This window comes from Hydrogenophaga sp. Root209 (assembly GCF_001428625.1).
Lineage (GTDB): Bacteria > Pseudomonadota > Gammaproteobacteria > Burkholderiales > Burkholderiaceae_C > Hydrogenophaga.
In genome coordinates, this window is the sequence record NZ_LMIE01000012.1 from 326,900 (window position 1) to 384,570 (window position 57,671).

Sequence of the window (57,671 nt, forward strand, 5' to 3'; positions counted from 1 at the left end):
CTTCGGACATGTGCGCCCCTTGTCCGGGCGCTCCTGCGCTACTCGCCAGCGAATGACGGCGGGGGAGCCCTCACCCCAACCCTCTCCCGGAGGGAGAGGGAGTAAGACACGCACGCCGGAGGGGAAGCCCGATCCCGCTTGTGGCCGTGTGGCCGGGCTGAGCAGCGCAGGGGCGCGGGGATCAGAGGTCCGCATGTCCGAAGGCCGCGAAGCGGACAAGTTTGCGGACATCCCCCGCGAACCGAGCAGCGCAAGGAAGCCCGCAGGGCCCCGGACTTCGGCTCGCCTTTTCTTTGCTTACTTTCTTTTGGCGAAGCAAAAGAAAGTAAGTCGGCCGCCGGGCCGAGACCCGGCCTGCCACGAAAGAAAAAACACACCGACAAAGAACTCAGTCAGCCCCACTCTGCTGCAAAGCCCACATCCCCGAATAAACCCCACCCCTCGATACAAGCTCGGAGTGCGTCCCCCGCTCAACAATCTCCCCATTCACCAGAACAAGGATCTCGTGAGCATCCACCACCGTGGACAACCGGTGCGCAATCACCAGCGTGGTCTTGTTGCGCGCCGCCGTCCTCAGCTCCGCTTGAATCGCCCGCTCATTGGCCGAATCCAACGCTGAGGTGGCCTCGTCGAAGATCACGATGGGGGGGTTCTTCAGCAAGGTACGGGCAATCGCCACGCGTTGCTTCTCACCACCCGAGAGCTTGAGACCACGCTCGCCCACCATGGTGCGGTAACCCAGCGGCAGCCGCTCGATGAAGCTGTGGATGTGCGCGGCCTGGGCGGCCTGCACCGCTGCGTCGTGCCCGGCCTCGGGGCGACCGTAGAGGATGTTGTATTCGATGGTGTCGTTGAACAGCACCGTGTCTTGCGGCACGATGCCGATGGCCTGGCGCACGCTGGATTGGGTCACGCTCTTGATGTCCTGATCGTTGATGGTGATGCGACCGACGCCGTGGGGTCCGGGCTCAGAACCTGAAGCTGCATTCGTCACATCGTAGAAGCGGTACAGCAAGCGCGCCAACGTGCTCTTGCCCGAACCCGAAGGACCCACCACCGCCACCGTCTTGCCGGGCGGAATTTCAAAGCTCACGCCGTGCAGGATCTCGCGTGCAGGCTCGTACGAGAACCGCACGTTCTCGAACTTCACCGCAGGCGGGCCGTCCAGCACCAACGGCTCGGCACCGGGCTCGTCGGCGATCTCGCGTTCTTTCTCCAGCAGCACGAACATCTTGTCCAGATCGGTCAGGCTCTGCTTGATCTCGCGGTACAGCACGCCCAGGAAACCCAGCGGGATGTAGAGCTGGATCATGAAGGCGTTGACCATGACCAGATCGCCCAGCGTCATCTCGCCGCTCACCACGCCCTGCGTGGCGCGGTAGAGCATGAGCACCAGCGCCACCGCAATCACCACTTGTTGTCCGGCGTTGAGCAGGGACAGCGTGGTCTGGCTCTTGATGCGGGCACGGCGCAGTTTCTCCAGCGCCTCGTCGTATCGGCGGCCTTCGAACGCTTCGTTGTTGAAGTACTTCACCGTCTCGTAGTTCAGCAGCGAGTCGATGGCGCGCGTCTGGCTGGTGGACTCCAGCTCGTTCATCTCGCGGCGGAACTTGGTGCGCCACTCGGTCACCACCACGGTGAAGGTGATGTAGAGCACCAGCGCCACCAGCGTGATCCACACATAGCCCATGTCGAACTTGGTGCCCAGCAGCGTGAGCACCATGGCCACCTCGATCAGCGTGGGGAAGATGCTGTAGAGCGAGTAGGAGATGAGCGACTGCACGCCACGCGTGCCGCGTTCGATGTCGCGCGTCATGCCACCGGTCTGGCGCTCCAGGTGAAAGCGCAGGCTGAGCGCGTGCAGGTGGCCGAACACCTGCAGCGCGATGCTGCGGGTGGCGCCCTCGGTGGCCTTGGCAAACACCAGCTCCCGCAGCTCGGTGAAGATGCTGGTGGACAAGCGCAGGCCGCCGTAGGCCAGCAGCAAACTCAGCGGCACCACCAGCATGGATTCGACACTGCCGGGCTTGATGCTCATGGCGTCGACCAGTTCCTTGAGCAGCAGCGGCACGCTCACGTTGGCCATCTTGGCGCCCACCATGAAGGCCAGCGCCAGCACCACGCGCACCTTGTATTGCCAGAGGTAGGGCAACAGGCGTTTGAGCGTGGCCCAGTCGGAGCGCTGGGCGGGTTTGCCGACCGGCGCGCCGGGGGTGGCGGGCAGGGTGATGGAGGCTTGGGATGGGTTGTCGGGGCGCATGCGGGAGAATGGACAGCTACTGTCCTGAGATTGTGACCATGTCAAACAAAACAAGCCCGAACTCCCAAACCACCCTGCCCCAGGACAGGGAACTGGTCATGAAGGTCATTCCCATGCCGGCCGACTGCAACGCCAACGGCGACATCTTCGGTGGCTGGGTCATGGCGCAGGTGGACCTGGCCGGTGCCGTGCTCCCGGCGCGCCACGTGCGCGGGCGCATGGTCACCGTGGCGGTGAACCAGTTCGTCTTCAAGCAGCCGGTGCGCGTGGGCGACATCCTGAGCTTCTTCTCGCACATCACGCGCGTGGGCAACACGTCGGTCACGGTGCAGGTCGAGGTGTTTGCCGAGCGCATCCTGGCCCAGGGCGAGTATCTGAAGGTGACCGAAGCCAGCCTGACCTACGTGGCCATCGACCTGGAAGGCCGACCCCAGCCGATCCCTCGCGAAGAAGCGAAGACACCCAACTGACCCCGACCGGGCGGCGCGCTACCATTGTCCCTGGACAAAAACGTCCGAGGAGCCTTGCGTCCCATGCCCGCCGAATCCAGAACACCCAGACAGCCCGCCCCACCGGCAAAGAAAGGCGTGCGCGTGCGCGACGTGCCCGCCGTGACCCGGTCGATCGCCATCCTGCGTTTGCTCGGGCGGACCAAGCAGTCATTGGGGGTCAAGGCCATCGCCGACGAACTCGGGTTGGTGCCAAGCACCTGCCTGCACATCCTGCGCGTGCTGGTGAGCGAAGAACTCGTGAAGGTGGAGCCCGGCACCAAGCACTACGCGCTGGGCAGCGGCATGATCAGCCTGGCGCGCAGCGTGCTCAAGGGCGGCAGCTTTGCCCAACTCGCCCAGCCGGGCTTGGACCGCCTGGCGTCTTCGTTTGGCGTGACGGCGATGGGCGTGGAGGTCACACCCAAGCAGACCGTGGTGGTGCTGGCCCTGTCGCGTTCGGACCAGCCGTTTCGCATGCACACCGACGTGGGCAGCCAGTTTTCTTCATTGGTGAGTGCCACCGGGCGCTTGATCGCGGCCTACAGCGGTGACAACTGGACGGTGCTGCGCCAGAAGTTTGCCGCCATCGAATGGGACAAGGCGCCGAGCTTTGCCCAGTGGAAGAAGGAAGTCGAAGAGACCCGGGCCCGCGGCTGGAGTTCGGATCGCGACAATTTCATGAGCGGCATCACGGTCGTTGCCGTGCCGATCTTCGAGCCGTCAGGGCGACTCATGCACACGCTGGTGGCCGTCGGTCTGTCCAGTCAGCTTCATGCCACCGCCATGGCGCAACTGGCGGCGGCCATGCGGCGGGAAGCCGAATCGATTTCGGACCTGCTGCTCGATCGCCATTGAACCGGGCAGCCGCCGCAACCCCGTTCAATCGACCTGGATGCCGGCGCGTTTGATCACCGGCTCCCACTTCCTGCGCTCGTTGAACGCAAAGGCGGCCAGTCGGGCCGGCGTGCCGCCGGCCGGGTCAAAGCCCAGGTCGAGCAGGCGCTGACGGGTTTCAGGCTTCGCCAGCACCTTGTTGAGTGCGGCGTTCAGTGTGTTGATGATCGCCGGTGACGTGCCCTTGGGGGCGTACAGGGCGTTCCAGGCCACCACCTCGAAGTCTTTGAAACCCTGCTCCGCCACGGTCTTGACGCCGGGCATCAGGCCGCTGGGCTGGGCGGACGTGACCGCCAGCGCGCGCAACTTGCCCGAGGCCAGCATCGGCCGCAGCGCGGTCGGGGTGTCGACAATCGCCGGCACCTGACCACCCAACAAGTCCGACATGGCGTTGGCCGAACCTTTGTATGGAATGCCGAAGAGCGGCACCGACGTGCGGTCCTTCAGCAATTCGACCACCAGGCGTGCGGTGGTGCTCGGCATGGCGATGTCGGCGCTGCGAGGATTGCGCTGCGCCAGGCTCACGAGTTCGGCCGCCGATGTCAGCGGCGAGGCGGTGTTCACCGCCATCACCATGGGAAAGGTGCCGACGAGCGCAATGGGCTCGAAATCCTGCGACGGATCGAACGGCAGCTTGGTGTACAGAAACTGGTTGAGCACATGGGTGGCGTTGGTGCCCATGGTCAGGGTGTAGCCGTCCGGCGCGGCCTGTCTGGCCAGATCGGTGCCCAGATTGCCACCGGCGCCCGCCTTGTTTTCGATGACGATGGGCTGGCCCAGATCGACCGCCATCTGGGCGGCCAGGTAGCGGGTGGCAATGTCGGTGCCCTGCCCCGCGGCATAGGCCACGATGATCTTGATGGGCCGTTGCGGATAGGTCTGCGCGTTGACGGCCATCGAGGTCGTCAGCGTGAAGGCGGCGGTGATGATGAGGTTCAGAAATCGCATGTTTGTCTCCTTTTATTGTGATGGCCAGTTGGCCACTAGGTTCTGGGTCCGGGGGCGGCACCCGTTTCTCGCAATCGTTGACGGTCATTCTCCGAATAGCCCAGGTCCACCAGAATGGCTTCCGTGTCTTGAGCAAAGCCGGGGGGTCTGACGCCCGGTGAACCCGGCGTGCCCAGCAGCCGCATGGGCGAGCGCAGGCCGGTGTAGTTCGAACGACGCACGACGATGTCGCGGTGTTCGCAGTGGGCGTGCGCCAACGCCTGCGGCACGGAATTCACCACACCGGCCGGCACACCCGATCGCATCAAGGCTTCGCACAAGGGCTCGCAGTCCCGGTCCGCGATGGCCCCTTCGATCACCGCCTTGAGCGCGGCGCGGTTGACCACCCGCAGGCTGTTGCTTGCAAAACGCTCGTCATCGAGCAGGTTCTCCAGCCCCAGGCAAGCGCCCAGTCGACGGAACTGCGCATCGTTCAGGATGCCGATGAACAGCTCACCGTCGTGAGCCTTGAACTTGTCGTACGGCGCAATGTTCGGGTGCGCGCTGCCGAGCAAGCGTGGCGAGTCCTTCGACGCGAACCAGTTCGACGCATGCGGCAACAGCAGGCTCAGCGCCGTGTCGTAAAGGGTGGCTTCCACGCGCTGCCCCCGCCCGCTGGCCTGGCGCGCCAGCAACGCCATGAGGATGCTGCTCATGGCCACATAGCCGGTGAGGTGGTCCACGATCGGCATGCCCACCCGCGTAGTTCCACTGCACTCGTCGCCGTTGATGCTCATCAGTCCGCACAGCGCCTGCAGCACGGCGTCGTAGCCCGGCAAGCCGCCCAGCGGTCCATCGTTGCCGAATCCGGTGATGCTGCAGTGGACCAGGCGCGGGTAGCGCTCGGCCAGGGTCTGCTCGTAGCCCAGACCCCAGCGTTCCAGCGTACCGGGGAGAAAGTTCTCCACCAGCACATCCGCGTCGGCCAGCAAGCGGTGAAGCACCTCCTGCGCCTCTGGCCTGGACAAGTCGAGGCTGATGGCCTGCTTGCCCCGGTTGAGCGCCAGAAAATACGCCGCGTCGCCATCGCCATCGAAGGGAGGTCCCAGGCTGCGCGTCTCGTCGCCCGAAGGCGGCTCGACCTTGATCACCTGGGCACCGTGATCCGCCAGCATCTGAGTGCACAGCGGCCCCGCCAGCACCCGGGTGAGGTCAACGACCTTCACGCCTTTCAGTGCGCCACCGGCGGTCGTGGACATCGGATTCACCCCCGGGACGGCAAGACGACGATGCCGCTGCCCACCACCGACAACTCGTCGTTCTGGTTGCGGGCTTCCTGGTCGATTTCGACCATGTGCTTGCCGTTCTCGACGAACTTGCGCTTGACCTTGGCCTTGATGAACAACATGTCGCCCTCGGGGTTGTGGCGGCGGATCTTGCAGCTGGCCTTGTGCAGGAAGCCGGCATCGCCCATCCAGTTGGTGAGCTGGTGGGTGAGCCACGAGGTGCGCTCCGGGCCGTAGTCGTAGGCACCGGGGGCGCCCACTTCGAGCGCGAAGTCTTCTTCCCAGTGAACACGCTCGGGGCAATCGGGGATACCGAAACGGTTCTTGATGCCCACGCCGGGGTGTTGGTCGATCAGCTTCCAGGCCAGCTTGTTGGCCCGGATGTACAGACCGCCCCAACCTTGCGCGTACGCGATGAAGCCGGTCACGGTCATCGGGCCCTTGAACATCACGGGCAGTTCTTCGCCCTCCTTCACGTCCTCCCAGTAGCGGGGGGTGGCGCCACGGATCTCTTCGTCGCGGTAGAGCTTGTAGGCCTCGGCCAGCTCTTCGTCGGTGTAGCGGCGCGGCGCGCTCGCGCGCACTTCGCTGTATTTGGTGCCCTGCTCCCGGGCGTGGTCGCGCTCGGTGCGGAAGCACCAGCTGTCGGCCTCGGCCACCTTGTCACCGCTCTGGTTGAAGAAGTCCACGTGGTAGGTCTGTTGCACGGCGCGCCCGGCAAATCGGGTCTGGTGCTCGACCAGTTCCTTCAGGTGAGCCTCGGTGTGGATCTCGTCGTTGCGACGCACAGGCTTGTGCCAGGTCCAGTCCGCGCCTGACCACATGGCGTGCACGCCCGGCAGACCGCCGACGTAGCCGGAAACGATGCGGCTGGTCGAGAACAGGAAGCTGGGCAAGGCAATGATGCCGGCGTGCTGGGTCTTGGCCGCGTAGTCGGGGTCGCACCACAGCGGGTTGTCGTCACCGATGCCGTGGGCGTAGTGGCGGATGTTGTCGCGCGTGGCTTCGTGGCACCACGGCTCGACGGTGTGGCCGATCTTCACGCCGATGCGCTGGCGAAGCTCGTCAAGACCCGTTTCAGTGATCTTGGGAAAGTTGCGGGTTTCGGTGGTGGACAAACGTGTCTCCTCAGTGGGTTGGTTGAATCGGGTTGGTGGGACGTTCGATCAGGTCGAAGCGACGGCCGCGGCTGCGACCTCCTGCTCGCGCAGTTTTTTGCGGTGCACTTTTCCGGCGGGGGTCTTGGGCAGTTCAGCGACCACCGCCACGTGACGCGGGTACTCGTGCTGACTCAGCTTGTTGCGCACGAGGTTCTGGATTTCTTCGGTGAAGGTCTCGGAGCCCGCCCGCTTGCTGACCACAAAGGCCTTGACGACCTGGCCACGCAGTTCGTCGGGCACGCCAATGGCGGCGGCTTCCAGCACGTCGGGGTGCATGAGGATCACGTTCTCGATCTCGACCGCGCTCATGGTCCAGCCGGCCGAGATGATCACGTCGTCGGCCCGACCACCGTGGTGGAAGTAGCCCTCGCTGTCGATGCGGCCCAGGTCCTTGGTCGGGATCCACTGACCGCGGCGCAGCACCATGAGTTGCCCCGAGGTGCCCACCGGGCACAGTCGGCCTTCGGCGTCCTGCACCACCACCTGGGTGCCTGGAACGGCCTTGCCCAGCGAGCCGCGGCGCACCGGGAAATCGGGCGCACCCGGGTAGCTGACCAGCACCACGCCGATCTCGGTCGTGCCGTACATGCTGCACACCTCGAGCCCGAAGGTCTGGTGCACGAAGTTCGCGGTCTCGTCGTCGATCGGCTCGCCGGTGAACGACAGCTTCTTCAGCGTGTAGGTGTAGCGATCCGCAGCACCGCTGTTCCTCATCATGCGGTAGTGCGTGGCCGCGGCCGACATGTTGGTGAAGCAGTGTTCGGACAGCGCATGCAACAAGCGCTCCGGGTTGAAACGGCCGGCGTAGGCACCGATCGTCAAACCCAGGGCGAGCGGTGCGAGCGTGCCATGCCAGAGCCCGTGTCCCCACGCGGGTGAAGACGGGCAGAAGAAGCGGTCTCCCGGGCGCAGACCCGTGCCGTACAACGCGGCCACCATCAAGGTCACCAGCGCGCGGTGCGAGTGTTTGACGGCGTCGGGCAGTTCGCGCGTGGTGCCCGACGTGTACTGAAACACCGCGAGGTCATCGGCCCGCGTCTTCACCTCGAACGTTGACGGCAACGGCTGGATGGAGGCCAGAAAGTCGCGATCGAAGACCAGCACACTGTCCCCGACGATGGACCGCGCCACCTCCTGCTTCTCGTCGTTCGTGACCAGCAAGGCGGGCTGGCAGTCCTTGACGCGAAGCCGGATGCCGTCGGGGCCGAACAGCGTGAACAACGGCACCGCAATCGCGCCGCTCTTGATGACGCCGAACATGGCGACATAGAACGCCCGTGAGGGCTCCAGCATGATCGCCACCCGCTGGCCCGGCTCGATGCCGCGCGACACCAGGTGGTTGGCGAAGCGCGATGAATCGGCGGCCAGCTCCGCGTAGGTGATCGTCTCGTCGGCACCCTCGGCACGCACCACGATCACCGCGTCGCGCCCGGAAGCGGCGTGGCGGTCCACGCACTCGTGACCGATGTTCAGGACCTCGCGGTTGCCATCGAACAGCTCCCACAGCTTGTCGTTGGAGAAATGCGCCTGGGCATCTGCGTAGCTCGTGTATTCGGTCAGTTTTTTCATGGTCTTCGCTGTTCGTCTCGTTGGGATGAATTCTTTCTGCGTTTTGCGTTTTTGTCAAATGGCACTATGTTTTGTACATAGACAAACTCGAAAACGGCAAAGAAACACGTCAGGCCTTGTCGTCTCAGGACGGCGTCAGGGGAACCATGAAATGGGGTGACTGGCGGATTTCACCGCGCGGTCGGGGCGATGAATGCGACGCTCAGGGCGTGCGGATGGGCCGCAGCATCTTCATGACACCGCGCGCGGTGAGCACGGCCCGGCCCTCCACCTGCACCAGGCCATCCACGAAGACCAGGCTGCCGGTGCGCGCCGTGATGCTCGCCCGGGCCAGCGCAAAATCGCCCGCGCGAACTTCGGCCAAAAAGTGCGTGTCCAGCTGCACCGTCACGCACGGCGTCCGGTCGCAGGCCTCCCAGGCCACCGTGCTGACCACGTGATCGATCAGCGTGGCAAGGGCACCGCCATGCACCACGCCGGCGGGGTTCAGATGTTTGTCCTCGGCGAGCAATCCATAGACCCATCCATCGTCCTCACGGCGCGTCCACAAGGGTCCGGAATGCCCCATGAAGCCGCTCAGCTGGCGCGACTTCCAGCCCTGGGCCTGCAACCGATCGATAGCCTCGGAATTCACCATGTGCCCCTCTTCATGACGCCGGTGGATCCGGCGATGGGCACACATTCTGCCTGTTTTGTACAAACTTTTTGTCTATCTACAAATCGATATCAGGCCTTCCAGCGCGCTCTCCAGGCCCGGTAGATACCATCGGCCATGGCCTCGCTGCCCGACTGGTGCCGCAGCGTGGCGGCGTTCATCGATGCCGGGTCCTGCACGCTGTTGCGGTGCAGCAGCACGTGGGCCGGGTAAGCATGGCCCGGCGTCTCCAGCCAGTCCTTGATCTTGGCCGGCGTGATCTCGATGTGGAACTGCATCGCCAGGTGCTGCCGCAAGGCAAACGCCTGGTGCGCGCAGGTGCTGGACGAAGCCAGCAGTTCGGCGCCGGGCGGCAGTTCTGTAAATCCGTCCTGGTGCCACTGGTAGACCGTGGGCTGCACCGCGTCGCCCAGCCACTCGCGTGCCGCAGGGCTGTCCAGTCGGGTGATGGGCAGCCATCCCACTTCAGGCTGAGGCAGGCGGTCCACCTTGCCGCCAAAAGCGCGCGCCATGAGCTGGCCCCCCAGGCAATGGCCGATGACGGGAATGCCGAGCGCGTCGGCCTCGCGGATCAGGGCCTCGGCATGGCGCAGCGTGGGGCGCTCGTCGTTGGCGCTCCAGGCGCCACCCAGCACGGCCAGACCCCGGTAACCGCGCACCGAGGCAGGGTAGTCCTCGCCGGCCTCGGCACAACGCACATGCCAGTTGATGCACTGCGCATCGAGCCACTCGCCCAGGAAACCCGGGCCGTCCTCGAACAGGTGTTGCAACACCAGCACGTCGGCTGGGGCGGTGAAATCGGAAACGGTCATGCCACCATCATAGGAACAGGCCCTAGTGCGTGCTGCCGCGCACGAAGCGCGCGATGCCTGCCGCCACCTCGGCCTCCTGTTCAACGAAACCGTGCGGCGTGCCGCCACCAAACGCGACGCCGCATTGGCCCGGAGATTGCGCCACGGCTCGTGCCCACCACCCACACGGCACCCCGTGTGCGTGCGCGCAGATCGGCGATCACCTGGCCGAGCTCCTTCGCATGCCGGGGATCGGTGCGAAAGCCGCCCAGGCCGTCTTCGCCCTGGAAGTCGGTGGGCGCACCCACCACCGCGGTGGCAAAACCCGCCGCGTTGAAAAGCGGCACCGAGCGCACGAGCGAGTTGCCCTTGCGTTTTTTTGAGCGCAGCCCTGCGCGTCATGGCCGCCGGGTCCCGCGGTAGGCCAGTTGGCTGCGGGGGTCGAACACCAGGGTTGGCGGCGCGCGGTCCAGGTCCACGATGAAAGGTGTGCTGCCATCGGCGGCAAAGATCTGGTTGCCATTGCGGGTCAGGCTGACCTCGACCGCTTCGATCCGGAGGTAGTCCGAACTCACGCGCCCGGTGGCGCGGTCGATGCGGGTGATGGTCACCTCCACGTCGCTGCGCGACGGGCCTTGGGAGTCCGCGATCACGTCACCGCTGTATGTGCCCACCACCAGATCGGCCAGGCCGGGCGCATCGGCCGCAGCGGGTGCGGACGCGTTGGCGGGCAGGTTCGCGGTCGGCGGTGGGACGGCGGCCACCTCCCGGGCGGGCGGTGGTGTGACGGTCACCGGGGTTGGCGTGACCGTGGGCGTGGCGCGCCATGAGCCCACGGCGTACAGCCCCAGGCCCACGACCAGGGCCAGCACGGTCAGGGCCGGCACCACCCAGCGTGGACGGCTGGGTGCGGGCTGCGCCGCACGGCGCGGGCGCGGGCGCGGGCGCGGCGACGGTGCCGCACCACGCATGGCGTGGGCCACACCCTGGCACAGCGCCTGAAAGCCCGGGTGGAGTTCGTTGCCTTGCCAGCCGAGCAGATCGGCGGCCTGCTTGCGGCGGAATTCCAGCGGCAGCTTCACGTTGTCGATCAGCGCGGGCACCAGCACGTCGCGTTCGGACGCCGCGGCCGCCTCGTTCTTCACCCACTCGGATGCGATGGAATTCACCGACCACAGCACCACCACACAGCCGGCGGTCTCCAGCTCGTGCTCGATGGCCTGGTCAAAGGCCTGGCCCGCGATGATCTTGCGGTCCCACCACACCGACCACCCCATGTGACCGAGAGCCGCAGCGAGCCGCCCGGCCCGTTCGCGGTCCTCGCTCGCGTAGCTCAAAAAGACATCGCTCATGGTGCGCCTCCCCGGGGTCAAAGACCGGCTGGGATGCTAAACCGATCAAGCAGCGGCGGGAAGCGCGTCAGGGCTCGGCGAACAGCTCAGAACTGCCCATGCCGGCCCTGCCCCGCCGCAAAACGCGTGGCACCTTCCAGCGCATCGGGAATCCGTGCCTTGCCGCGCTGCCACTCCTGCACCAGCGCCTCGCCCAGCGGCAGGTCCCACTGGCGCTGGGCGCTCTCGCGGTCGGCGCGCATCGTGGCCTGCGGAAACGCCGCGAGCTGGCGCGCCAGCGCGATGGCGGCCTCGCGCGCCTGGCCCGTGGGCACCACGCGGTTGGCCAGGCCCATCTGCAGCGCCTCGGCGGCCTCCACCTTGCGGCCGGTGAGGATCAGATCCATCGCATGGCCCATGCCGATCAGGCGCGGCAGGCGCACGGTGCCGCCGTCGATCAGCGGCACGCCGAAGCGGCGGCAGTACACGCCGAAGTAGGCGTCTTCGTCCATCACGCGCAGGTCGCACCAGAGCGCGAGCTCCATGCCACCGGCCACGGCCGCGCCGCTCACGGCGGCGATCACCGGCTTGATGAGCTGCAGGCGCGACGGGCCCATGGGCCCGAGGGCACGCGGGTCGTGGGCTTCGAAGTCGAGGTCGAGACCGCCGCTGTCGCCTTGGGCAGCGAGGCGCGCGCCGTACTGCAGGTCCCAGCCGGCGCAGAAGTGGCCGTGCGCGCCGTGGAACACCGCGACACGCGCCTCGGCGTCGTCTTCAAACGCGAGGAAGGCGGCGTGCAGGGCGTGCGCGGTCGGGCTGTCGACGGCATTGCGCACCTCGGGGCGGTCGAGGGTGACGATCCAGAGGTCGTCTTGCTTTTCGGTGGTGACGGCGGATGGGGTCATTTCATGCTTTCCAAAGGGTTGGCGGGCGGGCCCTCACCCCAGCCCTCTCCCAGAGGGAGAGGGAGCGGAGTCATTCCACCATCCCACGCGTGGTGCATTCAAGGCTTCCTCCAGCTCCGCCTGCGCCACCTCGATCTCCATGCGCAACAGCGCACCGGCCATGGACTTGCCCAGGTTGTCCAGCCGCAGGTTGCGCGCACCACCACCCTGCAGGGCACCGCGCAGCACGAACTTGAGCGCCAGGATGTTGGGCAGCGGCCAGGCGTCCACCTCACCCGGCAGCCAGGGCGCGAAGTGGGCCTGCACGCGTTCGGCCGTCACCTCACGCTCCAGCAGCCGATAGCCCGCCGCGTTCCACGCGAACAGGCCGAAGTCCACCCAGTCGGCCTTGTCGCCGCTGCGTGCGTGGGCGATGCGCACCAGGGGAATGCGGATGGTGCTCATGCCACACCCTCCAGATAGTCGACCCGCACACCGGACTCCACCACCGCGCGCGGGATCAGCGTGGGCCAGATGCCCAGCAGCTCGCTGGTGTTGTGCAGTCCCGTGAAACCGCAGGTGTAGGCCGGGCCGCTCAGGCCGATCCAGGGGAACAGTCGGCCAAAGCCGTCGGCCGCGGTTTTGTCCTGCGTGCGCAGCACCAGGCGCGTCCAGATCTCGTTGCTCTCGTTGAGCGCATCCGCCTTCGGCCGTGGCGCAAGCGCGCCGTGCGCGGAGTTCAGGCCGGGGTACTCCACATACAGCTCGTCGTGCGCCATGCGCTTGTCCTTGAGCAGTGTGCGGATGGTGGCCTGCGCGGCCTGCGCCTTGTCCCAGGCGTCGGGCCACGAGAAACCCCAGGTCACCTCGGCCTTGTAGCCGTCGCGAAAGCCGGCCACCACCTTGAGCGTGTCGGTGGGCGCGGTGCCGCGCGCACCCGTCAGGCGCACGCGATCAAAGCCTTCGTCGTGCAGGGTGATGCGGCCCATGTCGAGCACCGCGTCGGGCGAAAAATAGGCGTGCGGGTTGTGCACCTCGTACAGCAGTTGCTGGCGCACGGTGTCGAAGTTGATGAGCCCGCCGGTCTGGGGTGCCTTGGTGATGAGCGCGGTGCCGTCCTCATACACCTCGGCAATGGGGTAGCCGATGTGCGCGAGATCGGGAATGGCCTGCCACGCGCCCTGGCTGCCGAAGTTGCCACCGCTGCCCTGCCCCGAGCACTCCAGCAGGTGGCCCACGGTGAGGCCTTGCGCCAGGCGGTTGAGGTCCTGCTCGCTGCTGGCACCCGCCAGCGTCCAGCCCAGACTGTGCACCAGCGGCCCGAGGAAGAGCGCGGCGTCGGCCACGCGCCCGGTGATCACGATGTCGGCGCCCGCGTCCAGCGCGTCCGCGATGGGCTTCGCGCCCACGTAAGCATTGGCAAACACCAGCCGCTCGCGCACGCCGGCCAGGGGCTCGCGGGTGAACAGGTGGTCGAAGCCGGTTTCGGCTTCCTGCAGGCGCGGCAACACGTCGTCACCCGTCACCACCGCCACACGCGCCTGCCAGCCTTTGGCCTTGAACGCGGCCAGCACCGCCTGCGCCGCGCCGCGCGGGTTCAGGCCGCCCGCGTTGCACACGAAGCGCACACCGTGCTCGCGCATCAGCGGCCACAGCTTCATGAGCATGGGTACCACGTCGCGCGCGTAGCCCAGCGCCGGGTCGCACTGCCGGTCTTTCTGCAGGATGGCCAGCGTGAGTTCGGCCAGGTGGTCGCTGGCGATGAACTGCACGCCACCGCGTTCGATGCTCGCGGCCACGGGTTGCCAGTTGTCGCCGTAAAAGCCGAGGCCGGAGCCGATGCGTATGGACTTCATGGGCTCGATCTTCATGGCGCCTGAGCGACATGGGATGGGGGTCAACCCCTAGCGTCAGTCCCGGGCAAGACAGCTATAAATTGCCCACACCGTCTGGGGGGCCTGCCACAAAGTTTGCAGCAACGAGCTCTCCGACCGGCGGCGCCAGAACACAACAGGAGACATGCGTGCAACTGCTGCAACTGCTCATCAGCGGTGCGGCCCAGGGCTGTATCTATGGACTCATTGCCCTGGGTTTCGTGCTGATCTACAAGGCCACCGAGACCGTGAGCTTTGCTCAGGGTGACCTGATGATGGTGGGCGCCTTCGCAGCACTGGCCGCCATGACCGTGCTGGGCCTGCCCTTCTGGCTCGCGGTGCCGGCCGCCATCATCGCCATGGGCCTCTTCGGCGTGGTGCTCGAACGCGCGGTGGTGCGCCCCATTCTGGGGCAGCCGGCCTTCTCCATCGTCATGTTGACCATCGGCGTGGGCTATGTGCTGCGTGGGCTCATCACCATGATCCCCAACATCGGCACCGACACCCACACCCTGCCCGTGCCCTACGCCGGCGAGGTGCTTCGCATGGGCACGCTGGTGGTCTCGGCCGAGCAGATCGTGGTGATCGGCGTCACCGGCGTGCTGTGCCTGTGCCTGTTTGCCATGTTCCGTTACAGCAAGCTGGGCATCGCCATGCAGGCCTCGTCGCAGAACCAGCTCGCCGCCTACTACATGGGCATTCCGGTCAAGCGGCTCAACGGTCTGGTGTGGGGCCTGGCGGCGAGCGTGGCGGCCATCGCCGGTCTGCTGCTCGCGCCCATCACCTTCGTGCACGCCAACATGGGCTTCATCGGCCTCAAGGCTTTTCCTGCCGCGGTGGTCGGTGGCTTCACCAGCCTGCCCGGCGCGATCGTGGGCGGCCTGATCATCGGCATCGTCGAGTCGTTCTCGGGCTTTTATTTGCCCGAGGGCTTCAAGGACGTGGCCCCTTACATCGTGGTGCTGGTGATGCTGGTGCTCAAGCCCAACGGGCTGTTCGGCGAAAAGCTCCGGAAGAAGGTCTGACATGCGCTTTCTATTCAAGACCGACTACAACCAGGACATCCGCCTGGCCAAGCACGGCGGGCAGACCTTCTGGTACAGCCTGCTGGGCCTCTTTCTCGTGGCCGCGCCCTGGGTGATCCAGGAATACTGGCTCGCGCAACTCACCTTCGTGCTGATCTATTCGGTGGTGGGCCTGGGGCTCATGCTGCTGGCCGGCTTCACCGGCCTCTTCTCGCTGGGCCACGCGGCCTTCCTCGGTGTGGGCGCGTACACGCAGGCCATCATGGTGAACGCAGGCATTCCGTTTCCGCTGGCGCTGGCCTGCGCCGGCCTGCTCTCGGCCGCGGTGGGCATGGTGGTGGGCCTGCCGGCGCTGCGGGTGAAGGGCATCTACCTCGGCATGGCCACGCTGGCCTTTGGCTTCATCGTTGAAGAAGTCATGGCGCGCTGGGAGCACGTGACGGGTGGCAACTCGGGCCTGACGGTGGGCTACCCCGCCCTCTTCGGCTGGGAGCTCGACTCCACCAACGAGTTCTACTTTTTGTGCCTGGTGGTCACGGTGCTGGCCACGCTGGCCATTGCCAACCTCATGCGCTCTTCCACCGGGCGCGCGTTCGTCGCCATCCGGGATTCGGAAATTTCGGCGCAGAGCATGGGCATCCACCTGGCGCGCTACAAGACCATGAGCTTCGCGCTCTCGGCCGCGCTCGCGGGCATTGGCGGCGCGCTGTACGCACACAAGATCCAGTTCCTCTCGCCCGAGCAGTTCAGCATCATCCAGTCGATCGACCTGCTGCTCATGGTCGTCATCGGCGGGCTGGGTTCGATCCACGGGGCTTTCCTCGGTGCCATCTTCCTCATCGTGATGCCGCAGCTCATTGCCCTGGGCAAAGACTTTTTGCCCGCGGCCATCGGCCAGGCCGCCGGCCTGCAGGGCACGGTGTACGGCCTGGTGCTGATCGCCTTCGTGCTGTTTGAACCCATGGGCCTGTATGGGCGCTGGCTCAAGATCCGCGCCTACTTCCAGCTGTTCCCGTTCTATCGCAAGGGCATGTTCAAGCGGCAGAAATCGTTCCAGAAATCGGACAGACTCAAATGAACCCTTCGACAAGCTCAGGGCAATCGGTTCTGTTGTCAGCCAAGAACCTCAGCGTGCGCTTCGGCGGCGTGCTGGCGGTCAACAACGTCAGCTTCGACGTGAAGCGCGGCGAGGTGTTCACCCTGATCGGCCCCAACGGCGCGGGCAAGACCACGGTGTTCAACCTGATCAGCCGCATCTACACGCCCACCACCGGCACCATCGACTACGCCGGCCCCGACGGCATGCTGCGCCTGACCGACCAGGCGCCGCACCAGATCGCCAACCTCGGCATTGCGCGCACCTTCCAGAACATCGAACTGTTCGAACACGCCACCGTGTTGCAGAACCTGCTGATCGGGCGCCACACGCACCGCAAGACCGGGCTGTGGAGCGAGATCTTCTTCACCGGCAAGACCCGCGCGGCCGAGATCGAGGCGCGCGAGAAGGTGGAGCACGTCATCGACCTGCTCGACTTGCAGCACCACCGCGAATCGATGGTGGCCGGCCTGCCCTACGGCGTGCGCAAGGTGGTGGAGCTGGCGCGTGCGCTGTGCACCGAGCCCCAGTTGCTGCTGCTCGACGAACCTTCTTCCGGGCTGAACGTGGAGGAAACCGAAGACATGGCGTTCTGGATCACCGACATCAAGAACGAGCTCGGCATCACGGTACTGATGGTGGAGCACGACATGAGCCTGGTCTCCAAGGTCTCCGACCGCGTGCTGGCCATGAGCATGGGCACCGAACTGGCCTCGGGCACACCGGCCCAAGTGCAGGCCGACCCTGGCGTGATCGAGGCCTACCTGGGTTCGATGGACGACGTGTCCAATCTGAGGCGCGAGAACCACAAGGTGGTCGCATGACGATACCCACCACCGACGCCCCGGTGCTCAAGCTGCTGAATGTGGAGAGCGCCTACGGCCCCATCAAGGCCATCCGCGGTGTGAGCCTGCAGGTGCGCCGCAGCGAGATCGCCACCGTGCTCGGCTCCAACGGCGCGGGCAAGACCACCATCCTCAAAACCATCAGCGGCATCATCGACCCGCGCAAGGGTTCGATCGAATTCAAGGGCGAGAACATCACCGCAAAAGACCCGGCCTTCATCGTGCAGCAGGGCCTGAGCCACGTGCCCGAGGGACGCGAGGTGTTTGCCCTGCTCTCGGTGCGCGACAACCTGCTGATGGGCGCCTACACCCGCAAGGACCGCGACGGCGTGGCGCGTGACATGGAGCTGGTGTTCAACTACTTCCCCATCCTGCGCGAGCGCGCCGCGCAAGACGCCGGCCTGCTCTCGGGCGGGCAGCAGCAGATGCTGGCCATCAGCCGCGCGCTCATGGCCAACCCCGACCTGATCCTGCTCGACGAGCCCAGCCTGGGCCTCTCCCCGAAGCTCACCAAGGAGATCTTCGAGATCGTGGTGCGCATCAACCGCGAGCGCGGCACCACCATCCTGCTGGTGGAGCAAAACGCGAACATGGCCCTCAATGCCTCCGACTACGGCTACGTGCTGGAGAACGGCCGCATCGTGATGGAAGACACCTGCGCCCACCTGCGCGAGAAGGACGACATCAAGGAGTTCTACCTCGGCATGAAGGAGGAAGGCGTGCGCGCCGACCGGCGCTGGAAGAAGAAGAAAAATTGGCGATGAACTCCGCGCAATTCACTTTCCCCGTTCGCCCTGAGCCCCTTTCCGTTCGGGCTCAGTCCCGCCCCGTTCGGGCTCAGTCCCACCCCGTTCGGGCTCAGTCCCACCCCGTTCGGGCTGAGTCCCACCCCGTTCGGGCTGAGCTTGTCGAAGCCCTCGCCCACACCATCGCACGAGCCCTTCGACAGGCTCAGGGCAAACGGTGCGGTGGCTCAGCCCGAACGGTGTGTGGGCGCACAACGTCGAGACACACAAAATGAGCAACCTCTGGGACCTTTCCGGCATCCAGCCGCAAAACAAGATCGTGCTCGAGGGCGAGACGATTCCGGCGCTGTTCTGGAACGGCGTGAAGGCACGCGGGCCGAACGTGTGGATGCGGCAAAAGGAGTTCGGCATCTGGCGCAGCTGGAGCTGGACCCAGACCGGTGACGCCGTGCGCGAGATCGCCCATGGCCTCATGGCCATCGGGTTCGAGGCGCGCGAGACCGCGTCCATCCTCTCCAACACCACCATCGAATGGGTGCTGTGCGACCTGGCCGTGCTCAGCGCGGGCGGCGTCTCCAACGGCATCTACCCCACCGACGCGGCCGAGCAGGTGCAGTACCTCTGCGCCGACTCGGGCACCACCGTGCTCTTCGTGGAAAACGACGAACAGCTGGACAAGGCGCTGGAGGTGCGTGACCACCTGCCGCAGCTTCGCAAGATCATCGTGGAAGACATGGAAGGTCTGCGCGAACTCAACGATCCGCAGGTGATCAGCCTGGACCAGTTGCGCGAACTGGGCCGCGCCCACCTGCAGCAGCACCCCGGCATGCTGAAGGCGCGCGTGGCCGCCTGCCAGCCCGACGAGCTGGCGATCCTGGTCTACACCTCGGGCACCACCGGCCGGCCCAAGGGCGCCATGCATTCGCACAAGGGCCTCGTCTACACCGTGCGCGGCTACAACACGCTGATTGCCCGCAGCGAGAGTGACGAGTGCATGTGTTTCCTGCCGCTGTGCCACATCGCCGAGCGCATGGGCGGTGAGTATTTTTCGCTCTACACCGGGGCCAAGCTCAACTTCGTGGAGAACCCCGAGACCGTGCCCGAGAACGTGCGCGAGATCGCGCCCACGGTGTTCACCGCCGTGCCGCGCGTGTGGGAGAAGTTTTATTCGGGCGTGATGATCACCCTGAAAGAAGCCGGCAAGATTCAACAGGCCGCGTACGGGTGGGCCATTGGCGTGGGCCAGCGGGTGGCCGATCTGGTGATGGCCGGCAAGCCCGTGCCCGGCGGGCTGCGCCTGCAGTTTCATGTGGCGCGCACGCTGGTGCTCAACAATGTGCGCAAGCTCATCGGCATCCACAAGGCGCGCTTTCTCGTCACGGGTGCAGCGCCCATTTCGCCCGAGCTGGTGCGCTGGTACCTGGCGCTGGGCGTGCCCATGCTCGAGGTGTGGGGCATGACGGAAACCTGCGGCGCCTCCACCGGCATCCCGGCCGAGCGCATGAAGCCCGGCAGCATCGGCCCGGCCGCCAGCTACAACGAGGTGAAGCTCGACCCGGTGACCAGCGAGATATTGGTGCGCGGCCCCAACGTGTTCATGGGCTACCTCAACCTGCCCGAGAAGACCGCCGAGACCATCGACAGCGACGGCTGGCTGCACACGGGTGATGTGGGCGTGGTGGATGAGGAAGGGTTTTTCCGCATCACCGACCGCATGAAAGACATCATCATCACCGCAGGCGGCAAGAACATCACGCCGAGCGAACTGGAGAACGAACTCAAGTTCTCGCCCTACGTGACCGACGCCGTGGTGATCGGTGACAAGAAGCCCTACCTCACCGTCATCATCATGATCGACCAGGAGAACGTGGAGAAATATGCGCAGGACAACGACGTGCCGTTTTCCAACTACGCCAGCCTCACCAAAGCGCCCGAGGTGCAGGCGCTGATCCAGACCGAGATCGATCGCGTGAACAAGAAATTTGCCCGGGTGGAACAGATCAAGAAGTTCTTCCTGCTCGACACCCAGCTCAGCGCCGAAGACGAAGAACTCACCCCCACCATGAAGCTCAAACGCAAGCTGGTGCAGACCAAGTACGAACCCCAGATCAACGCCATGTACAGCTGACCCCGTTCTCGACAGACCTCACCCGACCACCACCCCAGGAGACACACAACATGAAGACCCGACTGACATTGGTTGCTGCACTGCTCGCCCTGGGCAGCGGTGCCGCGCTGGCGCAATCGCAAGGCGTGAGCAAGGACGAGATCGTCCTGGGCTCCATTCAGGATCTCTCGGGGCCCATCGCAGGTTTCGGCAAGCAGGTGCGCCTGGGCATGATGCTGCGGGTGGACGAGGTCAATGAGCAAGGCGGCATCAATGGCCGCAAGATCAAGCTGCTGGTGGAAGACTCGGCCTACGACCCGCGCCGCGCCGTGCTGGCCGCGCAGAAGCTGGTGAACCAGGACAAGATCTTTGCCATGGTCGGCCACATCGGCACCGCACAGAACATGGCCGCCATGCCCGTGCAGTTCCAGAAGAACGTCATCAACTTCTTCCCGGTGACGGCCGCGCGCGAAATGTACGAGCCCTTCCACAAGCTCAAGTACAGCTTCGCCGCCACCTACTTCGATCAGATGAAGATCGCCGTGCCCAAGCTGGTGAAGGAAAAAGGCGCCAAGAAGGTCTGCACCATGTACCAGGACGACGAGTTCGGCCTGGAAGTGAAGCGCGGCGCCGAAGAAGGTTTGAAGGGCATCGGCATGATGCTGGCCGAAGAAACCAGCTACAAGCGCGGCGCCACCGACTTCGCCTCGCAGATGCAGAAGCTGCAGGCCAGCGGCTGCGACATGGTGGTGCTCGGCACCATCATCCGCGAGACCATCGGCGGCATTGCCACGGCCAAGCGTCTGGGCTTCAACCCCACCTTCATCGGCTCCAGCGCCGCCTACACCGACCTGATCCACAAGCTCGGCGGCCCGGCCATGAACGGCCTCTACGCCACCATGACGGTGCAGAACCCCTACACCGACGAAGCCTCGCAACCGATCCGCTTCTGGGCCAACAAGTACAAGACCAAGTTCAACGAAGACCCGACCGTGTTCTCGGTCTACGGCTATTCGCTGGTCGACACCTTCCTGCGCGCAGCGGGCAAGGCCGGCAACAACCTGACCACCGAGAGCTTCATCAAGGCCATGGACACCATGGTCATTCCACCGGACATCTTCGGCAGCGCCGAGATGACCTTCAGCCCCACCAAGCGCCTGGGCAGCAATTCGACGCGCCTGTCGCAGCTGCAGGACAACCGCTGGAAAGTGGTGTCTGAGTACATGAAGATCGACGCCGCCAAATGAACTCCAGGTAACACGTTGCCTGCTTCGGCAGGCCATGCGTGAAACCGCCAGCGCTTTGTGTGCTGGCGGTTTTTTTTCGAGTGTAGAGCCGGGGGTTTCAACCCATCAAACACCTGGTTATACTGACTTTTATTTTTCTCAGTATAACGACCATGCTGTCGACCCCACTCTCCACCGCCGCCCAGACCGCGTACGCCGCAGTGCGGAGCGCAAGCATGCTGGACGGCGTTCGCTCGGTGGCCTCGTTGCCGGGCAGTTTCTCCAGAAAGTCCGTCAAGGGAAACCAGTACTGGTACTACCAGACTGCCGACCTGACAGGCAAGCAAAAACAGATCTTCCTCGGAACAGCCAGCGACGAGTTGACCGACATGATCGAGCTGCATCGCCAGGGCAATGAATCAAAAACACACCTCCGCCAACTGACCCGCCAAGCCATTGCGGCGGGTTGTCCGGCCATCGTCCCCTCTCACGCCAAAATCATCGAACGCCTGGCGGATGCCGGGTTCTTCATGGCGGGCGGCATTCTGGTGGGCACACACGTGTACATGGCCTATCAAAACTACCTGGGCGTGCGCTGGCATGCCGGCGCACAAACCGTGGACCTCGACTTTGCTCATGCCGGGCGCAACGTCTCCGTGGCCATCCCTTCAGACGTGACCATGGACATGGGCAGCGAAATCGAAGCGCTCAAGATGGGCTTCGTGCCAGTGAGCAGCCTCACCACCTACATCAAGTCCGACGAGCAGGATTTGCAGATCGACTTTGTGACGTCAACACACCGGGGTGGCGACACGCCGGTGTTGATCAAGGCCTTGAACGCGACCATGCAGCCCCTGAAGTTCATGGAATTTTCCATGGAGGCCCCCATTCAGGTGACCCTGCTCGCGCAGCGCGGCGCCATCACCGTCAACGCGCCGCCGCCCGAAAAGTACGCCCTGCACAAACTGCTGGTGTATGGCGAACGACCGCAAGACATGCGGGTGAAAGCCACCAAAGACCTCGACCAGGCTGCCTCACTCATTGAGTACCTGGCCGATAACGACGCGGAGCTACTTCACGAGACCTGGCTGGATTTGATCAACCGTGGCCCGGGCTGGCAGCGGCGAGCGCTGGAAGGCCTGCGGGCTCTGCGCAAGCGGCACCCCGACGTCGACACCACAGCGCTGGGCTAGAACATGACCCTCACCCAGGCCCTGTGGCTCGCCGACGCGATCCTCGCGCTGCACATGGGCATCGTCGTCTTCGTGGTCGGCCTGCTGCCACTCATCCTGATCGGCGGCGCCCTCGGCTGGCGCTGGGTGCGCCACTTCGGCCTGCGCCTCACCCACCTGGCCCTGATGGTCTTCATCGCCGCCCAGGCCTGGCTCGGCCAACTCTGCCCATTGACCGTGTGGGAACAAGACCTGCGCCGCCTTGCCGGACAAAGCGGCTACCGCGAAAGCTTCATTGAGCACTGGCTGTCGCGGCTGCTGTACTGGGAGGCGCCTTGGTGGGTGTTTGTGGCGGCGTATACGGGGTTTGCGGTGGGGGTGGGGGTGGCTTGGTGGGGGGTGAGGCCGAGGCGGTGAGGTCAACCTACAGAGACGCCGTCAGGCATCCCCAACCTGGTACGATCAAACCGTCTGGGCAGACAAGCCCCACTTTGATATCCAGCAGGTGATCACCTTGGTTGACGTTGTTCCTCCCGAAAAACGAAGCGCCATGATGTCGGGCATTCGGGGTAGCAACACCCAACCTGAAGTGATCGTTCGCAAGGCACTCTTTGCGGCGGGGTACCGATACCGCCTTCATCGAAAGGACCTGCCGGGCAGGCCGGACGTGGTCATGCCCGGACGGAAGGTCGCTGTGTTCGTGCATGGGTGTTTCTGGCACCACCACGAAGACTGCCGCTTTGCCAAGATGCCCACCACCCGGCCAGAGTTCTGGCAGGGCAAACTCACATCGAACGTGGCAAGGGATGTAAGAGCAGTCTCTGAACTTATGGCTTTGGGCTGGCGAGTCCTAGTGGTGTGGGAATGCTTCCTGAAGACGACCAAATCACCATCAGATGTTCAGTCAGCACTGACTGACTGGATCGAATCCGGCGAGCCGACTGGTGAGCTCCGCGAAGAGCCAACTGACCCGGCAAATACAACGAAACGAAGAAACTGATGAAATACAAGATAGTGGATCTGTTCGCAGGTCCAGGGGGATTGGGAGAGGGCTTCGCGTCCTACAAGGGCGATGCGAGCTTCGAGATTGCGGTGTCGGCCGAGATGGAGGAAAGCGCTCACAGGACGTTGACGCTCAGAAGCTTCTTCCGACACATCAAGGGTGACCAAAAGGCCTTGGCGGCGTACTACGACTTCTGCCATTCAGCAGAAGCGCCCCATCCAGGAACCAAGATACCCAGTGCGTGGAAGGACGCACAAGCCGAAGCCAACAAACTCACACTTGGTGTACCTGAGGACAACGCCCGCCTTGATGAGCTCATCGTCAAGGCCGGGCTCCAGGAAGAAGAGACCGTGCTCATCGGTGGACCACCGTGTCAGGCTTATTCGCTGGTGGGCCGTTCGCGCAATAGAGGCAAGGAAGACTATGTCGCCGAGGACGACCACCGGCACTTTCTCTACCGTGAGTACCTTCGGATCCTGGACACCACGCGCCCTGCTGTCTTCGTGATGGAGAACGTCAAAGGAATCTTGTCTTCCAAGGTGAACGGAAAGCTGGTCTTCCACGACATCCTGCGGGACCTGGCAGAGCCCGGGAAGGCCTTGGGCAGACCTGATGGCTTGAGGTACACCATCCACTCGCTGGTCAGTCCCGTGAACTTCAAGGCGGGCATGGAGCCAGATTTCATCGATGCAAACGCCTTCATCATCGAAGCGGAAAAATATGGAATCCCGCAGGCGAGACACCGAGTCATCCTGTTGGGCGTTCGCGAAGAGTTGAACTACGACGGACGTCACATGTTGAGCAAGAGCGACCCTCTTACAGTGGATCAAGCGATCTTCTCATTGCCACAGCTCAGGAGCAGGCTGAGCACGGAAGACACAGATGACCACTGGAGATTTGTGGTTCAGGAGCTTGCCAAGAAGCTTCAGGTTGATGCGGAAGCGAAAGGCCTCGACCAGCTTGCTTTGAGGCTCAGAGGGGAGGCGATCAAGCTCGGGCTAACCCTGGAAACTGGAGCACTCCGTTACCACCACGCGAAGCTGCCGGAATCCCCCTCGCGCCTTGTGGATTGGGTGAAGGATGAACGCTTGGAGGTCTGGTTGAACCACGAATCCAGATCACACATGGCGAGTGATCTTGGCCGGTACTTCTACGCAGCTGTGTTTGGACTTCTGAATCGACGAACTCCAAAAGGCCATCTGGACTTCCCATTGGCGGGTCTGGCACCCGAGCACAAGAACTGGGAGTCAGGCAAGTTCATTGACAGGTTCAGGGTGCAGCTTCACAACCTGCCAAGCACGACAGTGACCAGCCATATCGCCAAGGACGGGCACTACTTCATACACCCCGATCCGAGCCAGTGCCGCAGCTTGACGGTGCGTGAGGCAGCCAGGCTTCAAACCTTTCCCGACAACTACTTCTTTCAAGGCAATCGGACGCAGCAATACCATCAGGTAGGGAATGCGGTGCCTGCGCTTCTTGCGAACCAAATTGCAGGGGTCGTCTCTGCAGTTCTAAGTCAGAAAAAACAAGCCAATTGAACCCGTCTGAAGGGTTCTTTGCTGAGGGCCGCCGGTGCTGACCCGAAATACATCAAAATGTAAGCAGACTTACAAATTAGGACGCAAGTGACGGGACCGAGAGATTACGGGGCCATAGAACTCATGCCACGCGCCTCGGTGATGATCGAAGCCATGCGCGACATCGGCTACTCCTTTGAGTCCGCAGTGGCCGACATCATTGACAACAGCATTGCCGCTGGCGCAAGGAGTGTGGATTTGCGTTTTGGCTGGGTGGCCGATCTTCCGTGGATAGCGGTTATCGACGACGGGTGCGGCATGTCGCGGGAGGAACTTCTAGAGGCCATGAGGCCAGGATCAAAAGATCCCAGACATGAGCGCTCCGCGCACGATCTTGGGCGGTTTGGCTTGGGGCTGAAAACGGCCTCTTTCAGCCAATGCAGAGAACTGACCGTGCTGACCAGGGGTTCTGAAGAACTCAACGGAATGCGCTGGGATCTTGACCGGGTGTCCGCGACGAACAGATGGGAGATCACCGAAGTTCATCCAAACGAAGTGTCGGATATGCCATACGCGCTCCCGCCTGACGAACACGGAACATTGGTCTTATGGCGCAAGATTGACCGCCTCGAACTGGCGGGTATGGGCGAAGTCGGTCATGAAGCGTTCAATGAAACGATGTCAGGCGTCAGGCGGCACCTGTCCAGAATCTTCCACCGCTTCCTGGCCGGTGAGCCTGGACTGAAGAAAGTTCGCATTTCCGTAAACGGTACGGACATTGAGCCTTATGACCCGTTTGCCGAACTAACCATCGCAACACAGAAGTTTCCGCTAGAGGTGGTGCGATTTAGGGACAGCGAGGTCAAGATACAGGCGTTCGTGTTGCCACATCACTCTAAGGTGAGTGCGAAAGAATACGAACGCTTGGCTGGACCTGAGGGCTACCTCCGGAACCAAGGCTTCTACATATACCGGAACCGGCGGCTGATCATATGGGGAAGCTGGTTCAGGTTGGCTAGGCAGGAGGAGCTCACAAAGCTAGCACGTGTTCGCATCGACATCCCCAACAACACAGACCACCACTGGGGCATCGATGTGCGGAAGGCTCGAGCCCATCCCCCGCTCATCGTCAAGAACCGGCTTAGACAGGTGATCGAGCAGGTCCGGTCGGGTGCCAAGAGGCCTTACACACAACGAGGCAGAGCGGTGGTCGAGACGGATGCCTCGCCAGTTTGGGTCCGCAAGATCCACAACGACCGGATCGAGTACGTCATCAATGACGAACACCCGCTGTTGAACGAACTTCTCAACGACCTCCAAGTACGTGATCGACTGCGTCTGAGGCAGATGATCAAAATGTTTGGCCAAACGTTTCCTGCGGCCGCCTTCTTCAGCGATTACTCGAATACGCCCAAGCAGATTGACACCGAGCAGCCAGACATGGATGTGATGCTCGCACTTGCCAAGATGCTCGTGCAGGCCAACCCCGATCTTGATCAGGCAGGGCTGACGACAGTTCTGGCCACCATGGAGCCCTTTAGCCGCCACCCGGACCAGATCGGATTGATCGCCAGACGCGCCACTGCAGACTGATTCGCACCAGGGAGAAAAATGTCACTTCAAGATCTTCAGAACAATGCCATCGGGATCCTCTCGAACATGCCCGCCCGCACTCCGGAGCAGGTCCGGCTGGTCCTAAGGACCGTGTTGCCGCTCTATCCGGATCTTTCGGCAACCATCAGCGAAGGTCAGATCGAGGAAGCTGCCCGCCAGATAGAGGCAAGTCTTTCGATCAGCATGAGCGATGCATCGACGATACAGGTGAAATTCGAACAGTGGCTGCCTGGTAGGCGATCAAGCCTGATTCCCTATTACTACGACCGCTACCGCAGGCATCTGGCGAACCGGGGGTTTGGATCGGCTGTGCTGGGCGTTCTTGACAAGGACACTGACAAGATCGTAGGCCTGATGCATGACCCTGAGAAGCAGGGACGCTGGGCGCGCCGAGGTCTGGTGGTTGGTCACGTGCAGTCTGGCAAGACCGCCAACTACACCGGCGTCATCTGCAAGGCAGCCGACTATGGATACAAGTTCATCGTGATCCTCACAGGGATTCAGGAGGATCTGCGTGTACAGACTCAAGAGCGCATCGAAGAGGGATTCACCGGCATCAGCTCGGAAGCGACTACTGGAAGAGATTCGGCGATCGGTGTTGGTCTCTATGGATTGGAGAAGCGACCTATCTGCCTGACCACCCGTGCCGACGATTTCAGGGCCACCACGCGAGATCTGGGCGTTTCGTTGCAATCGCTCAGCGAACCCCTGGTTCTCGTCATGAAGAAGAACTCGCGCACCCTGGCCAACCTCATCGAATGGCTGGAGATCCGCAACAGGCAGGCGGGAGCACGCATCAGCAGCATTCCGATGCTGCTGATTGACGACGAGGCGGACAACGCTTCAGTCAACGTATCCAAAAATGATGACTCTCCATCTGCGATCAACGACCGGATTCGGCAACTCCTAGACTCATTCGACAGGAATGTCTATCTTGGGTACACGGCGACCCCCTTTGCAAATATCTTCATAGACCCGGTCAGCAAGGATGCGATGGAGCGCGAAGACCTCTTCCCGAGGGACTTCATCATTTCGCTCGATGCTCCCACCAACTATGTCGGGGCGTCCCGAATATTCCCCGACTCTGGGGACCTCCACGGCACCTTGACCGCGGTAGACGACCACGTAGATCTGCTGCCGGAAAAACACAAGATTTCCCATCCCCTGATGCAGATTCCGGAAAGCCTCAAAGAGGCTGTTCGCACTTTTGTTCTGGCACGTGCAATCCGGCTATTGCGGGGTCAGGACAAGAGCCATTCATCGATGCTGGTCAATGCATCACGTTTCAACGACGTCCAAACCAAGCTGACAGGTCTGGTTGCGGACCTGATGAGTACTATTCGCGCTGCCTGCATGGGCCATGCGGGACTGCCCGAGAAGGAAGCGCTCCGAGACCCCGAGATGAACAGGCTGCACGAGGCATGGAGAAGTCAGTTCGAAGGACGGCTTCCTGAAACCTGGCCCGATGTACAGGCGGCACTCGTCCGCGCGGCCGGGCCAATCGAAGTGAGAAAGGTGAATAGCAAATCACCCGACAAACTGGACTACAGGCGATACAAGAACGACGGCCTGCATGTCATTGCGATTGGTGGGTTTGCGCTTTCGCGTGGTTTCACCCTGGAAGGGCTGACTGTGAGCTACTTCCTGCGCAATTCGATGATGTATGACACGCTGCTGCAGATGGGTCGCTGGTTTGGATATCGCGACGGTTATGCAGATGTCTGCCGCATCTTCATGACAGAGGAGGCCATCGACTGGTATGCCCACATCTCGGAAGCCATTGACGAGCTGCGTGACGAGTTCAACCGGATGGAGAGAGCCGGAGCACAGCCTGTCGACTTTGGCCTGAAGGTACGTGCACACCCGGAATCCCTGATCGTGACAGCCAGGAACAAGATGCGGTCCGGGCAGAGAGTGAATCACTCGGTTTCTCTATCTGAAAAACTGATCGAGACGACCCGTCTGCGTACTGATGCCATAGCTGCCAACAGAAAGGTGCTGAGCAGCCTCCTGACCTCTCTGTCCGACTTGGACAATCCCGACCAGTCCAACGATTTCGGCTACCTCTGGACAGAAATGCAAGTTGCCCCACTCGTCCGCAACTTTGTGAATAGCTTTCAAAACCATGATGACGTTGCCCTGATCACGCAATCGGAACCGGTGAATGCCTACATTAAAGCTCGCGAGCTCGACGAACTTGAGCGATGGGACATATGTCTTTTCAGTCCACCAACAGGTAACAAGTCATCAACCTCGTTTGGCCCCTTCACTCCGAATTCCCAGTCTCGTTCGTCTCTCTGGAAACGCAGCCCAGCGGGAATCGATTACATCGCTGTGAGCGGCAAAGCACTCCGAGTGGGTGGCAGAGGGCAAGTAAAGGCAGGCATGAGCACGGATGAGCGAGGCGCTGCTGAACGGGAATGGGGTGCCGCTAGTGACATCCCTGACTGGCAGTACATCAGGCTTCGCACAAGGCCCTTGCTCATGCTCCATGTTCTCGACGTCTGGGACAAAGAAAAGGACAAGGAAAAAAGCAACTCTCCGGCCGAATCCAGTGTGGTTGCGTGGGGAATAGCCTTCCCGAAGTCAGGCCACGAGACAACAGAAGTGACGTACGTTGTGAACACCACGTGGTGGGCCGAGAACTATGGCAACCCGCAGGACGATGCAGATGAAGACTGAAAGCCCGTGGCACGGCTTGATGACACCGCATGTCGGAGCACTGAGTGCAAGGCGGGCCGACCCAGATCATCCATTCGACTTCTACTATGCAGTGAACGCCGAAAGCCAGCCAATGGTGGTGCTTCAGCTGAGCTCAGCAGTCCTTTGGGACCAAAATTTCCCACGTCTGAAAGGCCTACGGGCTCTCTGGATCGACAAAACACACGAGCTGCATCTTGTGCTTGCCAAGGCGCAGGATGTGGATCTGTTTGCCCTGCTCTGCAAAGACCTGATCAGGTTTACTTCCGGTGCCCAGTCCGACGCAGACTGCATTGAACTTCTATGCGCACGACTCTTGAAATGGCAGCGCCTCCTCTCAAGAGGTGGCCCTCATCTCATTGGGGAGCATGAGATTCGCGGCCTTTTTGCGGAGCTCAGTTTCTTTCAGCAGGAGCTGCTGCCAAGATTCGGCCCCGAAGCAGTCCAAGCATGGAAGGGACCTGCGGGGTTTCCTCAGGACTTTGCAGCGGACAACAAGATCTTCGAGATCAAGTCACACCTTGTTGGATCACCCCAGTCTGTTCGTATTTCATCACCCTCCCAGCTATGGGTGGACAGCTCAAACCTATACCTGTGTGTTTACCATTTGGCGGTAGTTTCCGCTGGAGGGAAGAGTCTGGGTGCACTGGTTGACGAACTGAATGCAGTCCTTGGCGCATCGGCATCCGCAACTGAAGAATTCGAGGAAAAGCTGGGCAGCCTCGGATATCTGGACTTGCCTGAATATCGGGTTCAAGAGTTCGCGCTGGTGAAGAAAGACGCTTTCGCCGTGACTGACGACTTTCCCAGGATCATCCCCTCGACATTGATGACTGGCATCCAAGAGGTGACCTACGGAATTCAGCTGACTGCACTGTCTCCATTTGAGTCAATCATTCCATGGAGCGATGCTTGAATCATGACTGACGGTGAATTCTTGGCCGACCTGCTGCAGCAGGTCGCAGCCAGATCTGCTGCAACGTCCGACTTTTCCGAGACAGCCTTTGCGTCTGTTGTGGCAGAAGCTCTCGTGGATTCGGGGGCGGTACCAGGATTTGAGCCAGCCTTCTTCGTCCACAGAGGAATGAGAGTTGATGGCTATGCCTACACCGAAGATGAAGCCACGCTTGACTTGTTCCAGGTCGACTTCCACGGTGAACCTGAAGTTCAGAGCCTGACAAAAACTAGTCTGGATGCATGTCTGAAGCGCGCGGAAACCTTTTTCGAACGCGCTGTAGAGGGTGACCTCTCCTTCGAAGTCGACGTGGGAAGCAGCGTATGGAGCCTCGCCAGGCAGCTTGCCCAGATGGGGCATTCGGTTGTGCGCATCCGCCTCAACATCCTTTCGGATGCGAAGCTTTCGAGCGCAGTCAAGGTCCTGCCGAAGCAGAAAAAGGATGAGAGGGAGTGGGCCGTCAGGGTCTGGGATCTGGTGGCAATCGGCCGACTCCTGTCAACTGGCGAGCCGGAACCGATCGTCATCGACTTTGTGAAGATGTTTGGCAAAGGACTTCCCTGTCTTCCGGCCAACGCCGGGGGAGCGGAACTCGACTCCTACCTGACGGTGATACCGGGCGACTGGTTGGCCGAAATCTACGACCTGTACGGCGGCCGCCTTCTTGAACAGAACGTCCGGACCTTTCTCCAAGCAACAAAGGGGGTGAACAAGGGAATACGCAAGACCATTCTCGAAGAACCCCAGATGTTCTTCGCCTACAACAATGGAATCTCTGCGACCGCTGCAAAGGCCGAATTCGACCCGGATGGAAACCAGGTTCTTTTGAACCGGCTCGAGAACCTGCAGATCGTCAATGGAGGTCAGACCACCGCCTCGATCTTCAACGTGATGAAGAGGGACAAGGCCGAAAACCTGGACAAAGTAAGAGTACAGATGAAACTGTCAGTCGTCCGGTCCGACCTAGTGAATGAGATCGTTCCCAGGATCTCCCTATACGCGAACAGTCAGAACAAGGTCAGTGATGCGGATTTCTTCTCCAACCATCCATTCCACAGACGCATAGAGAACTTCTCGCGGAACGTTTGGGCTCCCGCAGCAGAGGGGTCCCAGCAGATGACCCACTGGTTCTATGAACGGGCAAGGGGCCAGTACGCCAACGCATCGTCATACCTGACTCCTGCGAAAAAAAGGGAGTTCGAGGTCCAGAACCCGCGCAAGCAGCTGATACAGAAAACCGACATTGCAAAGGTTCTCGTCACGATCATGTGCATGCCAAATGTGGTCAGTCAGGGCGCACAGAAAAGTTTCAAATTCTTTGCAGAGAACGTTACCGGGCACTGGGGAGAGGAAGGCGTTGCATTCGGTGAAGACTGGTTCAAGGGCATCATCGGCGCCACGATCGTCTTCCGTACGCTAGAACGGCTCGTAGGGGGAGCAGAGTGGTACGCGCAGGGCTACAGGGCCAATACGGTGACCTATTCCATCGCTTTGCTGACACACACCCTGAAGAGCCGCAAGCAGGACATTGACTTCCTGAAAGTCTGGAACAGACAGGCAACGTCCATCTCGCTGAATGAAGCCCTGTTGCATATTGCCAAGCAGGTGCAGGTAAGGATCATCTCGTCTGCCGAAGCGTACAAGGTCGCCAACGTCACCGAATGGTGCAAGCGTGAAAAATGCTGGGACGACCTCCTGCAGTCCGTGAATGTCAGGCTTGGGGGCGATCTGGAGAAGGACCTGATCGATGCAGAAGAGAAAGATGGGGCAAAACGCGCGGCCCGCCGGGAGCAGAAGGTGCTCAACGACATTGAGGCTCAGACATATGTCGTCGGCAGAGGGGCAACGTACTGGTCAAAACTGCACAAATGGGCTAGCGAGGGCTTGGCCATGACCCCTAGTGAAATGGACTTCCTTAGCGTTGCGGCCAGTATGTCAAGCCGGAAGATTCCTTCTGGCCCTCAGAGCCAGAGGGTGATAGCAGCAGAGAAGAAGGCCTTAGTGGAGGGCTTCAAGGAATGAAGCCCGGCCTGCCTGCATGGAGACCTCAGCGTGCGATGTCGAAAAACCTGGAAGGTGTGACGTTCCCCCCAAAAGTACTCGACATCCTCAAGATACGATGTAAGCGCCCGCCTCGGTGGACAACAACTTCCCGTCCGCACCCAGAAACTCCATGCGCGTGCTCGCCACGCGAGATCCCAAACGCATGATTTCGGCGCGCAGTTCAAAGTGGTCGCTGATGCCGGGGCGCAGGTAGTCGATGCGCAGGTCGATGGTGTCGAGTTTTCTAAAGCGATTCAGGCGCTTCCGAAGCGCTTCGTCCATGCGCCAACAGTGGTCACTTCGATCAGCAATTCCGCCACCTACCCCACCACCACCTCACTGATCTGCATCACCGGCGCGATGTCCGTGTAGTTCGGCACGTCGGCCATGATGGCCTTGGCGTTGGGGCCGAAGCCTCCGATGAAGGCTTCTACTGAGTCGCAGTACAGGTGGCACATGGCCACGTAGGTGGCGGGTGCGCCGGGGGCGCCGCCGGCCAGGCCTTTGTCCACGGTGTAGAACTTGCAGGCCACGTCCAGTTTGTCCTTGACCATGGGCATGTGCTGGTCGCGGTAGTAGTCGTGGTCGAACTTCGCGCCCGGGGTGTTGGGGTACATCACGCTGACTTTGATCATGGCTGGACTCCTGTGGTTGGGTGAATCGGGTGGCACTCGCGGCATCGTACCCCCAGGGGGTACGCTACATCGATCGCTCACACGCCCAAACCACCGATCCATGTGCACCCGCTACATCTCCCCGGATCAAGCCTCCATCGAGCGCGCCTGGCACCTCGGCCGCGACAACAGCGAGGCCTGGTTGCGCCAGGTGTTCGGGCTGGAGCTGTTTCCTCGGCAAACCGGTCCGTTCCTGCGTCGGGCACGGGGTGATGCGGGCTACTCGCTGGAGGTGGTGGCGGGGCGCTGGGGTTTGATTCCGCCGTTTGCCACCACGCCAGACGTGAAGTTCGCAACCTACAACGCGCGATCGGAGGAGATGGCTCGCAAGGCGAGTTTCCGCGACGCGTGGGCGCGTGGCCAGCGCTGCATCATCCCGGCCACGGTGTTTTACGAGCCCAACTGGGAAACGGGCCAAAACGTGTGGTGGTCGTTCAAGCGGACCGATGGTGACCCTTGGGGCCTGGCCGGCTTGTGGCATCGCTGGGTGGACCGCAACACGGGCGAGGTGCACGAGTCCTACTCCATGCTCACCATGGGTGCAAACAGCCACCCGCTGATGAGCCGCATGCACAAACCCGAAGTGGATCCGGCCACGCGGCAGCCACTGCCCATCGATCGGCAGGACAAACGCAGCGTGGTGCCCATCGAGCGCGGCGATGTGGACGAGTGGCTGGCCGGCACGGTGGTGCAGGCGCAGGCGCTGCTGAAGCTGGCACCGGTGGAGGTGTTTGACGCGGAGCCAGAGCGCAAGGCGGGGCTGATTGACGATCTGCTCAGACCCGGGTCGTCCTGATTCCGGGTCCACAAGAAGACCCGCATCTTCCTGTCCCCGTGCATTCGCTCACGCCGTTCGGGGCCCATTGCCATCCGCACAGGCCTTTGCGGCGGTTCAAGGGTAAGCACACCTCAAGAGCGTGGCTGGGGTGTCGAAACAAGCTGCACACCCCACATCCACCGCCATGACCACCCCAGTGCTCCAAGAGCCCCCCGCTGCCGACGCGATCGAAAGCGCGGTGGTGGTTCCGACGGTGCTGACGGTTGATGACGAACCCTCGGTGCTCAGCGCGCTGCGCCGTGTGTTTCGGGCGCAAGGGATCAAGACGCTGCAGGCCACCAGCGCCGCCGAAGGGCTGATCCTGCTGGAGTCGAATCAGGTGGACATGGTGATCTCGGACATGCGGATGCCCGAAATGGACGGTGCGCGCTTCCTGGAACGGGTGAAGGCCCACGATGAAAGCATCGTGCGCATCCTGCTCACCGGTTACGCCGACATTTCCTCCACGGTGGCCGCCATCAACAAGGGCGCCATCCACCGCTACATCGCCAAGCCCTGGGACGACAACGATCTGGTGCTTGCGGTGCGAGAGGCCCTGGTTCGTCGCGGCCTTGAAAAGAAGAACGCCGACCTGACCGAGCTGACGAAGCGGCAGAACGACCAGCTGCGCGACGCGAACCAGACGCTGGAATCCCGGGTGGAGGCGCGAACGGCCGAGCTCCAGCAGATCAACGGCATGCTCGACGCCGCCTACGAAGACCTGAACAACACCTTCGTGCACGCGGTGAACGTGTTTTCCAGTTTGCTGGAGATGCGCAGCGGTCAGTCCGGCCACTCGCGCCGGGTGGCCGAGATCAGCCGGGAGACCGCCAAGCGGCTGGAGATGTCGGACCGCGACGTGCGCGATGTCTACCTGGCCGCCCTGGTGCACGACATCGGCACGATCGGATTTCCCGATGCCATGTTGGGCAAGGCACTCTCTGCCTTCAACGCAGAGGAACACCAGCGCTACCGGCGCCACACCATCGACGGCGAAACCGCCTTGATGGCGATGTCTCAACTGCAAGGCGTGGCGCGCATCGTGCGCCAGCATCACGAACGATCGGACGGAAAGGGCTTTCCTGACGGATTGACCGCGCCCGACATCGCGGTCGGCGCGCGCATCGTGGCGGCCGCCACCGATCTGGACGACATGCTCCACGGCAGCATGGGGCTGCAGCGCTACACCATGGAGAACGCGAAGAAGATGCTCGTGGGGGGCATCGACACGCGCTACGACCGCAAGGTGATCGAAACCATGCTCAAGGTCATCGACGACATGGCGAACGCAGCCAAGGCCGACCTGTACCTGGACGTGCGCGATCTGCTCCCGGGCATGGTGTTGGCGCGGGCGATGGTGTCGTCCAAGGGCACCACCCTGCTGGCGGCGGGGCACGTCTTCGACGAACGCATGGTTCGACAGGTGCAGGGCTTCTCTTCGCGAGAGGGCGTGCGCCTGAGTTTGTGGGTGCAACGGAAACCCGATCCTGGTAAAGCCAGCGAAGCCAGTGTCGCTGAAGTACAAGGAGCCCGGTCATGATGAGCACACCCGAGAGGCAAAGCCTCACCAGCTTTGCCAGCGACATCGTCAATGCGGTGGCCGTGCCAACGGCCCTGCTCCAAGACGGCCTGATATTGAGCGCCAACGACGCACTGTGCCGCCTGAGTTCCCGCAGCCAGGCAGCGCTGCTGGGCATGCCCGTGCTGAATCTGGTGGACGACGCCACGCGCGACCAGCTGCGTCTGGCGATTCACGCTTGCGCGCAACAGGGTGGATTGCCCCCCGCGGTGTCGGGCTCCATGGTCACGCCCGACAGCGGAGACCGTCCCGTGGAGATGCATTCCCGGCGGATCTGTCTGGACGGTCAGCCCCTGGTGGTGGTGACCTGCATCGACCTCAGCGACGTGATGCATGTGCAGAACAGCCTGATGGACATGACCAAGCTGCTGTCGCAGATCATCGATGGGGCCTCGGTGGCTTCCCTGGTGATCGACCAGCACCACCGTGTGACGCACTGGAACACGGCCTGCGAACACATGACAGGGATCAAACGCTACGAGGTGCTCGGCACACGCGACGGCTGGAAGGCGTTTTACAGCGAGCAGCGGCCCTTGCTCGCCGACATGATCGTCGATGGCATGGATGAGGCGACGATGCAGGCGCTCTACGGTGGAAAGATGGTGCATTCATCGAGCATCACCGGCGGCATCGAGGTCGAGGCTTTCTTTCCGCACCTGGGCGACTCGGGAAGGTGGTTGTTCTTCACGGCAGCGCCGCTGTACGACGCCGACAGAAAAGTGATCGGCGCCATCGAAACCCTGCAGGACGTCACCACCCGCCGGCGTTCAGAAGAAGCCCTGCTGCTGCACCGCGCCGAGCTGGAAGAAACCGTCAAGCAACGCTCGGCCGAGCTGGCCGCCACGGCCCGCGATCTGGAGCTGTTCATTGCCAATTCGCCGATCGGGGTGGCCTACTCCAGGGACGCCGTCATTCAGCGCTTCAACCCTGCCATGGCCGCCATGTTCGGGTATGCCGGGCCCGACATGATCGGTCTGCCGGGGCGGGCGGCCTACCTGTCGGACGAGGACTATGCCCGCTTTGGTGCCTACGCCGGCCCCCGGCTCTCCAAAGGTGAGCCCATCCACATCGAGATGTGGATGCGCCATGCCGATGGCCACCCGATCTGGGCGCAGATCGATGCCTACGTGGTCGACACGAAAGACACGAGCCACGGCACCTGGTGGATGATGCAGGACCGCTCCGACATCCGGTTCGCCCAGGAACAGCTGCAGGTTCGGATCGACGAACTCGCTGCCATGAACCACCAGCTCGACGAGGCACAGAAACAGTTGCTTCAGCAGGACAAGATGGCGTCGATCGGGCAACTGGCCGCGGGTGTGGCGCACGAGATCAACAACCCGATCGGCTTCGTCAGCTCCAACCTCAACACCCTGCGCCAGTATGTGGAGGGCCTGCTGGGCCTGAGCTCGGCCTGCGACGCGGCACTGGCCGCACCGAACGACGCGACCGTGGTCGCGGCACTGACCCAGAAGCGGGTGGAAGTCGAAATCGATTTTCTGCGCGAGGATCTGCCGCTGCTGCTGGACGAATGCGCCGAAGGCCTGGGACGCGTCAAGAAGATCGTGCAGGACCTCAAGGACTTCTCACGCGTCGATCATTCGGACTGGCAGGAGTCCGATCTGAACGTGGGCCTGGAGTCCACCCTCAACGTCGTTCGCCATGAAGTGAAATACAAGGCCGACGTCATCAAGAAGCTCGCGCCGCTCCCGGCGATCATGTGCCTGGACGGGCAGCTCAACCAGGTGTTCATGAACCTGATCGTCAACGCGGCGCATTCGATTGCCGCCAAGGGAACGATCACTTTGTCGAGCGGCGTGGATCAGGGCTGGGTCTGGGTGCAGGTGGAAGACACGGGCTGCGGCATGAGCGCCGAGGTGCAGCGCCGGATCTTCGAGCCTTTTTTCACCACCAAGGACGTGGGCAAAGGCACCGGCCTGGGTATGTCGCTGTCCTTCTCCATCGTTCAGAAACACCGCGGCTCCATCCAGGTGCGCTCTGCCGTGGGGGAGGGCACGGCCATTCGCGTGTGGCTGCCGGTCGAGGGGCCTCAGTCCCTGGCCAAGGATGCTGTGCCACCACAGTGGGAGCGCGATCATGCATACATCGCCTGAGTCCGCGTTGGACACACCCGCCCGGCATCGCACGCTGCTGCTGGTGGATGACGAGGAATCGATTCTCTCGGCGCTCAAGCGGGTGTTTCGCCGTGACGGCTACCAGGTGGTCACCGCCACAAGTGGCGCTCGGGGGCTGGAGGTGCTCGCCCAGCAACCGGTCGACGTTATTCTTTCGGACCAGCGCATGCCCGGCATGACGGGCATCGAATTCCTGCGCGAGGCCAAGCGCCTCTATCCCCGCACCTTGCGCATGACCTTGTCCGGCTACACCGATCTGCAGTCGATCATCGAGGCGGTCAATGAAGGTGCGGTCTACAAGTTCCTCACCAAGCCCTGGGACGACGACCTCTTGCGCAGCCATGTGGCCCATGCCTTTGAACAGAGCGAACTGGCCACGGAAAACACCCGGCTTTGGGGTGTGGTCCAGCAGGCGAACCACGAACTGGCCCTGGCCAACCGACGGCTCGAACGCATGGTGCATGAAGAAGGTGAACGTCGGCAGGCCATGCAGAACGCGGCCGGTGCGTCCAGGGACGCACTCGACGGCTTGCCCATGGCCGTGTTCGGCATCGGTGCAGACGGCATGCTGGCGTACGTCAACCGCCAGGCCGTGATTCAGTGGCCCCAGTGGTCGTGCGCCCTGGGCGGTGAACCGGAATCATCGATGCAGCAGGTGATGGCCACGCTGATGCAACCTGCACCACGGCCCTACACGCAGGGGCTGCGCACGACCATCGAGGGTCGAAGCGCGAGGGCATGGATCTGTCCACTCACGGGGCAGCAACAACCCTTGGGGCACCTGATGCTGGTGCAACTGCTGAACGAATCCGCCACGGTGGCGCCGGGGAGCCCGGCGTGAGCGTTGTGGAAGCCATCCCTCCCGCCAGGCTCCTGGAACCCGCCGCTTGGGCGCGATGCATCGTGTCGCTCCCATCGCTTCCCAGCGCCTTCATCGCAGCCGTCGAACTGTTGAGCAATGACGACGCATCCACGGCATCCTGCATCGCTGCCATCGAGCGCGACCAGGCCCTGACCGTGCGGGTTCTTCGTCTGGCCAATTCACCGTTCTACGGAGCCCAGGGCCAGGTCTCCCGCATCGGCGATGCGGTCCAGATGCTGGGCCTGCGCACCGTGGCCAGCGCACTGGCGGCCGTCTCCTTGCGCACGGCCCTGGGATCGTTGCGCTGCAAGGAGTTCTGCTTTACCAGCTACTGGCGCCACACCTTGTGCACCGCCATCGCGGCCCGGGAACTCGCCCAGGTGGCATCGCTGGATGCCGGTGAAGCCTTCTTGCTGGGACTGCTGCACGACGTGGGCAAGGTGATCCTGGCCATGACGAGCCCCGAGCTGGAGTCGCAGGCGCTGCAACTCGCGCGGTCTGAAGGCATGGCCATGCACGACGCGGAACAGCAGCTGTTCGGCGTGACGCACGCGGAAGTGGGTGCGGTCGTGGCCAGGCAGTGGAACTTTCCCGCCAGCTTCGCGGAAGCGATTGCCGATCACCACCGGCCGGTTGCCGCTCCACCGGGAAAGCGGCTGTCCTTTCCCCTCCTGATTCATCTGGCCAACCAGATGGCACATGGCCTGGAAGAGCCTTGCGCCGACATGGAAGCCCTGTTGAAGGATCCGATGTGGTCCGTTCTGGGGCGCGGCGAGCAGGACATGCGCGCCTTGATGGCGCACATCACCGACGAACTTCACATCATGTCCGGCGCATGAATCACCCCACTGGAGCGTCAATGGAACAAGCACTTCAAGGTCACATTCTTCTCGTTGACGACGAAGTGCCGATCACGCGCGCTTTGCACCGTGCACTGCGCGCCCCCCTGGGTCATCAGGTGAACATCGTGACCTGCAACAGTGGCGCGGATGCGGTCGGCGAGTTGCTGGCGCGCCGGTTTGACGTGATCGTCAGCGACCTGCGCATGCCCGACATGGGCGGCATGGAGCTGCTGGTGCTGGCGGCGGACATCCAGCCCCATTGCGTTCGAATGATCCTGACGGGAACCGCGGACTTCGCAACCGCCCAGGAAGCGGTGAACAAGTTCGGCCTGTACCGCTACCTCACCAAACCCTGGGACATCGACGAGTTGGTGCAGCACATTTCGTCGGCCCTCAAGTTCAGCAGAGAACAATGGGCGCAAAAAGACCAGGCCCTGCAATGGGCGGCCAGCCAGGGCAAGGTCAGTGCGCAAACGCTGGAGATGCACAGACTCGAAGCCCTGGAGCCGGGCATCACCCGTGTGGAATGGGACGCTGCCGGGTGCGTGGTCCTGCCGTCGAGCCTGTGACGAACTGCGATCCGACAGACAGCAGTTCTTCCTCGCGTTCCCGCTTCCCATCCAGGGAAGAAACCCCCTGCCCTGCTACAGAAACCGCTCCCATCAGCGACGGCACCGCAAGGTAGGCCACACCGCTTTGGCGGAAGCGAGTCCACGTGCGCTGCGCGCAGATGTCCGATGACCATCCACCACAAACAATCCCCATGTCATAGTCTGAGGTCATGCTAAGCAACATCCAAATTGATCGCATTTCGTGGGGAGGTGAAATTGCAGGTATTACTCTCAGGCATCACACTGACTTTGCTTTGTTTGTCCACCTCGGCACGGGCACTGTCCCCCCATGAAGTTTTCACCCGATTCGGCCCGTCTGTCGTTGTTCTTGAATCCATCGACGAACAGGGGCAAGCGCTTGGGTCGCATTCAGGCACATTGATTGGCGCCGAACGCCTTGTTGCGCGATGCAGCGCAATTGAGACGGCCACAAGACTTCGCGTCTCCACAAAATCAGGAGACCTCGACGCCAAAATTTTCGCCCGCGACCGCGAGCGCAACTTGTGCCTGATTCAAGCTCCGGGGCTCAACGCCCTCCCCATTCCGCAGGCGACTGAGCCGCCTGCGGTCGGAAGCCGGATCTTTGCCTTGTCCAACGCACTCGGATTGGGCGTTGGCATTTCCGAAGGTGTGGTCGCGGGCATACGCCACTTCCCTGCGGGTGCTTACATTCAGTTCTCCGCCCCCATCTCCCCGGGTTCCGAAGGAGGCGCCCTGGTGGACGAGCAGGGACGACTGGTTGGCGTCATTGACTATCGCCGCCGCGACGGTCAAAACGTCAACTTCGCATCAGTCGCCGCCTGGATCGGCGACATCGAGGCACGTGACAAAGCCGGCAAACAACGGCTGGAGCGCTTCGACAGGGCGATGACACTGCTCAAGCAGAAGCAGTGGGCCGAGCTTGAGGCCATGGCCTCGCAGTGGCACCGTGAAGATGCAGGCTCGCCTGACGCGTGGCGATTTGCAATCGAGGCGGCCAAAGGGAGGAATGACGCGGAGTCCGAACAGCGCGGGTGGGAAGCGCTCTACCGCATCGACCCGTCTTCAACCGAAGCGGGAGTTGGTTTGGGGCGGCGTTATTTGTCCAGCGGCAACACCAAGGATGCCCTCAATCTTGCGCGAAAGCTCCTGATCGAACGTGCGGGCGACGCATCGTTCTGGCTGTTTCAAGGCCAAGCTCAACAAGCGTCCGGACAGCCGAAAGAAGCCGAACAATCGTTTCAGCGCGCCCTGGAGATCGATCCGTGGCTGACCGAGGCCTATCACCACATCGCCGATCTGGCCCAGTCCCGTGGTGATGCCAAGACCGCCATTGCCATCTACAGACGCCTCTCCGGGCTGTACCCCAACCACCTACCGCTGTTCATCAACCTCACCAGGGCCTATCTGGTGAATGGGCAGTTGGCGCAAGCATGGACGACATTGGCGCAAGTGCCTGCCGACCGCGCGGACGATGCTGCGGTCTGGTATTGGAAAGGGGTCACCCTGTCTCGCATTGGAGCCACGGAAGAAGCCATCAAGGCATACCAGAAGAGTCTGGATCGCAAGCTGCCCGCCTCCGACTGGGCCTGGGCCGGAATCGGCTTCGAGTTGGCAGACGAGCGCCGATTTCCTGAAGCCATTGCAGCCTTCCGCAGTGCCGAGAAGCTGGCGCCCGATGTCGACGAGTGGCGTTACCAGTTGGTCGTCAACCTCAAGGACAGTGGGCGGGCGGGCGAAGCGCTGACCATCGTCACGGAGCTGGTAAAAAAACAACCGGATGAAGCAAAAAACTGGCGACAACATGGATTCGTGTTGGCCGTCCTGGGGCGCACAGCCGAGTCAATTCCGAGCATGGAAAAATCACTCCAGCTTGATCCGCGTCAGGCCAAGGTTTGGGGCGCGCTGATTGAGACCTACCAAAAGGAGGGGCGCAGGGAAGATGCCGTGCGGGCCTACAACCAGTTGCGTAGCCTGGATGGAAAAATGGCAGAGGAAACATACCGCTCCAGCATCCTTCCCTACGAGGAGCGGCTGTGAACAAGCTGCTTTGCAAAGCGCTTGTCGCCGGAGCACTCCTCGTTCATGCCGCAAGCTCCTACAGTGACGAGCCAGCAGAAGATGCAAAACGTGTTTTCACCAAGGTGCAAACGTCCGTCGTGACTGTGCACAGCCTGGACGAGAAGGGTGACAGCGACGGCCACGGCAGCGGCGTCGTGATCGGTGCCGGCTTGATTGCAACCAACTGTCATGTGGTGCGGGCGGCATCGTCGCTTCGCGTCACCGGCACATCGGGTGAGTTCAACGCCAAATGGATTCGGCAAGATGCACAGCGGGATCTCTGCGTGTTGTACGTGGAAGGGCTCGCCATGCCGGCAGCCAAACTGCGTCCGAGCGCTTCGTTGTTGATCGGTGAGCCTGTGTACGCGGTCGGCAACCCATTGGGCTTCGGCGTGGCGGTGAGTGCCGGACTGATTTCCGTCATCGATACCAAAAGCAAGCCACCGGTCGTGATCACCAGCGCTCCGCTGTCACCCGGATCGAGCGGAGGCGGCCTGTTCGACCGCGACGGACAACTGGTGGGCGTCACCACCGCGGTGCTTGGCACGGGCCAGAACATCAATCTGGTGCTGTCGTCAGATGGGCTCGATCGAATCGCCACCGAAGGTGACAAACCTCGGTCGCAGCCGCCACAGCCCGCGCCCGAACGGCAGTGGGAAAAGGACGCCACGGCTCTGCAAAACAGTTCCGATTGGACTCGCTTGGAAGCATTGGCAAAGGACTGGCAAAGCGCCAAACCAACGGCAGCTGATGCACTCACCTACCTGGGGCTTGCTCAGCACCGCCTCAACCAGAAAGACGAAGCCGCCACCACGCTCCAGCGGGCACTTGCGCTTGATGATCACCAAGCCTTCGCTTGGTTGATCTACGGCCGGGTCTTGAAAGACGTGGGGCGTCCTTTGGAGGCCAATCGTGCACTGGATCGGGCTGAAGCATTGCAGCCCAATTACTCCGGACCTGCCGCGGAGCGAGCCGAATGGCTGAGACAAGAGGGCCGACTTGACGAAGCGCGCACTCAAATCAAGGAATCCTTGCGTCGACAGCCGGGTCAGAGCGACGCATGGCGCATCCTCGGTCTGATTGAGGACAACCGCGGCGACAAGACCGAAGCCCTGCGCGCTTTCCAGATTTCCTTGCGCCTCGGCGAAGCCAACGCCGAGCTATCGCAGCGCGTCACCCAACTGCTCGCGGATTCAGGAAAGGCAGACGAGGCGAGCCGCGTCAATGCGCAGGCGAATCAAGGAAAACAAGAAAGTGCCCGATCCCACGTTTCCATCGGCCTTGCCGAGCTGCAGCGCGACCGCCTGGGCCCAGCCGAAGATGCCATGCGCAAGGCCATTGCCCTGGCACCGGAATGGCCGGAGGCTTGGGATGCACTGGGTATCGTTCTCTCGCGCAGCAACCGCACCACCGATGCAGTAAAAGCGTACGACCGGGCGCTTGAACTCGCCGCCGACAACCCCCAGATGTTGACCAACCGAGCGTCGGCCCATTTGGGGCTGAAGCGCTTCGATGCCGCGTTGAGTGATACCAAACGCGCGATCGCCATTGATCCAAAGTTTGCCAGCGCATGGCGTCTGTATGGAATGGTGCAGATGGAAACCAGAAACTTCCACGAGGCCACGACAGCTTTCGACAAGATAGACCAACTTGGCCAGCTGACTCCCGACGATCTGGTTTCGCTCGGCGAAAGCCAGACGGAAACCGGCAACGTTGAGCTGGCACTCAAAACGCTCGCGCGCGCCGAATCCATGAATCCGAACCTCGCGCGGATGTGCCTTTCCACGGCGAAGGCCCTGGGCCGCAAGGGCGATGTCGAGAAGGCGCTGACGTACATCGAGCGCGCGCTCAAGATTGAACCGACCAGCCACGTTGCCTGGAGCAGCAAAGGATATGGTCTGATGAAATTGGGACGACTGCCGGAGGCTGTGCAAGCACTGGAAACGGCTGTATCACTTGACCCGAATCACTCCAACAGCTGGATCAATCTCGGCGAAGCTCAGTTGCGAAGTTTGAACCTGGGGCGTGCCATTCAGGCACTCGAAAAAGCGGTCGTACTGGCCCCTCAGGCAATAGATGCCCGGCTCTTTCTGGGACAGGCTTACTTTGGAACCCGGCAAACTGCAAAGTCGCGCGAGCAAGCAGAGCGCGTTCTGGAAAAACAGCCGAGCTTTGCACCCGGTCTCCGGCTGCTGGTGATGTCCTATCTTATGGAGGGCAATCCGTCAGCCGCACGCGCGCCTTATCTCAGACTCAAGGAGGTTGCTCCGGCCATCGCGCACAACCTGCGGGACCAAGCGATTTCGAAAGGAGTAGTCGCCGCGGGTCAGCTTCCGGACTAGTCGGGTCGCCCGGCTTGGTCAACTGAGCCCGTCATTCCGGCTATGAAACGATATAAGCCCCCGCCCCCGTCGACAACAACTTACCGTCCGCCCCCAGAAATTCCATGCGTGTGCTCGCCACGCGCGAGCCCAGGCGCATGACCTCGGCGCGCAGGTCAAAGTGGTCGCCGATGCCGGGGCGCAGGTAATCGATGCGCAGGTCGATGGTGCCGAGTTTGCTGAAGCGGTTCAGGCGCTGCAGGGGGGCTTCATCCATGTGGCGTGCACCGATGGCGGCCATGCAGGCCAGGCCGCCCATGGCGTCCAGGCAGGCGCTGATGACACCGCCGTGGATGCGGTTGTGGCTGTAGTGGCCGATCAGCTGGGGTTTCATGTCGACGCGGCCGGTCACCCTCTCGGGCGTGATGGCGGTGATCTTCAGGCCCAGCACACTGTTGAAAACAATCTTCTCTTCAAACAGTTCTTTGAGCCCCTCGATGAACCCGAGCTCGAATTCGACCGCTGCGGGCGGGGTGGTCGTTGTTGTTTTGGTCATAGGGCCCATTGTCGTGCGGCAAGTTCTTTCATGATCTCCTCGGCGCCGCCACCGATCATCATGACCTTCACCTCGCGGTACACACGCTCGCTCACGGTGCCGCGCATGTAGCCCATGGCGCCGAGCATCTGCACGGCGGCGTCGGCGCAGTGCTGCATGGTCTGGGTGGCGTGGTTCTTCAAGAGGCACACCTGTGCCACCCAATCCGCTCCGTCATCACCGGCATCCGCGCGCGCGCCAAGTGCATCCACCCAGGCCTGGGTGGAGTGGATGCGCATCTGCATGTCCATGAGCTTGTGGCGGATCACCTGGCGTTCGATCAGAGGCGCGCCGAAGGTGCTGCGCTGGCGGGCCCAGGCCAGGGCTTCGTCAAAGCAGGCTTCGGCAAAGCCGAGTGCCATGGCCGACAAGGCGAGGCGCTCGCCGTTGAAGTTGCCCATGATCATGCGAAAGCCGGCGCCCTCGGCGCCCAGGCGGTAGCGTGCGGGCACGCGCACGCCGTCAAAGCGCAGGTGGGCCGTGTCGCTGCAGTGCCAGCCCATCTTGTGCAGCTTGCTGCGCGAGATGCCGGGTGCATCACACGGCACCACGATCATGCTGATGCCGCTGGCGCCTTTGTTGAGCGGACGGTCACCGCCGGGCCGCCCCAAGGTGACCGAGCCCCCTTGGGGGGCAGCGACCCGCGAAGCGGTGGAGCGTGGGGGCTCATCCGTCCGCACGGCCAGCGTGATCCAGTCGCAGCGCATGCCCGAGGTGATGAACACCTTCTCGCCGTCAATCACGTAGTCGTCGCCCTCCAGCCTCGCGGTGGTGCGCAACGCGGCCACGTCCGATCCGCCACCGGGCTCGGTGATGCCCAGCGCGGCGATCTGCTCGCCGCGCAACACGGGCGGGATCACCTCGGCTTGCAGTTCGGGCGTGCCGTGCGCCAGCACGGGCGGCAGGCCGATGTTGTGGGTGAAGAGGCTGGCCATCACGCCGCCGCTGCCGCCGAAGCGCGCCAGCGTTTGCGACATGGCGTTGCGCACGCTCCAGGGCGCGGGTGTGCCGCCCAGGTGCTCGGGGTAGCCCAGGCCGAGCAGGCCGAGCTCGGCCGCCTGGTGGTGGAGGCCACGCGGAAACTCGCCGGCTTCGTCCCACGCGCTCACGTGCGGGGCAATGGCCTGGGTGGCGAAGCGCCGCACGGTGTCGATGAGGGCCGTGCGGTCTTCGGGGTTGAAGTCGTGCGTCGTGTTCATGCGCTGAAAGTGATGAGCAACTGTCCCGGTGCAACCTGCTGGCCGGCGACCACCGAAAGGCTGCCCACCGTGATGTCGCGCGGCGCGGCCAGGGTGTGTTCGAGCTTCATGGATTCGATGACCAGCAATGGCTCACCCTTGGCGATGGTGGCGCCGGGTTGTGCGTGCACGGCGATGAGCTTGCCGTTGAACGGCGCGCGCAGTTCGCGCGCGGCAGACGCGCCACCGGCGCTCTCTCGCGGCGCGAGGCTGAGGTCGGCCAGCGCGATGGTGTGGGCACCGGCCTGCACCTGCCAGCGGCCCGCGCCGAGCGCCGCGGTGGCCACGGGCCAGGTGACGCCATCAATGACCACACGGCCCGGGCTCACGCAGGCCTGCACCCTGCGCTCGCCCCAGGTCACGCGCAGCGCGCCGTGCCCTTGCTCCTGCACCGCCACGTCCAGCACCTGCGCGCCATGCAGCCAGCGCAGTGGGCGGGGAAAAGGGCACGCCAGCCCGGTGGCGGGTGGCTGCGCGCCGAACGCGGCGGCGAGCACGCCGGCCAGCACCGCGTCGGGCGGAGGCAGCAGCATGGCGCGCACGGTTTCGCCCTCGTCGGCCAGAAAGGGAATGAGCGCGCCGCCTTCGTGGAACACCGGGTGGCGCAGGCAGGCCGCGAGAAAGGCGCGGTTGGTCGGCAGGCCGAGCAGGCGGGTCTGGTCCAGCGCGTGGGCAAGGCGGTCGATCGCTTCCGTGCGGGTGGGTGCGTGGACGATCAGCTTGCCGAGCATGGCGTCGTAGTGCGGGGTGACTTCGCTGCCGGTTTCCAGCGCGTGGTCAAACCGCAAGCCGGGCACCATGGGCGGCTCAGCGAAGTGCCGCACACGGCCGGTGTGCGGGGTGTAGTGCTCGTCTTCGGCGCACAGGCGCACTTCGATGGCGTGGCCTTTGAATGTGATCTGCTCTTGAGTGAGCGGGAGGGGTTCTCCGCGTGCGACGCGGAGTTGCCATTCGACAAGGTCGAGCCCGGTGAGTGCTTCGGTGACCGGGTGCTCGACTTGCAGGCGGGTGTTCATCTCCATCAGATAAAAAGGTGACGTGGGGGTGAGCCCTTCGACAGGCTCAGGGCGAACGGACTTGGTTGCAGTTCGTGTTGACCCATCCCCCGTTCGGGCTGAGCCTGTCGAAGCCCTCGCCCACCCTGCCTCGTCCACCAGAAACTCCACCGTCCCCGCCCCCACATAGCCCGCAGCCTGTGCCAGCGCCACGGCACAGCGGCCGAGCTCTTCGCGCAGCTCGGGCGACACGGCCGGGCTCGGCGCTTCTTCAATGATCTTCTGGTGCCGGCGCTGCACCGAACAATCGCGCTCGCCCAGGTGCACGCAGTGGCCCAGCGCATCGGCAAACACCTGCACCTCCACGTGCCGCGGGCGCAGCAGGGCGCGTTCGATCAACAGCTCGCCGTTGGCAAAACCCGCCAGCGCTTCCGAGCGTGCGCCTTTGAGCGCGGGCAGCAGCTGGTCTGCGCTGTGCACCAGGCGCATGCCACGCCCGCCACCACCGGCCACGGCCTTCACCATGAGCGGAAAGCCGATGCGCTGCGCCTCGGTCACAAATGTTGCTTCGCGCTGGTCTTCGCCAAAGTACCCGGGCAGGCAGGGCACGCCGTGCGCCACGGCCAGCGCCTTGGCGGCGGACTTGCTGCCCAGCGCGCGGATGGCCGACGGCGGTGGGCCGACCCAGGTGAGGCCGGCGTCGATCACGGCCTGCGCGAAATCGGCGTTCTCGCTCAGGAAACCATAGCCGGGGTGCACCGCGTCGGCGTTGGTGGCCAGCGCTGCGTCCAGCAGGCGGTCCACGCGCAGGTACGACTCGGCCGAGGTGGTGCCGCCGAGTGCAAACGCGCTGGTGGCTTCACGCACATGCAGGGCGTTGGCATCGGGCTCGGAAAACACGGCCACGGTTTCGATGCCCATGGCGTGCGCGGTGCGGATGACGCGGCGGGCGATTTCGCCGCGGTTGGCGATCAACAGGCGTTTCATTGTTTGCTGGCCCAGGGTGCAGGTTGCTTCTTCGCAAACGCGGACAGGCCCGCCGCGGCTTCGGCGCCGCGCAGCGCGGCGGCAAAGGCAATGGCCGCTTCGTCACGCAAATCAGGCACATCGCCGCGCAGGCGCTGCAGCAGCCGTTTGGTGCTGGCCACCGCACCGGGCGCGGCGCGCTTCAACTGCTCCAGCCGTTCCTGCAGGCCTCTCTCCAGCTCACCGTCGTGGGTCACTTCGTCCACCAGGCCGAGCGCCTGCGCGTCTTCCGCGCGGTAGACGCGGCCCTGCAGCAAGCACTGGCGCGCGGCGGCGTCGCCCAGGCGCTGCCACACGAAGGGCGCGATCTGCGCCGGCGGCAGGCCCAGCGTGACCTCCGGCGTGGCGAAGCTGGAACGCTGCGTGGCGATGACGTGGTCGGCGCAGCACACGAGGCCAAAGCCGCCGCCCATGGCCGCGCCGTCCACCGCGCACACCAGCAGCTGCGGCAGCGCGCACAGCGCGTGCAACACATCGCCAAAACCGCGGTTCATGGCGATCAGCGGGTCGTCTTCGCCCGGCTGCAGCGGCTGGCCGATGGCGCTGGAGAAATGGCCCAGGCTGCCGCCCGCGCTGAAGGCGCCCGGCGCGCCGGTGAGCACGACGATGCGCAGTGTCTCGTCTTGCTTTGCTCGCAGGGTGGCCTCGTACAGGCCGAGGACCATGGCGTCACTCAGCGCGTTGCGCGTGGCGGGGTCGCTGAGGGTCCAGCGTTCGGTGTCGCCCTGGCGCTCAAACAGAAAGGCCTGGCTCACTTCACTGGCCTTTTGGCGATGCCCATGATCTTGCTCAGGATGCCCAACATCACCTCGTCCGCCCCGCCACCAATCGATGCCAACCGACCGTCGCGGTACATGCGAGAAACCTTGTTCTCCCAGGTGAACCCCATGCCGCCCCAGAACTGCAGACAGGTGTCGGGCACGGTGCGGTTCAACCGGCCGGCTTTGAGCTTGGCCATGGTGGCCCACTCGGTCACGTCTTCACCGGCCACGTAGTGCTCCACCGCCTGGTAGGTCAGCGCGCGCAGACTCTCCACCTCGGTCTTGAGCTCGGCCAGCTTGAACTGCACCCACTGCTGGTCGGCCAGCGAGGCGCCGAACAGCTTGCGCTCCTGCGCCCACTCCACCGTCCACTCGATGCAGTTGGTGAGGCTTTGCAGCGTGCTGGCCGCACACCACAGACGCTCCTCTTGAAACTGCTGCATCTGGTAGATGAAGCCCGCGCCCTCCTGGCCGATGCGGTTGCGCTGCGGCACGCGCACTTCGTCAAAGTAGATGAGCCCGGTGTCGCTGCTGTTCATCCCGATCTTTTTGATCTTCTGCGCCACCTCGATGCCTTTGACCAGCTTGCCGTTCTCGCGCATGCGCACCATCACCAGGCTCTTGTTCTTGTGCGCCGGGCCGTCGCCGGTGTTGACCAGCATGCACATCCAGTCGGCCTGCAGGCTGTTGGTGATCCACATCTTCTGGCCGCTGATGAGGTAGTCGTCGCCGTCCTTGCGCGCCACGCTCTTGATGGCCGCCACGTCGCTGCCCGCGCCGGGTTCGCTCACGCCGATGCAGCCCACCATGTCGCCGGCAATGGCGGGTGCGAGGAACTCGCGCTTGAGCTCGTCGCTGCCGAAGCGCGCGAGCGCGGGCGTGGCCATGTCGGTCTGCACGCCGATGGCCATGGGCACGCCGCCGCAGTGGATGTGGCCCAGCGTCTCGGCCATGGCCATGCCGTAGGAGTAGTCGAGCCCCGCGCCACCGTTCGCCTCGGGTTTGGTGAGCCCCAGCAGGCCCAGGTCACCCAGGCCCTTGAACACCTCGTGCGCCGGGAAGATCTCGGCCGCCTCCCACTCGTCCACGTGTGGGTTGATGTGCTCGTCGATGTAGCGCTTGAGCGTCTTCTGGATCTCGCGGTGCTCGTGGGTGAACTGCATTTTCTTGTCTCCTTGTCGTTGAACAAAATCCCCCGTTCGCCTTGACTCCCTCTCCGTTCGGGCTGAGCTTGTCGAAGCCCTCGCCAACACCTGGGTGAACCCTTCGACAAGCTCAGGGTGAACGGGATGGGGCTCAGCCAGAACGGACATTGCTACATGCGCGCCACGCCGAACTGCATGCGCCGCGGTTCGCGCGCGGCGGCCTCGGCGCAGGTGTCCAGGCAGAAGGCGAGCGTGGCGCGGGTGTCGCGCGGGTCGATCACGCCGTCGTCAAGCACCAGGCCGCTGGTGTGGAAGGCGTCGGCCTGGCTTTCGAACACGTTCACGATCTGGTCGAACTGGGCCTGCATCTGCGCCGCATCGGGCGTGATGCCTTTGCGCGCCATGCCGGCCTCGGCCACGATCTGCATGGTGCGCGCGGCCTGCTCGCCGCCCATCACAGCGGTCTTGGCCTGCGGCCAGCTGAAGAGAAAACGCGGCTCGTAGCCACGCCCGCACATGCCGTAGTTGCCAGCGCCAAACGACGCGCCGCACTGGATGGTGATCTGCGGCACGGTGGCATTCGTCACGGCCTGGATCATCTTGCTGCCGTGCTTGATCATCCCGCCTTGCTCGCTGTCCTTGCCCACCATGTAGCCGGTGGTGTTCTGCAGGTAGACGATGGGGTGGCCGAGCTGGCACATCCACTGGATGAAGTGCGTGGCCTTGTTCGCGCCGGCCACGTCGATCGGGCCGTTGTTGCTGATGATGCCGACCGCGTGACCATGGATGCGGGCCTGCACGCAGAGGGTGGCGGCGCCAAAGAGGGCCTTGAATTCGAGCAGCTCGGAGCCGTCGACGATGCGGGCGATGACTTCGCGCATGTCGACCGGCTCGCGGTGATGCGCGGGCATGAGGGCGAGGAGTTCTTCCTGCCTGAGAACGGGTTCAACAACACCGGTTCGGGCTGAAATCCGCTCATCCTGAGCTTGTCGAAGGATCGAAGCCCTGGCCCAGGTGCTGGCGAGCCCTTCGACAAGCTCAGGGCGAATGGAGGCGATGACCCGCCGTGCAATCCCCAACGCCGCCCGATCATCCTCCGCCAGATACTCCCCCAGCCCCGACACACCGGTGTGCATCTCCGCCCCACCCAGCTCCTCTTCGGTCGCCACCTCGCCGGTCGCGGCCATCAACAACGGAGGCCCCGCGAGGAAAGCGCGCGAACGCCCGCGCACCATGATCACCACATCACTCAGCCCCGGCATGTAGGCCCCACCCGCCGTGCCCGAGCCGTGCTGCACCGTGATCACCGGCAGGCCGGCCGCCGAGTGGCGAGCCAGGTTGCGAAACAGCGCGCCGCCGTGCACAAAGCCCTCGACCTTGTATTTCATGAGGTTGGCACCCGCGCTCTCCACCAGGTGCACGAAGGGCAGCCTGTTCTGCAGCGCGATGTCCTGCACGCGCAGGATCTTCTCGAGTCCGCGCGACTGGATGGCACCGGCCTCGATGCCCGAGTCGCTCGCCACCACCATGCAGCGCACACCGGCAATGAAGCCGATGCCCGCCACCATGCCGCCGCCGGGCACCGACTTCTCGGGGTCCTTGGTGTCTTGCAAAAACCCGGCCAGCGAACACAGCGGCAGATACGGCGCTGCGGGGTCGAGCAAGAGGGCCACGCGCTCGCGCGGCAGCAGCTGGCCGCGCCTGTCGAACACGGCTTTGGATCTGGCCGAGGTTTGCGCGGCGCGGTCTTCGAGCGCGCGCAGTTGTGTGACGCGCGCCAGCATGGCCTCGCGGCGTTGCTGCGCTTGAAGGCTCTGGGGGTTGAAGCTGGACTCAAACATGTGCGCTCACTGATCTCCGTTCGAACTGAAAAAATCTCCGTTCGGGCTGAGCCTGTCGAAGCCCTGGCCCAGGTGGTGGTGAGCCCTTCGACAAGCTCAGGGCGAACGGGGGCGGGCTCCGTACGAACGGGTGTTTTTTCATTCCTGGAACACCCTCGGCGTCACATACCGGTGGAAGCCATCGAAGGGTTTCACAGCGTCGCGGTCCTGCACGGCCACCGGCGCGGCCACCTGGCCCCAGCCCATGCGCACCTGCGGGCGCGCACCGTCCACGCGCAGCACGCTGCCGCTGATGAAACTGGCCGCCGGGCTCAACAAGAAGACGATGGCGGCCGAGGTTTCAGCCTCGTTGCCGAAGCGCCCGGCCGGCACCGTGGCGCGCATCTCGCGCAGCATGGGGCCGGCCTCGGGCGGGTAGTGGTCCATGCCGCTGGAGGCGATGTAGCCCGGCGCGACTGCGTTCACGCGCACGCCGCTCTTGGCCCATTCCAGCGCCGCGGTCTCGGTGAAGTTCACCATGCCCGCGCGCGCCGCGCCGCTGTGGCCCATGCCTGGCATCGATCCCCACATGTCGGCCACGATGTTGACGATGGAGCCGCCTTTGTCCTGCATGCTCTGCACATAACACTCGCGCGCCATGAGGAAGCCGCCGGTGAGGTTGGTGTCGATCACTGCCTGCCAGCCCTTGGCGCTGATGTTCTCCAGCGGCGTGATGTACTGGCCGCCCGCGTTGTTCACCAGCCCGTCGATGCGGCCGTGTGCACCAACGATGGCGGTGACCACGGTGCGCACCGCGTCCTCTTGCCGGATGTCGCAGGCATGGAAGCTGGCACGCCCACCGTCGGCCACGATCTCGCCAGCCGTGTCCTGCAGCTTCTCCAGGTTGCGCCCGATCAGCACCACATGGGCACCCAGGCTGGCGAGTTCGTGCGCGGTGCAGCGGCCAATGCCCGAACCGCCGCCGGTGACCAGGATCACCCGGCCGTGCAGCAGGCCGGGGGCGAAGGCGGAGCGGTAGTGCTGGTGTCCGGTGGTGGATGGGGTGGTCATGCCGGTTCCTTCAGAAAGAGTTGCAAGGCCGAGGTGGTGAGGTCGTCGAGCGAGGCGCGCGCGCGGCTCTTGGCGCTGCGGCCCGAGGGTGGTGCGTACCACTGGGCCGACCAGTTGAGCGCGCCAAAAATCATGAGCCGCGCCAGCACGGGATCGCTGCCGAGCTGGCCCTGCGCGTGCAGCGCCGCGAGCACCGGCACCCAGTCGGCTTCGTACCGGTCTTTCAGCCGATTGACCTCGCTGCGCTGCGTGGCGTCGAGCGAGCGCCATTCGTAAAGCATCACGGGAATGAAATCGCTGTCGGGGCCGAGCAGCGCGTCGAAGTGGTTGCGCACCAGCACGCGCAGCCGCTCGCGCGCCGGCGCCTCTGGCGGCAGCAGCGCCAGCGCCGCATGCTGGCGCAGCAACGCGCCCTGCATGCCCTCGAGCATCACGGCGCCGAGCAGCGCTTCCTTGCTTTCAAAGTGGTAGAAGGGCGAGCCCGAGCGCATGCCCACCGCCGCGGCGATGTCGCGCGTGCTGGTGGCGGCAAAGCCCTGCTGGCGAAACAGGCGGGCGGCGCCGTTGATCAGCTCCTGGCGGCGGTTGCCGTCGTCGCGCTCACCAGCGGTCTTGCGCGGGCGGCCGCGCGCGCGCCGCGGGGCCTCGGCAGCGGTGGCCGCGCGCGGGGTGTCGGGGCTGTCCAGGTTCATGGGCACCGACCTTAGCAGCGCCACCGAATTTCAGCAAGCACTTGCTTTGTGAAAATGTGAGCAGCTGTCTCGCCGTCGACAGGCTTTTCATCAGTCCCCCGAATCCCCAACGCCGTTTCTGCGACCATGCCGCATGGACAAAGCCTTCGACATCATCGTTTTTGGCGCCACCGGCTTCACCGGCCGGCTGGTGGCCGAGTACCTGCACAACACCTGCGGTGTGGGACGCGGCGTGGCCTGGGCCATGGCCGGACGCAGCCAGGCCAGGCTGACCCAGGTGCGCGATGCGCTCGGCATCAGCCCCGCCCTGCCCGTGCTGGTGGCCGATGCGACCGATGTGAAGGCGCTCGCCCAACTGGTGGCGCAGGCCCGTGTGGTGATCACCACCGTGGGGCCGTACCAGAAGCACGGCCAGATGCTGGTGGACGCGTGTGCGCAGGCCGGCACCGACTACGTGGACCTGTGCGGCGAGCCGGGCTGGATGGCGCAGATGATTCCCCGCCTGCAGGGCTCGGCAGCGGCCAGCGGTGCGCGCATCGTGTTCTCGTGCGGATTCGATTCCATCCCGTTCGACCTCGGCGTGGTCTACCTGCAGCACGAGGCGATGCAGCGCCTGGGCGCGCCTCTGGTGCGCGTGCACGGCCGGGTGAAGGTGATGAAGGGCGGTTTCTCCGGCGGCACCGCGGCCAGCCTGCTGGCCACGCTGGAGACCGCCGGGCGCGACCCGACGCTGGCGCGCACGCTGGCCGACCCGTTTGCGCTCACACCCGGCTTTCGCGGCCCGACACAGCCTGACGACCGCACCGCCGCCTGGGACGAGCTCGCGCAGTCGTGGACCGGGCCCTTCGTGATGGCGCCGATCAACACCAAGAACGTGCACCGCACCCACGCGCTGCGCGGCCACCCCTGGGGCACCGACTTCGTCTACAGCGAGCGCATGCTCACGGGTGGCGGCGAGGGTGGCGAAAAGCGCGCCAGGACCCTCGCGCGCAACACGCGGGTGCAGAACGCGCTGCTGGCCTTTGGCCCCACGCGCGCGCTCATCCGCCGCTTCGTGCTGCCCAAGCCCGGCCAGGGTCCGACGAAAGAACAGCGCGAGAAGGGTCGCTACGAAGTGCTGTTCATCGGCCAGACCGCCGATGGCCGCACGCTGTGCGCCAGCGTGAAGGGCGATCGCGACCCGGGCTATGGCTCCACCTGCAAACTCATCAGTGAAACCGCGCTGTGCCTGGCGCGCGAGATCGACCCGAACATGACGCCTGGCGGCGTGTGGACGCCCGGTGCGGCCATGGGCCTGACGCTGGTGCGTCGGCTGCAGGAGCGCGCAGGCCTGTCATTCCAGATCGTTGAGGCCCCTTCACCCCGCTGAACCATGCCTGAACAACGCGTCCCCATCGGCCAGGCCAACGACATACCCCCCACCTGGGGCGCCCCGCGCACCGCCTCGCGCCGCTTCACGGTGGCGATCCGCGAACCCCGGGGCACCGAGGTCTTCTCGGTGGCCTGGGGCGAACTCACGGCGGACCCCGGCTTGGACTGGGTGGTGATGCTGGACGACGGCACGGCCTACCCGATCAAGAAGGACTTGTTCGAACGCACCTACGAGGTCGCCGGGCCGGGGCGCTACCGCAAGGTGGAGCGCAGCCGCCTGGTGCAGGTGCCGCCCGACACCGTGGCCTTGCTGGCCACGCTGGAAGGCCCGCTCGAAGTGCGCCACCCCGACTATGTGGCCGTGGGCGCGCAAGGCGAGGTCTATGCCAACGCCGCCGACTGGGTGCGCGAGCACCTGACGTTCGACACCGTGGGCAGCGCCTGAACGCGCTCCATCCCGCACACCCTTCGTTTCAAGGAACCACCGTGAGCCAGCTGTTTTCTGCTTTCGACCTCGGTCCGCTGCGGTTGAAAAACCGCATCGTGATCGCCCCCATGTGCCAGTACTCGGCCGAGCACGGCAACGCCACCGACTGGCACCTGATCCACCTGGGCCACCTCGCGCTCTCGGGCGCGGGCCTGCTGATCCTGGAGGCCACGGCGGTCACGCCCGAAGGCCGCATCTCACCGACCGACCTGGGCTTGTGGAACGAGGCGAATGAACACGCGCTGGGCGAGGTGCTGAACAAGGTGCGCAAGCACTCGTCCATGCCGATCGCCATCCAGCTCTCGCACGCCGGGCGCAAGGCGTCGAGCCGGACGCCGTGGGAAGGCGGCCAGCTCATCGCGCCCGACGACGGTGGCTGGGAAACGCTGGCGCCCTCGGCCATTCCCCACCTCACGCACGAGGCACCGCCGCACGCGCTCGATGTGTCGGGTCTGGAGCGCATCAAGCAAGCGTTTGTGGATGCAGCGCTGCGCGCACAACGCATCGGCATCGACGCCATCGAACTGCACGCGGCCCACGGCTACCTGCTGCACCAGTTCCTCTCGCCGATCTCCAACCAGCGCATCGACGAATACGGGGGCTCGCTGGAGAACCGCATGCGCTTCCCGCTGGCGGTGTTCGAGGCGGTGCGCGCCGCGCTGCCGGCCAACATGGCGCTGGGCATGCGCCTCTCCGGCACCGACTGGGTGGACGGCGGGTGGGACGCGGCGCAAAGCGTGGCGTTTGGCCATGAACTCAAGGCGCGCGGTTGCCACTTCATGCACGTCTCCAGCGCCGGCATCTCGCCGCTGCAGCAGATTCCACTCGGCCCCAACTACCAGGTGCCGCTGGCCGAGCAGGTCAAGCGCGAGGTGGGCCTGCCCACGATCGCCGTGGGCCTGGTGACCGAGCCCGAGCAGGCCGAAGAGATCATCGCCAGCGGCCGCGCCGACTGCGTGGCCCTGGCGCGCGCCATGCTGTTCGACCCGCGCTGGCCCTGGCACGCCGCCGCGAAGCTGGGCGCCCAGGTGGACGCACCGCCTCAGTACTGGCGCAGCCAGCCACGAGGCATGAGCCAGCTGTTTGGTGACGTGAAGATCGGCCAGCGCTGAGGCGCTCCGGTGCGTGCAGTCCGCACTGGTTCATGCAGGCGGATCACGGTGCTGTCGAGTGCCTGCACCAGCACACGGCCCGGCTGGATACAGGTGTGGCACTGGCCCGAGGTCAGCAAGATGTCGTGCGGGTGGTGATCGTGCGTCACCCAGGCCGTTCCCTCGGCGCATTCGATGCGCCAGCCCAAGGGTTTGTTGATCGCGTGCAGGGCCGACTTCGGCAGTGAGATGAATTCGGTGGTCATGGCGTCAAGCCTCCAGGGGTGGGGTGTTCGATCGGTTGGCGCACTCGCCCGCGAGCGGTGGACACGTCGCGAAAGGCCAGCATTTCGGTGAGGCGCGCGGAAGCACCGTCGTGAAAGCCCTGTTCGGGCCAGGGCGCGTTCACAGGCCCGTTGCGGAAGGTGCCGAACACGATGTCCCACAGCGGCAGGTCGGCGTAGTTGTGCGCGTGCACGCCGCGCTGGTGGTGAATGGCATGGCTCTCGGGCCGCTGGATCAGGTAGCCCAGCCAGCGCGGCGTGCGCATCCGGGCGTGTTCGAACACCGAGAGAAAGGCGAGCACCGCCACCGCCCACGCACCCGCCTCGGGGCTCAGGCCGAGCAGCGGAAACAGCACGATGCTGGACAGCGTGGTGAAGAGCGCTGCGTCCAGCGGGTGCAGGTAGAAGGCGCCCCAGGCGTCAAGCGTCTCCGCACTGTGGTGCATCTGATGCCCCAGGCGCCACAGCGCGTTGAAACGGTGAGCGCTGCGGTGATACACGTAGTGGAAGAACTCGTAAACCAGCACGCCCACCGCCGCGCCACCCGCCGTGCCGAGCGCTGCACCGTCGAACACATGAAGGCCACCGAAGTAACTGCCCCAGAGCAAGCCGATCCACAGCGTGAACCCGACGTTGGCGACGGAGACGAGCAACGACCGCGAGCGCCACCAGCGCGTGCGGCTGGTGCCAGCGGGGGTGGCGAAGTCGAGCAACAGAAAGATGGGCAGGACCGCCAGGGTGAAGATTTCGGGCCAGGACACGGCGTTCTCCAGAGGTGTGAAACAGGAAGGTGGGTTCTAGAATCGGAATCGATCAGTGACTGTAGGAAGACCGGCCGTTTTCACCTGCAGCCAAAACCGACACCCACCCGACAAAATCGCCATGTCAAACCCCGACGGCGCTCCCCTGCTCGCCACCGTTGCCATCCTGGCAATGCCCGACGTCACGGCCTCGGTGCTGTTCGGGTTGAGCGACATGTTCGTGGGCGTGGGACGTGATTGGCCTTGGGTGATCGAGGGCCGTCCCGGCGCCCCGCTGCT

The 57,671-nt window shown here is 63.7% G+C and carries 51 protein-coding genes and 1 pseudogene (1 of these 52 cut by a window edge); 28 read left to right on the top strand and 24 right to left on the bottom strand.

Annotation, left to right across the window (positions count from 1 at the left end; genetic code table 11):
• Positions 1-388 precede the first annotated feature (388 nt).
• The gene (locus ASE11_RS10330) at positions 389-2,260 is read right to left on the bottom strand and encodes an ABCB family ABC transporter ATP-binding protein/permease (protein ID WP_056270150.1); all 1,872 of its coding nucleotides are present in this window, start codon (positions 2,258-2,260) and stop codon (positions 389-391) included.
• 38 nt (positions 2,261-2,298) lie between these two features.
• On the opposite strand from ASE11_RS10330, the gene ASE11_RS10335 reads away from it, so the two are divergent.
• Both ASE11_RS10335 and ASE11_RS10340 read left to right on the top strand, forming a co-directional pair.
• Entirely contained in the window at positions 2,299-2,730 is a 432-nt protein-coding gene (locus ASE11_RS10335) for an acyl-CoA thioesterase (RefSeq protein ID WP_056270711.1), read from the top strand.
• 63 nt (positions 2,731-2,793) lie between these two features.
• Positions 2,794-3,606, top strand: a complete 813-nt coding sequence (locus ASE11_RS10340) for an IclR family transcriptional regulator (protein ID WP_056270154.1) — start codon at positions 2,794-2,796, stop codon at positions 3,604-3,606.
• A gap of 24 nt (positions 3,607-3,630) precedes the next feature.
• Here ASE11_RS10340 and ASE11_RS10345 read toward each other — a convergent pair whose 3' ends face one another.
• The 11 genes from ASE11_RS10345 to ASE11_RS10395 form a co-directional block, all read right to left on the bottom strand.
• The gene (locus ASE11_RS10345) at positions 3,631-4,593 is read right to left on the bottom strand and encodes a Bug family tripartite tricarboxylate transporter substrate binding protein (RefSeq protein WP_056270157.1); all 963 of its coding nucleotides are present in this window, start codon (positions 4,591-4,593) and stop codon (positions 3,631-3,633) included.
• 35 nt (positions 4,594-4,628) lie between these two features.
• Positions 4,629-5,831, bottom strand: a complete 1,203-nt coding sequence (locus ASE11_RS10350) for a CaiB/BaiF CoA transferase family protein (RefSeq protein WP_056270161.1) — start codon at positions 5,829-5,831, stop codon at positions 4,629-4,631.
• Between the two features lie 5 nt (positions 5,832-5,836).
• Positions 5,837-6,976, bottom strand: a complete 1,140-nt coding sequence (locus ASE11_RS10355; protein WP_056270166.1) for an FAS1-like dehydratase domain-containing protein — start codon at positions 6,974-6,976, stop codon at positions 5,837-5,839.
• 48 nt (positions 6,977-7,024) lie between these two features.
• Positions 7,025-8,587 (bottom strand): acyl-CoA synthetase, encoded by a 1,563-nt coding sequence (locus ASE11_RS10360; protein ID WP_056270169.1) that lies wholly within the window; start codon positions 8,585-8,587, stop codon positions 7,025-7,027.
• A 202-nt stretch (positions 8,588-8,789) separates the two neighbouring features.
• Entirely contained in the window at positions 8,790-9,224 is a 435-nt protein-coding gene (locus tag ASE11_RS10365) for a PaaI family thioesterase (RefSeq protein WP_056270173.1), read from the bottom strand.
• Between the two features lie 89 nt (positions 9,225-9,313).
• Positions 9,314-10,054, bottom strand: a complete 741-nt coding sequence (locus ASE11_RS10370) for a type 1 glutamine amidotransferase (protein ID WP_056270177.1) — start codon at positions 10,052-10,054, stop codon at positions 9,314-9,316.
• 80 nt (positions 10,055-10,134) lie between these two features.
• Entirely contained in the window at positions 10,135-10,389 is a 255-nt protein-coding gene (locus ASE11_RS26120) for a hypothetical protein (protein WP_056270179.1), read from the bottom strand.
• A gap of 42 nt (positions 10,390-10,431) precedes the next feature.
• The gene (locus tag ASE11_RS10380; protein WP_056270184.1) at positions 10,432-11,385 is read right to left on the bottom strand and encodes a toll/interleukin-1 receptor domain-containing protein; all 954 of its coding nucleotides are present in this window, start codon (positions 11,383-11,385) and stop codon (positions 10,432-10,434) included.
• A gap of 86 nt (positions 11,386-11,471) precedes the next feature.
• Positions 11,472-12,269, bottom strand: coding sequence for a crotonase/enoyl-CoA hydratase family protein (locus tag ASE11_RS10385; RefSeq protein ID WP_056270187.1), 798 nt, complete (start codon positions 12,267-12,269; stop codon positions 11,472-11,474).
• Between the two features lie 33 nt (positions 12,270-12,302).
• Complete coding sequence (locus ASE11_RS10390; protein ID WP_056270192.1) at positions 12,303-12,713, bottom strand: hypothetical protein; 411 nt, start codon at positions 12,711-12,713, stop codon at positions 12,303-12,305.
• Positions 12,710-14,104, bottom strand: a complete 1,395-nt coding sequence (locus tag ASE11_RS10395; protein WP_056270715.1) for an acyclic terpene utilization AtuA family protein — start codon at positions 14,102-14,104, stop codon at positions 12,710-12,712. Before ASE11_RS10395 ends, ASE11_RS10390 begins: the two co-directional genes overlap by 4 nt.
• A gap of 167 nt (positions 14,105-14,271) precedes the next feature.
• On the opposite strand from ASE11_RS10395, the gene ASE11_RS10400 reads away from it, so the two are divergent.
• The 14 genes from ASE11_RS10400 (at position 14,272) to ASE11_RS10460 (ending at position 32,153) form a co-directional block, all read left to right on the top strand.
• Complete coding sequence (locus ASE11_RS10400) at positions 14,272-15,147, top strand: branched-chain amino acid ABC transporter permease (RefSeq protein WP_056270195.1); 876 nt, start codon at positions 14,272-14,274, stop codon at positions 15,145-15,147.
• A 1-nt stretch (position 15,148) separates the two neighbouring features.
• Positions 15,149-16,225: a branched-chain amino acid ABC transporter permease gene (locus ASE11_RS10405; protein ID WP_056270201.1), complete on the top strand. Its 1,077-nt coding sequence runs from the start codon at positions 15,149-15,151 to the stop codon at positions 16,223-16,225.
• On the top strand, positions 16,222-17,067 hold the full coding sequence (locus tag ASE11_RS10410; protein WP_056270204.1) for an ABC transporter ATP-binding protein: 846 nt from the start codon (positions 16,222-16,224) through the stop codon (positions 17,065-17,067). Before ASE11_RS10405 ends, ASE11_RS10410 begins: the two co-directional genes overlap by 4 nt.
• Positions 17,064-17,852 (top strand): ABC transporter ATP-binding protein, encoded by a 789-nt coding sequence (locus ASE11_RS10415; protein ID WP_056270205.1) that lies wholly within the window; start codon positions 17,064-17,066, stop codon positions 17,850-17,852. Before ASE11_RS10410 ends, ASE11_RS10415 begins: the two co-directional genes overlap by 4 nt.
• 253 nt (positions 17,853-18,105) lie before the next feature.
• A complete protein-coding gene (locus tag ASE11_RS10420; RefSeq protein WP_056270211.1) occupies positions 18,106-19,962 on the top strand; it encodes an AMP-dependent synthetase/ligase in 1,857 nt (618 codons plus the stop codon).
• A gap of 50 nt (positions 19,963-20,012) precedes the next feature.
• The gene (locus ASE11_RS10425) at positions 20,013-21,188 is read left to right on the top strand and encodes an ABC transporter substrate-binding protein (RefSeq protein WP_056270215.1); all 1,176 of its coding nucleotides are present in this window, start codon (positions 20,013-20,015) and stop codon (positions 21,186-21,188) included.
• 152 nt (positions 21,189-21,340) lie between these two features.
• Complete coding sequence (locus tag ASE11_RS10430; RefSeq protein WP_056270217.1) at positions 21,341-22,360, top strand: nucleotidyltransferase domain-containing protein; 1,020 nt, start codon at positions 21,341-21,343, stop codon at positions 22,358-22,360.
• A 3-nt stretch (positions 22,361-22,363) separates the two neighbouring features.
• Positions 22,364-22,756, top strand: a complete 393-nt coding sequence (locus ASE11_RS10435) for a DUF2784 domain-containing protein (protein WP_056270219.1) — start codon at positions 22,364-22,366, stop codon at positions 22,754-22,756.
• A gap of 88 nt (positions 22,757-22,844) precedes the next feature.
• Positions 22,845-23,339: a very short patch repair endonuclease gene (locus ASE11_RS25315; RefSeq protein WP_414842440.1), complete on the top strand. Its 495-nt coding sequence runs from the start codon at positions 22,845-22,847 to the stop codon at positions 23,337-23,339.
• Positions 23,339-24,883 (top strand): DNA cytosine methyltransferase, encoded by a 1,545-nt coding sequence (locus tag ASE11_RS10440; RefSeq protein ID WP_056270222.1) that lies wholly within the window; start codon positions 23,339-23,341, stop codon positions 24,881-24,883. The genes ASE11_RS25315 and ASE11_RS10440 overlap by 1 nt, the downstream gene beginning before the upstream one ends.
• A gap of 123 nt (positions 24,884-25,006) precedes the next feature.
• Positions 25,007-26,455 carry an ATP-binding protein gene (locus tag ASE11_RS10445; RefSeq protein WP_156406299.1) on the top strand — a complete coding sequence of 483 codons (1,449 nt, stop codon included), beginning with the start codon at positions 25,007-25,009 and terminating at the stop codon, positions 26,453-26,455.
• An 18-nt stretch (positions 26,456-26,473) separates the two neighbouring features.
• On the top strand, positions 26,474-29,158 hold the full coding sequence (locus ASE11_RS10450; RefSeq protein WP_056270228.1) for a Z1 domain-containing protein: 2,685 nt from the start codon (positions 26,474-26,476) through the stop codon (positions 29,156-29,158).
• Positions 29,148-30,092 (top strand): PD-(D/E)XK motif protein, encoded by a 945-nt coding sequence (locus tag ASE11_RS10455; protein WP_162258039.1) that lies wholly within the window; start codon positions 29,148-29,150, stop codon positions 30,090-30,092. Before ASE11_RS10450 ends, ASE11_RS10455 begins: the two co-directional genes overlap by 11 nt.
• Positions 30,093-30,095: 3 nt before the next feature.
• Positions 30,096-32,153 carry an AIPR family protein gene (locus ASE11_RS10460; RefSeq protein WP_056270236.1) on the top strand — a complete coding sequence of 686 codons (2,058 nt, stop codon included), beginning with the start codon at positions 30,096-30,098 and terminating at the stop codon, positions 32,151-32,153.
• 87 nt (positions 32,154-32,240) lie between these two features.
• Here ASE11_RS10460 and ASE11_RS10465 read toward each other — a convergent pair.
• Both ASE11_RS10465 and ASE11_RS10470 read right to left on the bottom strand, forming a co-directional pair.
• Positions 32,241-32,456 (bottom strand): annotated as a pseudogene (locus ASE11_RS10465) (hotdog domain-containing protein); the annotation flags it as partial.
• Positions 32,457-32,494: 38 nt separating this feature from the next.
• Positions 32,495-32,809, bottom strand: coding sequence for an EthD family reductase (locus tag ASE11_RS10470; RefSeq protein WP_056270240.1), 315 nt, complete (start codon positions 32,807-32,809; stop codon positions 32,495-32,497).
• 100 nt (positions 32,810-32,909) lie between these two features.
• Here ASE11_RS10470 and ASE11_RS10475 point away from each other — a divergent pair, with 100 nt between their 5' ends.
• The 8 genes from ASE11_RS10475 to ASE11_RS10510 all read left to right on the top strand — a co-directional run bounded on the left by ASE11_RS10475 (position 32,910) and on the right by ASE11_RS10510 (position 44,076).
• A complete protein-coding gene (locus ASE11_RS10475) occupies positions 32,910-33,644 on the top strand; it encodes an SOS response-associated peptidase (RefSeq protein ID WP_056270242.1) in 735 nt (244 codons plus the stop codon).
• Between the two features lie 166 nt (positions 33,645-33,810).
• The gene (locus ASE11_RS10480) at positions 33,811-35,205 is read left to right on the top strand and encodes an HD domain-containing phosphohydrolase (protein WP_056270244.1); all 1,395 of its coding nucleotides are present in this window, start codon (positions 33,811-33,813) and stop codon (positions 35,203-35,205) included.
• Positions 35,202-37,358, top strand: a complete 2,157-nt coding sequence (locus ASE11_RS25320; protein ID WP_082585654.1) for a PAS domain S-box protein — start codon at positions 35,202-35,204, stop codon at positions 37,356-37,358. Before ASE11_RS10480 ends, ASE11_RS25320 begins: the two co-directional genes overlap by 4 nt.
• The gene (locus ASE11_RS10490) at positions 37,342-38,220 is read left to right on the top strand and encodes a response regulator (RefSeq protein WP_235501246.1); all 879 of its coding nucleotides are present in this window, start codon (positions 37,342-37,344) and stop codon (positions 38,218-38,220) included. The genes ASE11_RS25320 and ASE11_RS10490 overlap by 17 nt, the downstream gene beginning before the upstream one ends.
• Positions 38,217-39,080, top strand: coding sequence for an HDOD domain-containing protein (locus ASE11_RS10495; protein WP_056270252.1), 864 nt, complete (start codon positions 38,217-38,219; stop codon positions 39,078-39,080). The genes ASE11_RS10490 and ASE11_RS10495 overlap by 4 nt, the downstream gene beginning before the upstream one ends.
• Before the next feature lie 20 nt (positions 39,081-39,100).
• On the top strand, positions 39,101-39,652 hold the full coding sequence (locus ASE11_RS10500; RefSeq protein WP_056270255.1) for a response regulator: 552 nt from the start codon (positions 39,101-39,103) through the stop codon (positions 39,650-39,652).
• Between the two features lie 231 nt (positions 39,653-39,883).
• Positions 39,884-41,713: a serine protease gene (locus ASE11_RS10505; protein WP_082585658.1), complete on the top strand. Its 1,830-nt coding sequence runs from the start codon at positions 39,884-39,886 to the stop codon at positions 41,711-41,713.
• Positions 41,710-44,076 carry a tetratricopeptide repeat protein gene (locus tag ASE11_RS10510; protein ID WP_056270262.1) on the top strand — a complete coding sequence of 789 codons (2,367 nt, stop codon included), beginning with the start codon at positions 41,710-41,712 and terminating at the stop codon, positions 44,074-44,076. Before ASE11_RS10505 ends, ASE11_RS10510 begins: the two co-directional genes overlap by 4 nt.
• A 40-nt stretch (positions 44,077-44,116) precedes the next feature.
• On the opposite strand, the gene ASE11_RS10515 is transcribed toward ASE11_RS10510, so the two are convergent.
• The 8 genes from ASE11_RS10515 to ASE11_RS10550 all read right to left on the bottom strand — a co-directional run bounded on the left by ASE11_RS10515 (position 44,117) and on the right by ASE11_RS10550 (position 53,398).
• Complete coding sequence (locus ASE11_RS10515) at positions 44,117-44,611, bottom strand: thioesterase family protein (RefSeq protein WP_056270267.1); 495 nt, start codon at positions 44,609-44,611, stop codon at positions 44,117-44,119.
• Complete coding sequence (locus tag ASE11_RS10520; protein WP_056270270.1) at positions 44,608-45,849, bottom strand: acyl-CoA dehydrogenase family protein; 1,242 nt, start codon at positions 45,847-45,849, stop codon at positions 44,608-44,610. The genes ASE11_RS10515 and ASE11_RS10520 overlap by 4 nt, the downstream gene beginning before the upstream one ends.
• Positions 45,846-47,870, bottom strand: coding sequence for an acetyl/propionyl/methylcrotonyl-CoA carboxylase subunit alpha (locus ASE11_RS10525; RefSeq protein WP_056270275.1), 2,025 nt, complete (start codon positions 47,868-47,870; stop codon positions 45,846-45,848). Before ASE11_RS10525 ends, ASE11_RS10520 begins: the two co-directional genes overlap by 4 nt.
• On the bottom strand, positions 47,867-48,664 hold the full coding sequence (locus ASE11_RS10530; RefSeq protein WP_056270279.1) for an enoyl-CoA hydratase/isomerase family protein: 798 nt from the start codon (positions 48,662-48,664) through the stop codon (positions 47,867-47,869). The genes ASE11_RS10525 and ASE11_RS10530 overlap by 4 nt, the downstream gene beginning before the upstream one ends.
• Positions 48,661-49,833: an acyl-CoA dehydrogenase family protein gene (locus ASE11_RS10535; protein WP_056270282.1), complete on the bottom strand. Its 1,173-nt coding sequence runs from the start codon at positions 49,831-49,833 to the stop codon at positions 48,661-48,663. Before ASE11_RS10535 ends, ASE11_RS10530 begins: the two co-directional genes overlap by 4 nt.
• A gap of 152 nt (positions 49,834-49,985) precedes the next feature.
• Positions 49,986-51,656 (bottom strand): acyl-CoA carboxylase subunit beta, encoded by a 1,671-nt coding sequence (locus ASE11_RS10540; protein WP_056270286.1) that lies wholly within the window; start codon positions 51,654-51,656, stop codon positions 49,986-49,988.
• Between the two features lie 138 nt (positions 51,657-51,794).
• Complete coding sequence (locus ASE11_RS10545) at positions 51,795-52,706, bottom strand: SDR family oxidoreductase (protein WP_056270290.1); 912 nt, start codon at positions 52,704-52,706, stop codon at positions 51,795-51,797.
• Complete coding sequence (locus tag ASE11_RS10550) at positions 52,703-53,398, bottom strand: TetR/AcrR family transcriptional regulator (RefSeq protein ID WP_056270293.1); 696 nt, start codon at positions 53,396-53,398, stop codon at positions 52,703-52,705. Before ASE11_RS10550 ends, ASE11_RS10545 begins: the two co-directional genes overlap by 4 nt.
• Positions 53,399-53,531: 133 nt before the next feature.
• Between ASE11_RS10550 and ASE11_RS10555 the strand changes: the two genes are divergently transcribed.
• The 3 genes from ASE11_RS10555 to ASE11_RS10565 are packed head-to-tail and all read left to right on the top strand — an operon-like array spanning position 53,532 to position 56,368.
• Positions 53,532-54,767: a saccharopine dehydrogenase family protein gene (locus ASE11_RS10555; protein WP_056270296.1), complete on the top strand. Its 1,236-nt coding sequence runs from the start codon at positions 53,532-53,534 to the stop codon at positions 54,765-54,767.
• Between the two features lie 3 nt (positions 54,768-54,770).
• A complete protein-coding gene (locus ASE11_RS10560) occupies positions 54,771-55,214 on the top strand; it encodes a hypothetical protein (protein ID WP_056270300.1) in 444 nt (147 codons plus the stop codon).
• Positions 55,215-55,255: 41 nt separating this feature from the next.
• The gene (locus tag ASE11_RS10565; protein WP_056270304.1) at positions 55,256-56,368 is read left to right on the top strand and encodes an NADH:flavin oxidoreductase/NADH oxidase; all 1,113 of its coding nucleotides are present in this window, start codon (positions 55,256-55,258) and stop codon (positions 56,366-56,368) included.
• On the opposite strand, the gene ASE11_RS25325 is transcribed toward ASE11_RS10565, so the two are convergent.
• Positions 56,299-56,613 (bottom strand): DUF2917 domain-containing protein, encoded by a 315-nt coding sequence (locus ASE11_RS25325; RefSeq protein ID WP_082585659.1) that lies wholly within the window; start codon positions 56,611-56,613, stop codon positions 56,299-56,301. The genes ASE11_RS10565 and ASE11_RS25325 overlap by 70 nt on opposite strands.
• Positions 56,610-57,392, bottom strand: coding sequence for a sterol desaturase family protein (locus ASE11_RS10570; protein ID WP_056270307.1), 783 nt, complete (start codon positions 57,390-57,392; stop codon positions 56,610-56,612). Before ASE11_RS10570 ends, ASE11_RS25325 begins: the two co-directional genes overlap by 4 nt.
• A 121-nt stretch (positions 57,393-57,513) precedes the next feature.
• Between ASE11_RS10570 and ASE11_RS10575 the strand changes: the two genes are divergently transcribed.
• Positions 57,514-57,671, top strand: the beginning of a protein-coding gene (locus ASE11_RS10575) for a GlxA family transcriptional regulator (protein ID WP_056270309.1). It continues 892 nt past the right edge of the window; the window shows 158 of its 1,050 coding nt (coding positions 1-158); its start codon is at positions 57,514-57,516; its stop codon lies off the right edge, out of view.

Coding starts and splice junctions, on each gene's coding strand:
- ASE11_RS10345 (WP_056270157.1), bottom strand. CDS start 4,593: ATGCGATTTCTGAACCTCATCATCACCGCCGCCTTCACGCTGACGACC.
- ASE11_RS10455 (WP_162258039.1), top strand. CDS start 29,148: ATGAAGACTGAAAGCCCGTGGCACGGCTTGATGACACCGCATGTCGGA.
- ASE11_RS10480 (WP_056270244.1), top strand. CDS start 33,811: ATGACCACCCCAGTGCTCCAAGAGCCCCCCGCTGCCGACGCGATCGAA.
- ASE11_RS10460 (WP_056270236.1), top strand. CDS start 30,096: ATGACTGACGGTGAATTCTTGGCCGACCTGCTGCAGCAGGTCGCAGCC.
- ASE11_RS10435 (WP_056270219.1), top strand. CDS start 22,364: ATGACCCTCACCCAGGCCCTGTGGCTCGCCGACGCGATCCTCGCGCTG.
- ASE11_RS10410 (WP_056270204.1), top strand. CDS start 16,222: ATGAACCCTTCGACAAGCTCAGGGCAATCGGTTCTGTTGTCAGCCAAG.
- ASE11_RS10560 (WP_056270300.1), top strand. CDS start 54,771: ATGCCTGAACAACGCGTCCCCATCGGCCAGGCCAACGACATACCCCCC.
- ASE11_RS10475 (WP_056270242.1), top strand. CDS start 32,910: ATGTGCACCCGCTACATCTCCCCGGATCAAGCCTCCATCGAGCGCGCC.
- ASE11_RS10360 (WP_056270169.1), bottom strand. CDS start 8,587: ATGAAAAAACTGACCGAATACACGAGCTACGCAGATGCCCAGGCGCAT.
- ASE11_RS25320 (WP_082585654.1), top strand. CDS start 35,202: ATGATGAGCACACCCGAGAGGCAAAGCCTCACCAGCTTTGCCAGCGAC.
- ASE11_RS10470 (WP_056270240.1), bottom strand. CDS start 32,809: ATGATCAAAGTCAGCGTGATGTACCCCAACACCCCGGGCGCGAAGTTC.
- ASE11_RS10490 (WP_235501246.1), top strand. CDS start 37,342: ATGCATACATCGCCTGAGTCCGCGTTGGACACACCCGCCCGGCATCGC.
- ASE11_RS10540 (WP_056270286.1), bottom strand. CDS start 51,656: ATGTTTGAGTCCAGCTTCAACCCCCAGAGCCTTCAAGCGCAGCAACGC.
- ASE11_RS10520 (WP_056270270.1), bottom strand. CDS start 45,849: ATGAACACGACGCACGACTTCAACCCCGAAGACCGCACGGCCCTCATC.
- ASE11_RS10515 (WP_056270267.1), bottom strand. CDS start 44,611: ATGACCAAAACAACAACGACCACCCCGCCCGCAGCGGTCGAATTCGAG.
- ASE11_RS10385 (WP_056270187.1), bottom strand. CDS start 12,269: ATGACCCCATCCGCCGTCACCACCGAAAAGCAAGACGACCTCTGGATC.
- ASE11_RS10430 (WP_056270217.1), top strand. CDS start 21,341: ATGCTGTCGACCCCACTCTCCACCGCCGCCCAGACCGCGTACGCCGCA.
- ASE11_RS10365 (WP_056270173.1), bottom strand. CDS start 9,224: ATGGTGAATTCCGAGGCTATCGATCGGTTGCAGGCCCAGGGCTGGAAG.
- ASE11_RS10445 (WP_156406299.1), top strand. CDS start 25,007: ATGCCACGCGCCTCGGTGATGATCGAAGCCATGCGCGACATCGGCTAC.
- ASE11_RS10545 (WP_056270290.1), bottom strand. CDS start 52,706: ATGACCACCCCATCCACCACCGGACACCAGCACTACCGCTCCGCCTTC.
- ASE11_RS10330 (WP_056270150.1), bottom strand. CDS start 2,260: ATGCGCCCCGACAACCCATCCCAAGCCTCCATCACCCTGCCCGCCACC.
- ASE11_RS10450 (WP_056270228.1), top strand. CDS start 26,474: ATGTCACTTCAAGATCTTCAGAACAATGCCATCGGGATCCTCTCGAAC.
- ASE11_RS10350 (WP_056270161.1), bottom strand. CDS start 5,831: ATGTCCACGACCGCCGGTGGCGCACTGAAAGGCGTGAAGGTCGTTGAC.
- ASE11_RS10555 (WP_056270296.1), top strand. CDS start 53,532: ATGGACAAAGCCTTCGACATCATCGTTTTTGGCGCCACCGGCTTCACC.
- ASE11_RS10500 (WP_056270255.1), top strand. CDS start 39,101: ATGGAACAAGCACTTCAAGGTCACATTCTTCTCGTTGACGACGAAGTG.
- ASE11_RS10390 (WP_056270192.1), bottom strand. CDS start 12,713: ATGAGCACCATCCGCATTCCCCTGGTGCGCATCGCCCACGCACGCAGC.
- ASE11_RS10440 (WP_056270222.1), top strand. CDS start 23,339: ATGAAATACAAGATAGTGGATCTGTTCGCAGGTCCAGGGGGATTGGGA.
- ASE11_RS10425 (WP_056270215.1), top strand. CDS start 20,013: ATGAAGACCCGACTGACATTGGTTGCTGCACTGCTCGCCCTGGGCAGC.
- ASE11_RS10395 (WP_056270715.1), bottom strand. CDS start 14,104: ATGAAGTCCATACGCATCGGCTCCGGCCTCGGCTTTTACGGCGACAAC.
- ASE11_RS10420 (WP_056270211.1), top strand. CDS start 18,106: ATGAGCAACCTCTGGGACCTTTCCGGCATCCAGCCGCAAAACAAGATC.
- ASE11_RS10415 (WP_056270205.1), top strand. CDS start 17,064: ATGACGATACCCACCACCGACGCCCCGGTGCTCAAGCTGCTGAATGTG.
- ASE11_RS10380 (WP_056270184.1), bottom strand. CDS start 11,385: ATGAGCGATGTCTTTTTGAGCTACGCGAGCGAGGACCGCGAACGGGCC.
- ASE11_RS10370 (WP_056270177.1), bottom strand. CDS start 10,054: ATGACCGTTTCCGATTTCACCGCCCCAGCCGACGTGCTGGTGTTGCAA.
- ASE11_RS10525 (WP_056270275.1), bottom strand. CDS start 47,870: ATGAAACGCCTGTTGATCGCCAACCGCGGCGAAATCGCCCGCCGCGTC.
- ASE11_RS10335 (WP_056270711.1), top strand. CDS start 2,299: ATGTCAAACAAAACAAGCCCGAACTCCCAAACCACCCTGCCCCAGGAC.
- ASE11_RS25325 (WP_082585659.1), bottom strand. CDS start 56,613: ATGACCACCGAATTCATCTCACTGCCGAAGTCGGCCCTGCACGCGATC.
- ASE11_RS10405 (WP_056270201.1), top strand. CDS start 15,149: ATGCGCTTTCTATTCAAGACCGACTACAACCAGGACATCCGCCTGGCC.
- ASE11_RS10340 (WP_056270154.1), top strand. CDS start 2,794: ATGCCCGCCGAATCCAGAACACCCAGACAGCCCGCCCCACCGGCAAAG.
- ASE11_RS10550 (WP_056270293.1), bottom strand. CDS start 53,398: ATGAACCTGGACAGCCCCGACACCCCGCGCGCGGCCACCGCTGCCGAG.
- ASE11_RS10535 (WP_056270282.1), bottom strand. CDS start 49,833: ATGCAGTTCACCCACGAGCACCGCGAGATCCAGAAGACGCTCAAGCGC.